Genomic DNA, 57671 nt, shown 5'->3' with positions numbered 1-57671 from the left:
GTTTGGCATTAACCTGTCAATTTCGCGCTTAGGCTCGGCCTCTGCAGACTGGTCAACATCGTTCGCTAGCCCGCTTTACCTGAACTGGCAAGATCCATTGTGGTTAGCCACTGCCGTTGCTGGTATTTCGGTGTCAGCGGCATTGCTGTATTGGATGGCGGAAAAACGTGCGGAAGGCCGTTACCACATCGGCCACAGCCAAGCGGCAGAAAAAATTGAATTGAAATCTCTGTACAAATTCAGCGCATCGTATTGGTATATCGTGGCACTTTGCGTGGTGTTCTACGCCGTGGTATTCCCATTCCGCACGTTCGCCATTGATTATTTCCAACAAGCACATGGCATTACCCGCGAAGCGGCGGGGCTACTCAGCAGCCTGTTACCGGTGGCTGCGATTATTCTAACGCCCCTATTTGGCTTATGGGTTGACCGTGTAGGTAAACGCTCACTGTTCATGGCAGTCGGTGCGTTGGTCATGATGCCGCTGTTCTTAGCAGTCACGTATTTACCCGCAGGCCCAGACGTGCCGCTGGTGATTCCATTGATTGGCAGTGCCATGGTACCGCTGACTTTGTTTGTCGTGATCTTTTTGCTTGGCGCTGTGTTTTCGTTAATCCCCGCGGTCATGTGGCCATCGGTCGCCTACATTGTTGAGGCTCGTCGGTTAGGTTCTGCGTTTGCATTAATGACCATGTGCCAACAACTCGGCTGGGCTGTTGTGCCCTTTATTGTCGGTGTGCTCAATGACCGCAACGCCGCTGGCCCTGAGAATATTGCGGGTTATGCACCGAGTATGTGGTTCTACACCAGCCTTGCAGCATTTGGTTTGTTCTTCGCCTATAAGCTTTGGCGCAGTAAAACTGGCCCGAATGCTCACGGCCTAGAAACAATTACGAGTCGCGCAAGAAACTAAAGCGCGGTTGTAGCTGACCATTCACTTCAACTTCTTCAATAAACATATCGAGTGGGCGCACCCATAGCGCCCGCTCGCCATACAACGGCCGATAAACAACTAATAACTCTTCGGTTTCTGAGTGCCGAGCAACGTCAATCACCTGATACTCATGCCCTTTGTAGTGCCGATAAATACCTGCTTGCAACTCTTTCATGCTGTATTCCGCTGATTAAAGATCGAATTTCTTCGTGATCCCGTTAAAAAATAATTGCCAAATACTGTATAAAAGTACAGTATTAATTATCCAGAAATAATTGGTTCGTTATGAAGACTCTGCCCGAAAAATACTATCGCGATCATTTTCTTGAATTTCTTCATTATATTGAGGAGGTTTGCCCACACCTGCTCGACCCTCACGATAGCGCGATAGTCGAGAAAATTCACGCCTTATCCGAAGACGCACTTTGTCTGCTCGTGCGAATGCTCAATCGCAAGTGGCCATTTGTGGCGTTGAACACTTTAGATTATGCGGAAATTAACGACATTACCGCTGCCTTAGCAGAGCTCGAAGATGCTGGATTTGTCGTACCTGTTGTCGAGTGTTTACAACACCCAGAGCCTGTTAGTTTGCAAACCCCATTACAGCAGATATTTTTAAATCAACTAACGAAACCACAGTTATTTGACTTGGCCACTGAAGCTGAATTTCAGCCTCTGCCTAATAAATCCGCAACGAAATCTGCGTGGCTCGAGGTTTTTAACAGCACCAATGTAATTGTACGTGACTGGGTTGACGCACCGAGCCTTTCAGCTTGGGTTCATGTCGCCGAGCACCAAGTCTTTCATTATTTTCGGTTTCTCTATTTCGGCCATGTGCGAGGCACGTTAAACCAGTTTTCCATGCGCGATCTTGGCGTCATGGGCACTCGCCAAGCGCTGCTTTCGAATCGCGTAGCGAGCCGTGCCGACGCAAACGCAAACACAAACACAAACGCAAACGCAAACGCAAACGCAAACGCAAACGCAAACGCAAACGCAAACGCAAACAAGAGTGACGATGATTTATCGCACTTACAAGCGCGTTTTCAACAATTAACCGATGCGAAAAACGCTTGGTATTGGTCTGTCGAGCTGGCCGCATTTAAGAACAGCACTGCGCCGCAACGCTTAGTCTTTGCCGAATACTGCTTGCAAGCAGCGCAGCCAACGGGTTATTTAGCTGAGCAAGAATACGGCAACTTACTCTATCAGTTGGGTAAGTTTGCCTTGGCAGAGAACCATCAAGAATTAGCGCTGCAGTTGTTTCAGCGCTCACCCGACCCGCGCGCCATTGAGAAATACTTGCGTTTGCTCTATCAGGCAGGTGAGACGCTTACAGTTGAAAATAGACTCAATGAAATCATTGAGAATCCGGAAAGTGAGCACTTACTTTATTTTGCTTTAGACTTTCTGCAACGGAAGTTTGAAAAGAAACGCACCAGCATTCTCACCGACATTCTGCGCAGCTGCGATGCGCCGGTCACTCTGGATGAAGCGCACAAAGACCAGGTCGAAAAAGGCATGCAGCGTCACTATCAAAGACGCGGCGCGCTCGTTTGGCGAACCGAAAACCGGATGTGGCGAGCCCTCTTTGGCATGACCTTTTGGCATCTCTTGTTTCGCGAAGGAAATGGTTTTTGTAATGAGTTTGACCGCTTGCCATTGGCCTTGCGGGAGCAGAGTTTTTGGCGTGAAAACGAAGAAGATATCCGCTCTTTGTTTGCCGAGCTCGATTCACCAGGCAAGTGGCTGCGCCACCTCATGGCCGTTGCCGCTCAGTTTTATGGCACAGCAAACGGTGTTTTTCGTTGGCACAATTCATTGCTCGAGATATTTTCGCATGTGTTGCAACACACCCCTGTGCACGCACTCGCGCAAGTATTGACAGAAATGAGCCAAGATTATTTGCAGCGCAACGATGGTTATCCAGACCTACTCGTGATTGAAGACGGTCAGCTGCGCTTTGAAGAAATCAAGGCACCGGGCGATAGTTTGCGGCGCAATCAACTGATGAGCATGCGGCGTTTACAACAGGCAGGTTTCAACGTCGTTGTGCAAACCGTGCAATGGCAAGTCGACCCAGAACAGCCTTATATCGTGGTTGACGTAGAAACCACTGGTGGCGCCCAAGGTTATCACCGCATTATCGAGATAGGCTTAGTGAAAGTCTGCGGCGGCAAAATAGTTGATGAATGGCAGTCGTTGATTAATCCAGAGCGACATATTCCGCGATTTATCACCGAACTTACCGGAATTAACAACGATATGGTCGCAACTGCACCGAAATTTCACGAAGTTTTCGCTCAATTGGAAGCATTTTTCGCCGATGCCATATTCGTCGCCCATAATGTGAATTTCGATTACAGCTTTTTCCGCAGTGAATATGAACGACTTGGGCATATTTTTAAACTACCAAAAATCTGCACAGTGCAGCGCATGCGGCAACATTTCCCGGGGCTCGCTTCCTATTCGTTAGGCGCTTTATGTCAGACCTTCGACATTCAACTGACCAATCATCACCGCGCACTCGACGACGCTCGCGCTGCCGCTGAGTTGTTGCTGTTAACCCAAGCTCGAGCTACCGAGCAGTTAAGGTAATGGCTGGTTATGCAAATGAGTGTCAACAAACTGCTGAAAACGCTTTAACTTGCCAGAAGCTAGAGTCCAAACGTGCGCAAACGGTGACGAAAAACTGCGGCCAGTTTGATTGTGCGTGGCAGTGTAAGCACCCAGTACGACAACGGTGTCACCATCAACAATAAACTGATTGGGCACAACGGTGAAAGATTGCCAGTCTTGCTGAATACGGCCGAATACGTTGGTCATGATTTCCTCAACACCTGTGTAAACGCCGCCATACGGACCACCTTCAGCTTCGATCCATTCGGTGTCGTCCTGCATAATCGCTAACATAGGATCTAAATTGCCTTGCCCAAAGGCCAAGTAAAGCGCTTGCATATAAGCTTTATTATCCATCTTCTGCTCCTCCGTCTATCTGTTTATCTGTTTCGAGTTAATGTGGTGAAAGCCTAGGACACTCCAATGGAATTGCAAATTTAGGCGCCGCATGCGTACTATGAGTTTTTAGTATCAGACAAAAGGCTCAGCTCATGCGTAAGGTTTTAGGAACTCTTTTCTTTGTTATCGCAATCAGCAGTCATGCGTATGCGGACACTCCGGATAGTGCCGGTGCGAAAGCTGCGGTTGACCATTTTCTTTATGGTGCTTCAATTAACGATGCGCAAATTCATGGGGCGTTTTGGGCGGATGACCTCACCTATACAAGCTCTCGAGGTACGCGTTTTGGTCGAGCAGAGCTGATGTCGGGCATGCAAGGTACAACGCCAATAGCAGAAGACCAGGTAACAACTTGGTTTAGCGCGGAAGATGTCGAACTGAAAACTTATGGTGAAACCGTCATTGTTAACTTTACGCTGATTAGCAAGAATACCGACGGCGACGTCATTGGCCGCCACTACAACAGCGGTGTTTTGGTTTTTCGGGATAATCGCTGGCAGGCAGTGAATTGGAACGCAACGGCGGCGGCAAACTAAGACCGTAGTAGATTAAAAGTCTTTACTCTTACGCAGCGCTTTTTTGGCGCTGTGTTGTTTTTTGCTCTGTAAACGTTTCTCTTTCGCTGCGCGAGTGGGTTTCGTCGCAATCCGTTTTTTCACGACTTTATTCACACTGCGCACCAAGGCGATAAACTGTTCAAGCGCAAGCTCACGGTTCTGTACCTGACTGCGGGTTTCTTGGCATTTAATAATGATTTTGCCGCTTGCAGTAATGCGATGATCACTAAGTTTTAATAACCGCTCTTTATAAAAGTCCGGTAACGATGAGGCTTGGATATCAAAAATCAATTGCGCCGCGGTTGCAACTTTATTCACGTTTTGACCACCAGCACCGCTTGAGCGAATAAACTGCCACTCAATCTCATTGTCTGGAATTTCCACACGCTGTGAAACTAGAATTGCCATGTTGCTCTCATTGACCGTCGATACCAAGTCGCAGAATATCATGCATTCCCCTTGCATGCCGAATTGCGGTAGGATAATTCAGTTAATTCGAACACTTAAAAAGGACGGACGCTAGGCGTCGCGACAATAACTATGAAACGACTTACTCTTGCAATCTTAGCTGGGCTGGCATTGCCGGCGCTGACCACTGTAAACGCGACAGAATTTGAACAAGGTCGCGTCATTAATAGTGCCAATGAGTTTTCGATTGTGCCTCATCGGGAGCGAATTGGGCCAGAAAACCGCATGTTGACCGACCGTTTAGATAATTTGTTACCTGCTCTTATGGCCGAGCAGAATCTCGACATGTGGTTAGTGATTAACCGCGAGAAAGCCGAAGATCCGGTCTACTTTACTTTGGTGCCACAGCCTACCTTTGCTGCACGCCGCACCACTATGTTGGTGTTTCACCGTCAGGCGGATGGCACTGTCACCCGCGAAACCGTTAACACCTATCCTCTGGGCGGCCCTTATGACTCAGCATGGCAAGGTGGCAGTTTAGACGAACAGTGGCAAGCCCTTGGTGAACTGATTGTGGCGAAAAACCCGCAGCGGATCGGGATTAACGTGTCACGAGATTGGTCGGTGGCCGATGGTTTAACCCAAGGCATGCATCAACGGCTGCTCGAAGTGCTTCCGAATGAATTCCAAAACCAATTGGTTTCCGCTGAAGATTTGGTTGTCCGCTGGATAGAGCAACGCACGGAACAAGAGCTCGCTGTGTATCCGCATATTGTTGGTATTGCCCGTGGCGTTATTAGCGAAGCTTTCAGCTCACGTGTGATTACCCCCGGCGTTACCACAACCGACGAGGTGGCGTGGTATATTCGCGAACGCTTCAGTGAACTCGAGCTGCCGATTTGGTTTATGCCGTACGTGACTTTCCAGCGCCCTGGCATTACCTGCGAAGAAGACACGCCATTTTGTGGTGAGAGTGGCGTAATTCAACGCGGTGATGTGCTGCATACCGACGTCGGTATTTGCTACTTCAAGCTCTGCACTGACACCCAAGAAATGGCCTATGTGCTGCGCGCCGACGAAGACGACATTCCTGAGTCGTTTAAGTCAGCGTTGGCCACTGGCAACCGCTGGCAGGACATTCTCACGGGTGAGTTTGTAACTGGCCGTACCGGCAATGAAATCCTTGCAGCGACACAGCAAAAAGCTCGCGCCGAAGGTATTCTTAGCAGCACCTACACGCACCCACTCGGGTTCTTCGGGCACGCTCCGGGCCCAACTATTGGCATGTGGGACAACCAAGGGCCGACACCTATTCAAGGCGACTGGCCGCTGTATGCCAATACCGGCTATGCGATTGAAGGCTATGTGAAACAGGCGATTCCGGAATGGGATAACCAGCTCGTGCAGGTCAAATTGGAGCAAAGTGCCTACTTCGATGGCAGTCGCGTAATTTATCTCGCCGGCCGTCAAACCCAATGGCACCTTGTACGTTAAAAAAGGGTTCGTTAAAGAGAGTTCGTTAAAGCGGGTTCGCGAAGAACGTGATTGCGGACCGGGGCTGGAATGCCATTCCAGCCCCGGTCCCTAATGCGATGTGGTTAATATGCTGAAAATTTTAGAAACACATGCGGACTTTTATGTCGTTCACAAAAGCTCGGGACTCGGCATGCACTGTGACGGTGAGGAGCTGGGCGTGGTGACATTGCTCGAGCAACAAACTGGCGAGTCGCTCTATCCGGTTCATCGTCTCGACAAAGATACCAGTGGTCTGCTGATTATCGCACGCCACAAAGACGCCGCGCGCGAGTTTGGTCGTCTATTTGAAGCTCATGCGATCGACAAGTATTACGTGGCCATTGGCGGTAATAAGCCAAAGAAGAAACAAGGATTGATTCAAGGAGACATGGTTAAAAGTCGCAACGGCAATTGGATGTTAACGACAAGCCTAAAACAACCCGCCAGCACGCAATTTTTTAGTTTTGGCACCGGTCTTGGTTACCGCTTGTACTTGCTACGGCCCCTGTCCGGCAAAACACACCAGCTTCGTGTTGCTTTAAAAAGCCTGAGCGCCCCGATAATGGGTGACACCCGATACGGTGGTGAGCCCGCACCTAGGCTCATGTTACATGCCATGACTTTAAGATTTATTTGGCAGGGCGAACAGCTGACGTTTTTTCTGTTACCGGGCGAAGAAGATGGTTTTATGCCGTGTCATTGGGATGAGTTTCCTGCTTTTTTGCAGCCCTGGGCACAACCTTGGCCGCAAGTTAAAAGCAAAGCTTAACCACTTGGCTCAATAACCGTTAGGGTGTAACCCGCAGAATTAGTCCAGCTGGTCGTTGTGAAGATGTTCGCTTGGTCGCCAACGATTTCAACAAATTCAATCCGCACTGAGCAATCGGCTCGAATTCGACCCGTAACATAAGTGTCCTGCTGAAGTTGGCCATTACAGCCGCTTGCGGTTCCAACTGTCCACCCTGAGGCGGGTGACAAAGTAATGGTTAAGCGCTCGCCGTCGAGAACCTGCGCGGAGCGCGGATTAATTTGCCCTTGGCCACCGACCACAGTCGAAACAATATAATACCGACCCGAGTTAAATCCGCCTGAATTGTAGTAAATGATGCAGCCGGATAACGTGCACGCCAGCAGAACTGCTGTTAGTAACCGAAAGTACCGCATGCTCTACGCCTCCTTACTACTCATTGAATGAACCCGTGTCATGGACTCAGCTTATGCACTCAGCTTTTGTGCTCAAAGAACTGACTCGCACTGCAGCAACATTCGCCACGAACAGGAACAATTAAACTTTAACAGTCATAATGACGTAAATGTAGTCATACAACATAAATTTACGCTTAAAAAACCAACTTTACCGGCGGACTATGAACTATTATCTCGTTGCCTTAATTATTGTAGCAGCACTCGTAACCACGGCCTGTCAGCCTGCGCGAGTTCTCAATGTCGTCACCCCAAGTGGCACATACACGCTCGAGTCGAACCGATCCTATGGCGAGCATCCGCGCCAACAGTTCGACGTCTACCACCCTCGCTCTGCGCAACACAGTGCCGTCGTCGTTTTTGTTTATGGCGGTGCCTGGGAGGAAGGAAATAAGGAGGATTTCGAGTTCATTGGCCAAGCATTCACTCGCCTCGGCTACAAAACCATAATTCCAGATTATCGGGTCTTTCCAGAGGTTGAGTTTCCTGATTTTATCATTGATGTCGCAGCGGCCATGCGGCGCTATGCCGACCAAGCGGACAGAGACGTTGAGTTTATTCTGGTTGGTCATTCTGCCGGTGCGCATACCGCAGCCTTACTCGTTACCGATCCTCAGTACTTAAGCGACATTCGTCATCAAGTCATTGCCCTAATTGGCATGTCCGGTCCTTACGATTTACCCCTCGAGCACGACCGCGTGCGCGAGAAGTTCAGCCGTGTTGAGGGTGACGAAGCGAATCCAATTGAATTAGCCGACGCAACCCATCCACCCACCCTATTACTGCATGGTCAAGCTGACACCGTCGCCAAACCTGAGCACTCCGAACGTTATGCAGAACGGTTAGAAGCGCTTGAGGTGGATGTCGAAAGTCGCTACTACTCGCGTATTCGCCACGTCGATATGGTCGCGAGCCTCGCCAGCCCGTTGCGATTTTGGAGCTCTGCATATAGTGACATTGAAGCGTTTCTCGCCCGCCTTGAAGATCAGCGGCGCGAAAGTGCACAGATTGACTAGTCGGACTGGCTCAGCGCAGTGACTAGTGCAATAACTAACGAAATAACAAGCTCGCCAGATAGCCGAAGACGGTGAGGTAAGCCAGTGACAGCAATAGGTTGAGAGCGAACGCACAGCGCCACGCGAGCGTTGTGATGCCGTGCGCTTGACGCTGCTGAGCCGAACGTAACACCCATGAAGCACCGAAGGAAAATACGACCGACGCCAATAATAGTGGAATAGACACCAACACAATTAACAGCGACGCACTATCGTTCGAGGAACTGGCATTCGCCTGCGCCGTTACTAGCCAACCGAGTAACAACGCCAGACAAGCGCAGCCCAAAGCCGTCAAAATAATCTTCCGCACCACCGCCTCCTGTTTCTCCTATCCTTTCAAGCATATGCCATTCCAGCTACGGTTCCAACCGGGCGCGCCAAATGCCATTCCAGCTGCGGTCCCTACCGGGCGCGCCAAATGCCATTCCAGCTACGGTCCCTAACGGGCGCGCTAATGGTATTAGGGACCGTAGCTGGAATGCGGTGGCGGGTTCCGGTTGCGCATGCTTTCGGCTATAGTAGTTGCGATAGTAGTGACGATAGCCAGCGAGGGAATGTTAAATGAAAACATTTAAACAATTGAAGGCGTATCAGCGTGGGTATCGCGACGGTTGGGCGCAAGGAATTAACTTACGCGTGCATCGCGCGCTGAGTTGGCTGCAAAAAGCCGAGAAAGAACGTGAGAATAACGACCTCGACGGTGAATTTATTGCCTTATGGATTTCATTTAACGCCGCCTATGCGAACGACTACGACAACGAAATTCGTAGCGGCGAGCGCGATACTTTCCAGCAGTTTATTAATCGCTTAGTCACCTACGACAAGGATCGTGAACTATATAACGTGATTTGGACCCACTATCCGGCGGCTATTCGGAGCTTTATGAACAACGAATATGTCTTTCAGCCATATTGGGATTCCGTGAACGGCCGCACCGATGCGGACGCTTGGAAAGAGCCTTTCGAAAAAGCCAAGCACCGCGCTAACCAGGCTCTGGCCCAACAAGACATTGCGGTGTCACTGAGTATTCTCCTCGACCGAATGTACACGCTTCGCAATCAACTCGTGCACGGTGGGGCAACTTATGGCGGTAGCCTAAATCGTAAGCAGCTGAAAAATGCCACTGAGATTCTTGGCCAAATCATCCCTATTATGATCAAATTGATGATGAAGAACGCCCACGACCTCTGGGCGCCAGCTATTTACTTTCGTGAGCAGCCTGAATGAGCATAACCATCTGGGTTGACGCCGACGCTTGCCCGGTCGTCATTCGCGACATTTTGTTTCGCGCCGCACAGCGGAAGCAAATTCCGCTGACGCTGGTAGCGAATCAACGAATTAAAACACCACCAGGCGGGTTAATTACAAGTATTCAGGTAAGTGCCGGCTTTGACGTTGCGGACAATGAAATTGTGCGCCGAGTACAGGCCAATGACCTTGTGATCACCAGCGATATTCCGCTCGCCTCCGAAGTGATTGCTAAAGGCGCCCAAGCCTTAAGCCCGCGTGGCGAGTTGTTTACCGAAGAGAATATCGGTGAGCGCCTGAATATTCGTGATTTTATGGACACCATGCGTTCGAGCGGCATCCAAAGTGGCGGGCCACCGCCACTGAACCAAGCAGACCGTCAGCGGTTCGCCAATCATTTAGATAAAATTCTGCAACGACTCTAGCTCTGGCGTATAACAAACAACTCGGTTGCGGCCGGCGTTCTTTGCCGCATACAACGCATGGTCAGCTTCGCGGATAACGTTGGATGAAGGGACCAGTGAACGGACACTTGTGACGCCCGCACTGAAGGTTATCGAACCGTTATCTGTGTGAACTGAAGCAGACACAATCTGCCGTAATTTATTCGCTAAAGCCTCAGCATCTTGGATTGAGGTTGCCGGACACAATAATAAAAATTCTTCGCCACCCCAGCGGCCAAACTCATCAGTTTGCCGCACCGCTCCGCAAATAGACTCAACAAACTGCTGGAGTACAACGTCACCAAACAGATGACCATAATGGTCATTCACTCGCTTGAAATGATCGATATCAATTAAGATAACGCTAAGCGGCATGTCTGTGCGTGCAGCAAGTTGAATATGGGCAGCAAGTAGTTGATCGAGCTTTGACCGGTTATGGATTCCGGTAAGTTTATCTACCACAGAAAGTCGCTCAAGTTCACGATATGCATCGCTACGCGAGCCTTCATAGAAACGGAATAGCAACCACAAAACAAGCAGCACTTCCGCAATGTTTAAAATGGCACCTGTCGTAAAATTAACGTCGGACAGTGGCCGCAAATGAAACACTATAAATGCGACCGTGGCCACAAATGCAATACCGGTCACCCAAGAGCCGGCTCGCCGACCTAATAAAAAGAACGCCAAAGGCGGCAAAACAGTTATCCAAATAATGGAATACGCAGCACCTTTGGACGTCCCCATAAACGCTGCTAAATTAAACAAAACAGCCGTAATGAGTAGCCATGACGCGACGACTAAATTGGTTGTTCTGCGGAAGTAAAACCAAATACCAACACTCGCCACCGCACTAATAAAATTAAACGACGCAATTTGATAAGCACCAAAAGCAAAAACATTAAGGCTGCCAATGACACACGAAAAGATGAAAAGAACAACCAGAACAATACGAAGTAATTTACGTTGATGGCGCTCTGAATTCACAAGTGGAAACAACTGCGGAGCTATTTTCATGGGCAAGTAAGTACCAAATTAGTCATACGCTTATTAATACTCTCACCCATGAAAAAAACCAACAAAAATTAACAGTTTGCATCGGCCGTTAAAAAGCCTTGGGCAAAGTTATTCAGCCGCTCGGTACGTCCTTGTTCATCGAGCATCACTTCAATCAAGGTAAATCGCCCTTCTTCCTGCAATGCCTGTACAAACGCTGGCGCGAATTGAGTTAACTCTGTCACCCTGTGTGCAGCGCCGCCCATCGCTTCCGCTAAACCGACATAGTCCCAGTCATTGAGTTCTGTACAATTCAAGTCTGGCGCAAACGCATTGATCATGTCCCAACGCCGGTTATTAAACAGCACCACAATTGGCGCAAAACCATAACGATGACTATGACCAAGTTCTAAACCTGTCATTAAAAATGCGCCGTCCCCCACTAACACCACGGGCCGCATACCACTGGTTGCTTGCACGCCAATGGCTGCCGGCACCGCATATCCCATCGACGCATAGAAAGCCGGAGCCAACAGTAAAGAAGGTTTGGCATGCAAAGAAGCAAACAGACAATCACCGACATCGGAAATAAACGGAACTACTTGTTCTGCGCCACTTAATACACGGTCGAGTTCTTGCACCACAGTCGTGGCGGTTAGTTTCGAGCTTTTCGGTGGCTCTGAGGACGTCGTCAGCGCGTTTCGCCGCGCATAAGGCGTTGGCATTATTGAGCCTAACTGCTCGGTTAGTTCTGTGATAACAGCAGCCAACGGCATCTGTGTCCCGCCATGTTGCAGTTCAACCACACGCTCGCGCGGGAATAGTTCGGCATGAGCGGCGAAGTTACTGTCGGTTTTTATCACCCCCACCTGCACGATCAAATCTGCTTCGCGAATTAACTGAGCAGCCTGAATGTCGGTGCGATCTAGAAACGTCCCCGCATAACAAGGATGGTTCTGATCAATGCTCGCACGCCCCATAAAGGTATTCATAATTGGAATATTAAATTGCTCTGAGAACGCTTCTAGAGCCTGCACTGCGTTGAAACGACGCACATCAACATCGGCAAGTATCACTGGCTGTTTCGCCCCCCGCAAACGCTGTGCAAGTTTCGCCGCCTCGGCAACAACCGCATCATATTCAACCTCGCGAGGAAGATATGGAGGCATCTCGTGCACCACGAAATTCGTGGCATCACGCGGAATCTCAACGAACACTGGCAGGCTTTTTTCTTTCGCAGTGCGAAACGCAAGGCGCAATTGCTCGGCAGCAATTTTCGGATTATCCAACCGCACTTGCAACGTCGTCACTTCCCGAAAAACATCGCGCTGTGAATCAATGGTGCGAGCCTGATGGTGAATTGCTAAGCCTCGTTCAATCTCATGTTGGCTTGGAAAACCGCCAATAACCACCAGAGGTACATGCTCAACATAGGCTTGAGCAACTGCATTCACTGCATTCAAAGCGCCAGCACCATAGGTGAGAATCACGACACTTGGATTATTACTAATTCGTGCCGCAGCGTCCGCCGCAAACACAGCTGATGGTTCATGGCTTAAATAATACAAAGGCAACGCATTACGCTGCTGCAAAGCTTGAAATAAAGGCAATACAAAGTCGCCTGGAATACCAAAGAACTCTTTCACACCAAACTGCTTACACTCGTTGATTAAGGCGTCGACCAGTAACATAGGAATCTCCTCTTTGCGCTGCAGTGTGCGCGGACTAGCAACAAAAAGTGTTGATTCACGTCAACTGAAGCGCACACTGTCTTGGCGCAAAAGTGGTAGAACAGCAGCACTGGTCAGCGGTGTGACCACTTCACCAATCGTACAAAATGACGTGCGTGTGTATTTTTATTAATGGTAGACTTTTGCACTCACGCATACCTTGAGGAAGTCCTGTGCCAGATATCGTTGTTGCCTTTTTTGCCCTCGGTTTAATTGCTGGGTTGGTTAAATCTGACTTAAAAGTTCCTGGACAAGTTTACGATATTCTCACCATCTTGCTTATGCTTAGCATCGGTATCAAAGGTGGCTTGGCGTTACACAGTAATAGCGGCTCAGTGGTTTTTACACATTTACTGGCAGTCATGGCATTGGGCTTTTTGATTCCACCAATCTTGTTGCCAGTCCTCAGACGCCTCGTCAAACTGTCCCGTGTTGATGCCATCAGTATTGCAGCTCACTATGGTTCAGTTAGCGCAGGTACATTCGCGGTAGCTTGGGCGTTAGCTGAAAGTTTCCGCTTACCGCTGGCACCAGAAACAACTTTGTACTTAGTCATTCTTGAACTACCCGCCATTATTCTTATGCTCGCTTTCTATCACTGGCGTTCGGGTGAGTCTGGCGCGCCTAAAGGCATGGGCGCAATTTGGCATGAAGCGCTCACCAGCCGCGGTGTTATCCTGTTAATGGGTGGTGTCGGTATTGGCTGGTTATATGGGCCCGAAGGTCTTGCGTCGATTGAAGGCCTAGTGCTGAACGGCTTTACTGCCTTATTAGCTTTATTCTTACTAGAAATGGGCCTAACCACAGCGCGGATTTGTCGACCCATTCCATGGCATTTATGGCGACTGATCGCCTTCGCAGCCATTATGCCACTCGTCTTAATTTGGCCAGGACTCTGGCTAGGTTGGTACCTCGAGTTGCCGGTCGGGTCGGTGCTCGTGCTTGGTGCATTAACTGCTAGTGCTTCCTACATTGCCGCGCCAGCAGCGATTCGGGCTGCGATACCTGACGCCGATATCGGCAAAGCCATGCTCGCCGCACTCGGCATCACCTTCCCCATGAACGTGTTGTTGTATATCCCAATTACGGCAAGTTTGTTGGCGGGCTAGCGCGCATCCAAGGTATACGACAGAATTCGTGACAAGTGGGCATAGGGTAAGCCGGTTTCTGCATGCCATTGGTTAAACACCTGCTGCACTTGTTGTAAGCCCTTGCGGGTCGTCGGTGCGGCGTCAATTAAGCGGTGGTTCTCCAATGCTGTGACCACGTCAGTCGACAAAATAAACCCGTCCCAACCGACCATTCGCAGGAAATACTGGGCACTAGCGCCACCTAACCGAGCGCCATTTTTCTTCAGCCAAAGCAACAGACCAACTTGATCGTTGGACGGCCATTGGGCGAGAAAATGGCCAAAGCTGCCGTACTGTTCCGCTGCCTCAACAATCATAAACGCGTTGTGAGGAACGGTATTAATTTTTTGCATATTGCGAACAATTCGTTCGTCGTTGCCGAGTGCTTCGAGCCGTTCCGGTGGCACTTGTTGCCAGTACAAAGGCACAAAGCCGCTAAAGGCCTCTTCAAAACCTGGCCATTTGTTCTCAATAATGCGCCAAACAAAACCCGCACGAAACACACACTTCGTTATAGCCGATAAATAGCGGTCGTCACCAAGTGCCTGCAATTGTGCAGCGGTTGCTAGCTGCGGTAATCGCGCTAACACGTCAGTTTCGCTGCCCTTACGTTCAATCGCTCGTTGGTAAAAATGTTGGAATTTCATGCGTTAAACCATACCCACAGTGCCGAAACACTGACTATTGCGGCAATGCCGTAACAAATCAAGATCGACCAGCAGCCACCGCCGACTTTTAAGTCATGCAAGCCGTGACGGATCCGATGCGCGGCATGGAACGCGGGTAAGCAAATCACTGTACCGGTAAACATAAGTCCCCACCAACTGCCATACCAAACATGCAACTTTAGATAATTGAGTTCGATCACACCGAGCGGTGCCAACACACCAAATACCAGCGCGGCGGCCGGCACAAACACCGCAAAGCAAACGCCACCAGCACTGAATAGCCCCCACCATAACGGCTCTAAATGCAGACCTTGCCAGCGCTGACTCATAAACCACCTCCGAACAACCAGAGGAACAAAGCAATCACGGTCAACGTGCCCGACCACTGTGCTGCTATCATGACGACCGCAGGAACTGATTTATCGCCAAGGCGAATTGGCATGACGCGCGGGAAAAGCTGAAAAAAGGTCAAGGCATGATAGAAACTCGCCAGCAAAGCCAGCGTGTGAATGACAATAACCCATGGCTTCGCCATAAAACCTTGCCAAGCTATGAACGCGTCAGCCGACGTCAAACTATAGACACCCGCGAGCAGTGAGCAGAGCAAAAAGACCAGCGGTAGCACAGTTGCTTCGCGCAGCATGTAGGCGCGGAAAAATCGATGCTGCAACCACCACGTTCGTTGTAAGTTCGGTTTGTAAGCCATCCTCAAGCGCCTCCCCGAAACATTTGAATTAACATGCTTTTTGCTGACTCGACCTTGCCTTGGTTGACTGCTGCAGCGGGGTCAACGCCTTTTGGGCAGACGTCCGAACAAAAGCCAACAAAAGTGCAGCTCCAGACGCCATCATGCGTATTTAAAACTGGCATGCGTTTGGCCTTTCCTTGGTCACGACTGTCGAGGTTGTATCGATGTGCCAAAGCGATAGCACCGGGGCCAACAAATTCAGGGTTTAAACCAAACTGCGGACAGGCGGCATAACACAAGCCGCAATTTATACAGTTCGCGAACTGTTTATACTTCGCCAGCTGCGCCGGCGTTTGCCGGTGTGGCTTGTGCGGCTCAGAAGGCTCAGCAATTAAATAGGGTTTCACCGCTTCTAAGTGCTGGAGAAACTCATCCATGGCGACCATCAAATCACGTTCAACGGTGAAATGCGCCAGTGGCTCGATACGCAGGGCAGCCGGATAATTGCGCACGAAATCCTTACAACCAAGCTTCGGAATGCCATTGACCATGTAGCCACAGGAACCGCAAATCGCCATTCGGCAACTCCAGCGAAAACTCACGGTCGAGTCGAGTTCTTCTTTAATGTAATTGAGCGCGCCGAGGACAGAAGTCGTCTCGTCATAAGGAACACGAAAGGTTTGCCAAAACGGTTCGGCGTGTTCTTCCGGTAAATAGCGCTTAATTTGAATTTCTTTATGCATGTTAACGCGCCTCCGACTGCTGACCTTGCGCACCATAAGCACGCTCACCGGGCGTTGAAAGACTCGTGTCGACCGCCTGCCACGTCAAGGTAGCGTCCGCTTGTGACTGAAAAAATACTTGGCTATGGCGCAAGAAGTCCTGATCATTCCGAGCCGTCATGCCCTCGTCTAAACGCTGATGCGCGCCACGTGATTCGCGTCGTTCTAGCGACGCCAAGACAATCGCCTCGGCCACATCGAGGCAAAACTCGAGTTCGAGACATTGCAATAAGTCGGTATTGTACGCACGGCTGGTATCACCAACTTGTACTTGCTGATACTGCTGCTTTAACTGCCGCACCTTCGCCAAACTCGCTTGTAAGCCGGACTCTGTGCGGTAAATCCCGCAACCGTCTTCCATGGTTTGGACCAACTCGCGTTTAAGTTGCACCCAAGTTACACCACTCGCTTTCGACGCCGTCAAAGTTTGCAGTTTTTGCTGCCACTGCCGCAGCGTTTGTGCGCTTTTTGTTTGGTCCATTTCTGGCGCACTCGTTCGTGCATGACGCATTGCCTCTTCTCCCGCCAGGCGGCCAAATACGAGCAATTCAGTCAATGAGTTCGAACCCAAACGGTTAGCCCCATGTAGTCCAACCGAGGCACACTCACCGACCGCATACAGGCCACGAATCGAGGTCGCTGTTTGTGCATTGGTTTCAATACCGCCCATGGTGTAATGCACGGCTGGGCGAATTGGAATGAGTTGTGTTACTGGGTCAATGTTGACGTACGATTTCGCTAGATCACAAATAAACGGCAAGCGCTCATACAGGTAGTCTTTACCGAGATGCCGCAAATCTAAGTAGACCACATCAGAACCGTTATAGTTACCGGTGCGGCCGCGCTGTTGCTCTTGCCAAAAGGCTTGTGAGAGCTTGTCACGAGGCCCTAATTCCATGTATTTATTTTCTGGCTTGCCTAGCGGCGTTTCCGGTCCGAGTCCATAGTCTTGCAAGTAACGGTAACCGTCCTTATTCACCAAGACACCACCTTCGCCTCGACTCGCTTCGGTAATCAAAATACCGCTGCCGGGCAAGCCGGTCGGGTGGTATTGCACAAATTCCATATCACGCAGCGCGACACCATGGCGGTAAGCCATTGCCATGCCGTCGCCGGTAACAATACCGCCATTGGTATTGAAGCGAAAAACGCGACCGGCACCACCGGTGGCCATAATCACGGTTTTGGCCTGAATCGCGTGTAATTCACCGGTACTAATTTCCAGCGCCAAAACGCCATTGATTTCGCCGTCGTTGACCAGTAAATCAACCACAAAGAACTCATCGAAGCGTTGGATATTCGAATGCTTGAGGGAGGTTTGAAACAGGGTATGAAGCATGTGAAAACCGGTTTTGTCGGCCGCAAACCAAGTACGTTCGGTTTTCATGCCGCCGAAGCGACGCACTTGCACGTCACCATTCGCTTGCCGAGACCACGGACAGCCCCAATGCTCCATTTGCACCAACTCTTGGTAGGCCTGTTTAACGAAGTAATCCACGACACCTTGTTCAGCAAGCCAATCGCCGCCAGCAACCGTGTCGGCGAAATGGGCGGCATAGGAATCATCCGCACGCGTAACGGCTGCGGCACCACCTTCTGCCGCCACCGTGTGCGAGCGCATCGGGTAGACTTTCGACAGTAACGCGATACGACCCTCGGGCGCAGTTTCAGCTGCAGCGATGGCTGCACGTAATCCCGCACCACCACCACCGACAACGAGCACCTCAAATTGCTGCATGATTCGTTTCCCAGTCCATTGAACTTTCAGTCAGTTATAACACTGAATGACATGGAAAATAAGCGCAACAGCGATGGCATACTGCCGCATTCATGCATATTACAAAGTTAAAAAGCGAATGTGGCCGAGGAAGCTGCGCGTGACTGGGCCCAGTGCTTCAGCATCGGTGAAGTTGAGATAAAAGTTAGTGGTTCTGGTAGCGCCGCATTCGAGCTTGAGTGCGACAAGGCTGCCATCGCACAAGTAGTTCTCGACCGAATGCCGCGGTAACCAAGCATATCCTAAGCCACGGCGGATTAATTCGATGGAGGTGGTCATGTGACTGACGGTCCAGCGCTGTTCGGCACCGAGCCAGCCGTAGTCTTTCGCGTTTTTCTGCGCAGAGTCACGCAAAACAATTTGGCGACATGCTTTTAAGTCTTCGAGCTTCAGCGGGCAATTTGCTTTACTCAATGGATGATTCACACCGGCGACAACCACAAATTCAACTGCACACAAATCCTCACTGAGGTTGCCGGACAGGGTAAATGGTGAAAGCGAGACGTCAGCTTTACCTTCATTGAGCAGTTCGTCGGCACCAGAAAGTATTGTTTCAAGAATTTCGAAACGAATGAGGGGAAATTCTTCGGCGACATTCGCAAGCGCCTGATATAGCAGTTCGCGGGGGAAAGCCTCATCGACAGCAACCCGCAAACGCGACTCCACACCTTGCTGCATATTGCTCGCGACCTGCTCCATGCGGTCCACTTCAGCAAGTAAATAGTCAATACGGCGCAGCAGCTGCTCGCCTGCTGTAGTTAATTCAAGACGACGCCCTTGGGTGGTAAAGAGGCTAACACCTAACTGCTCTTCAAGCTTTTGCACTGCATGGTGCAAGCTTGAGGGACTTTTATGGACGTGGCTGGCGGCTTGATTGAAGCCGCCATGTTCGACTACTGCTTTGAACATTTGCCATTGATTTATCGTCGAACGTGCCACGCCCTTTCCTTTTTTACTTTGTGCCGCTCAGCATACCGTCTACGGAGAACTTGCCGCCACCGTAGAAAAACAATGCCGCGCTAGCTGCCAGCAGAGCTAAGCCAAACTCATAGCCGTTGTTGGCTAAGAACAAGCCGTGTTCAAAATGGACAGCGAAAATGGCAACCACCATAGTGAACGCTAAAACCAATGCCGCTGGCCGTGTTAAAAGCCCAAGAATAATCAGCACGCCACCAAAGAATTCACCAGCTCCTGCTAGAAATGCCATCAACATACCAGGTGCCAAGCCTATACTTTCCATCCAACCGGCAGTGCCTTCCAAGCCATGACCACCGAACCAGCCAAATAGCTTTTGCGCGCCATGGGCTGCAAAAATAATTCCAATCGGTACGCGCAATACGAGCGAACCCCAACTCGAGTCGGTGGCTAAAGCTTTCTTAATTAAACCATTCTGTAATAATGAACTCATCATCGATTCCTCACATTAAAATTTTGGGATACTCAGCCAAGCTAAGTAACTTAACAACGAGTTCAGTATAGACAACAAATTCATTTATACATATTGAACAAAGTAGCATATTTTATTCGATAAATACGAATGAATAAGAAATGAAAGAAGCGTCTAATAGGTACACCTTGTAGGAGGGCGAACTTATGCAACCGATTCTATTTGTTTCTCATGGCGGTGGACCACTGCCGATTCTTAACCACCCAAGTCATAGCGACATGCTTCGCGCCTTTGCCGAGATTCTGGATTACCTGCATGCGCATTTTGCCAAACCAGATGCCATAGTGTACGTCAGCGCACATTGGGAGCGCGAGCCAGTAGCCATTACCAGCGCGGCCACACCAGAATTGTTTTACGATTATTACAACTTCCCACCAGAATCCTATGCATTGAAATACCCCGTGCCTGGTGCACCAAAGTTAGCCGCAGATCTGCAGCAGCGCCTCGAGGCCGTCGGCATTGAAGCCGTGCTCGATGATAGTCGCGGACTCGACCATGGCGTATTTATTCCTGGCTTACTGTTGCACCCTGACGCCGATATTCCGACCTTACAGATTTCGTTGCAAAAAGGACTGAGTGCGGAACGTCACTTAAAGATCGGGGAAGCGCTGCAAGGGTTAGCAGCAGAAAACATTCTAGTTATTGGCTCTGGCTACTCCTTCCACAACATGCAGGCATTCTTCGGCCCCGACAATGCGAACGACAATGCCAAGAACCAAGCCTTTGAAGACTGGATTCTAACTACACTAGCTGAGCCGGATAACGCAGCGCGCCAGCATCAGCTCATCAATTGGGAAGAAGCGCCGCACGCTCGCTTCTGCCACCCCCGCGAAGAGCATTTACTGCCGTTACATGTCTGTGTCGGTGCCGCCGGAGATGCCCCTTTACAACGCAGCTGGTCTTTCACCGCGCTCAACAAAAGAGGCAGCTGCCACTTGTGGAAATGAATTCCGGCTCCGAGCCAAAAGGGTTTTGCATTCGGGCTCCGAGCCGGAATTATAACGTTATGATTTAGCAGGGTTTCTTATTTTTGCTGGTTTAGTTAACATAAATTATTTTATGTTATTCATAAAATATTTATTGATCTGCATAAATTTCGATCGTAAGGTGTTCAGGTTTTCAACGTTCATTAAGGAACTACCATGAACACGCCATCGTATAAATACGCAGCAGCCGCAGCCGTTGCACTTGCGATTCTATTTCCAGTCTATTGGTTATCACCACACTGGTGGAGTGGCGATTCGTTTACTCAAATCATGACGCAGGACATTCAAGTACTGGATTTCTGGGACGGCTTATTTGTTTTGCTCGGTGTTTTAGAAATCACAGTTTATGCAGTCCTGCGGAAGCAATTTAGTTTCCAGTTCGAGAGTGCGACCCCATCGTTTTTACTTATTTTGATGATGGTATTCGTGGCGCTATTTCATGCCACGGTCTTTGTTGATGTCGGCTATGCACTCGGCCTTTTCGCTCACGTTCCCGAAACTTTAGTGCTCGGTGTTGGTATCTACGCCTTAATCATGCTGTTTCTTTACGCAGTCAGTGCCTTCATTTTCGCCATTACCCTACTCATGCGCTTTCGTCAGCTCAACGGCATCATGAAGGTATTTGCCACTGGCTTACTGATCGCCTGTGTGTTCCAGTTCACGGTGATTCTGGGCATCATCAATATCTTCTTGTTTCCGATACTGATGCTGTTACTGGCCTTGAATTTTTACCGTGGTGAGAACGAAGTTGAAGTCATCTGAAGCAGTCGACAAGGTATAAACCATGAGTATTCGAATTAATCTCGATGTCGAATTGGCCAAGAACAAGATGTCACTGACGGAGTTGTCGGAGCGAGTAGGCGTGTCGATGACCAACCTCTCGCTGCTCAAAACCGGCAAGGTCAAAGCCATTCGCTTCAGCACACTCGATGCCATTTGCACGGCACTCAACTGTCAGCCCGGCGACATTCTCGCACACGAACCTGATCAGGAATAAGGACGTTAAAATGCTTAGTTCTTCTCGTACAACTGCTCTACTCTCCTCAATGATGGCGGTGCTATTTCCCCTTTATTGGTTCTCGGAATTCGGTCTGTTCATGGAACGTAAGTTCTTCCCGCCCGCTACCGATGTTTTCCGCTGGGGTGATGCGTTCACACTGGTGATCATGTTTCTCGGCGTCGCATTGCTAGTCAGCTGCCGCAAATCGCTTGGCCAACACATTCAGCATCAAGTCACGCGTTTTGCTGCAATCACACTTACGGCAATACTAAGTCTAAGTTGCTTGCTGTTTATTACGGTTCGCACCGTGGAAGTTTTTGCCACAAACCCGCCAACGTTTGATGCGTATCACCCCGTAAGCTCCATTATGCTTGCTGTTTCAGTCACAGGGCTTATTTCGGCCTCGTTACTTGGCTTGAGCCTACAAGCCCTCGAAAAGCGCATCGCGCCCCCCGTCAAACTCGCGGGTTTAATGTTGTTTATTGCTGTTATCGCGCCGTTTCTTAGTCTCGGTATGTTACTCCCCGTTGCACCAGTCCTCGTCACACTGGCGCTGATCAGCCTAGCTTTTCATTGTTGGCAAGCAGATAGCAGTGTCGACTTAATTTAAGAGGTTCTACGATGCAACTCAGCACCCATGTAGCAAGATGGCAGCGCACAACCGCAGCAGTCATGGCAATTATTTCGGCAGCCTTGTGGATCTATCTATTCCAGTCGTTGGCGAATAATCCCAATCCGCTCTCATGGTATGAGCAGCGAACATTAGCGACCGGACAATTCGCTTTCGCTGTAACGCTGTTCATTGTTCAAATGATCGTGCTGGCCACGCTACACCAAAGCTTACGCAGCCAAATAAACAGCACCGCCAGTCGCCTGTTGTTGCTCGGGCTGATGGGTGTGTATAGCATCAATCTTATTGCCGGAATGATGTCCGTAGCAGCGAGAAATAACCTGATTCCGAGCTCAATTTGGCTTGTCAGCATGATCGTTGCCGTTATCCTCGCGCTTATTCTGGGTATCTATCTTGCACTCAATAAAACCAGTCGATGGCTTCGCGTGAGTGGCTTGTGTTTTACCCTAGCGATTGCAACGGCACTGTTTTTCGACTGGCTTACGCTAGTACTCATCACCGCCGCCTTTATTACACTCGCTGTTTATTTCTTAAAAGAAAGCGCACGCGCCGAGATCATTTAACGGCAGCCAAGAGGTAATTTACGCGGGTATCGGACGAGGTGCGCCAGCGCTTGGTGAACGGGTTAAAGGTCAGGCCGACCGGCTCCAAGGCACGGAAACCATGGGGTTTAAGCATGGACGCGAACTCTGCAGGCGTGACAAAGAAACGCCAATCGTGGGTGCCTCGAGGTAACAAGCGCAACACATATTCGGCGCCAATAATGCCAAACAGCCAAGACTTCCAGGTGCGATTTAACGTGGCCATCACAAATAAGCCGTCGTCCTTGCACAGCTGGCAACAGGTATCAATGAGCCCTTGCTGATCCTGCACATGCTCAATCACTTCCGTATTGAGCACCACATCGAACGGCTCCATGCCCTGGGCTAACAGCTCTTCAACTAGATTATGGCGGTAATCAACTTGAACCCCAGACTGCTGCGCATGCGCTTTGGCCACCTCGATACTCACTGCACTGCCATCAATTGCGGTCACCGTCGCACCGAGTTGCGCGAGCGGCTCACTCAGCAAGCCACCGCCGCAACCAACGTCGAGGATGCGTAAACCATGCAACGGCTCGGCGCGCGCAGGGTCGAGTTGAAAGTGCTGCACCAGCATGTCGCGAATGACTGCCAAACGAGCGGCATTGAAGGCGAGAACGTGCTTAAATTTACCGGTTGGGTCCCACCACTCGTTCGCCATCGCATCAAATTTACGCAGCTCTTTACTCTGTAACTCAGACTTTTCTGACTTATCCAGCATCGCTTCTTCCTATTTTCAGCAGGAATCTGAAACTACGCACACTGCCCAAGACTGGATCTAAAACTGACAGTCCTTCGCAATTTCAAAGCTGCGAAGACGAGCCGCATGATCAAAGGCATGGCAGGTCAGCATCAGCTCGTCGACACCAGTGGCCGCCACAAAATCACGCATATAGTTATGAACTTGCTCGGGCGTTCCGGTCGCGGTGTACTTCAGAGCATGGTTTGCACCGGCAAGTGTCATGGCATCGACTTGCTCTTCGATCGCATCCACCGGCGCCGGTAACTTGCCGGGATTCCCCTGCCTCAGCGCAATAAACTGCAATTGCATCGAGCTTTTCAAGCGTTTTGCCGCTGCCACATCGTCTGCGGCAAAGACATTGATTGCGGCCATCGCATACGGCTTTTGTAGATATTGAGAAGGCTGGAAATTATTCCGATACGCTTCCAGCGCCATGTGTAAGTAGTCCGGTGCAAAATGCGAGGCAAACGCATACGGTAAGCCGAGTTTCGCCGCTAGTTGGGCACCGTACAGGCTAGAACCTAATAACCACACTGGCACCTTTGAACCCGCTCCGGGCACGGCTTGAATTGCGTGCCCCGGCTCTGGTTCAGCGAGATACATCAGCAGCTCTTGCACGTCATCTGCAAAGTTATCAGCGCTGTTGTAAGTGCGGCGTAATGCACGCAGCGTTGCGCCATCCGTTCCTGGAGCTCGGCCTAAACCTAGGTCGACTCGGTCCGGAAACAATGCAGCTAAGGTACCAAACTGTTCAGCCGCAATCAGCGGTGCATGGTTCGGCAGCATAATACCGCCTGCACCAATTCGAATCGATTCGGTTTGACTACCAATATAAGCCAGCGCAACGGATGTCGCTGCACTCGCAATGCCGGCCATATTGTGGTGCTCGGCCATCCAGAACCGACGATAACCCCAACGTTCTACGTGTTGGGCTAAATCCGCAGAATTACGCAACGACTCGGCGGCATCACTGCCCTCGGTAATCGGTGCCAAATCTAAAACAGAGAGTACTGCCATAACCACTCCTGAAATTCATTACTGTACTAAGATGTTCAGTATTGTATCAGATCGGACAGGAATATCAGCTAGTCTGCCAATCAAAACACTGAGTTACACAAGGTCTTTGATTCGACGTCACTTATCAAGTAGTCTCGAAAAGACTGAGCAATTGTGCTTGCGTTCTATTTTGTTAAATCTTAAGGACTATTATGAAATCAGGGAAGCTCTTGATCATTGGAATCTCTGTCATTGCGGCAGCGTTCGCTTATTTTATTTTTGGCAACTCAGAGCAAGCAAGTACAAGCGATCTGATCGAAGCTGAGTTTGCAAAATTATCTCCCCCACAAGGATTGAGCAGTGCGACTGCAGAACATTACATGCTCAGCCGGGATTTCGATAATCTATTCGAATTTGCGCGCCAAATTGACAGAAATTCAAAATCTTATGAAGTAGAAGCAAAATACCAAGATATATTTCGAGACTCTGAACAATTGCATCGGAACGACGTCTATCTGGAAGACTTTACCTGCAACAATCGCGTGTGTTTCGCAAAAATGGGATATCACGACAGAGACGACATCGAGCTATTTATGAACGACGTATTCTTCCGCGAAGGCCGTGGTTTTGCCGGAATCATTGCCAGAGCGGTGAGCATTGATGGCGTGAATCAAATGCGCATTATCTTCGATTATACCGATGGGTCGCTTATCCTCGATTAGGTGAGTGCTATCCGTTTATATGCCAGTAGACATGCCAAGAATACCCGACAAACAGTCAAGACTGTGTTACCACCGCTGTGGTACGTACTGAGTAAAATATAAAGGCATGACAATATTTGTTTGCTCAAGGGCGGAAGAACCTTGAGTTCCTGTCAATTTAAACGTTTTGCGCGGTGCACATTTTTCAATATAGGAAGTCAGTGATTTAGCTCGCGTACGTTTACCGCTTTTTACTTCTATAGGGACAATATCGCCGTCATCGGTGCTTACAAGAAATTCGATTTCCGCTCGAGCGTCATTCCATGAATAACTCGGCTCAATGCCAATGGCGGTTAGTTCTTGCTGAACAAAGTTCTCGGCAACATAGCCCTTATATTCATAGCTCTGCTGCTTAATCTCTTTATAACTGGTACCGAGCATATGGTTCAGCAGCCCGACGTCAAATAGAAACAGTTTGACCATATTTTCCTTCTTGTAGGCAGCCAGCGGCGGTTTTGGCTGACCTTCAATGGGATAATTCGCCAAGGCCAAACGACAACATTGAAGCCAATGGATGGCGGTTTCAAAGTCACTGTAACGTGATTTACGCTCATGCACCTGTTTAAATTTAAAACGCTTCACAGATTCGTCGCTGACTTGCGATAGTTGCGCTGGGATGCTATTGAACACCGACTCAATCACGGCCGCATCCACTTTACCCGCGTACTTACCAAAATCTCGACGATAACCAGAAACTAAATCAGCGTGAATTTTTGTTACTTTTTCAACACGCTCCAAAATACTTAATTCTTTCGACTGATACCAAGCAGCAACCGCTTCCGGCATACCCCCAGTGAAAAAGTAATCGGTTAACTTATCCATTAATCGAGTATGCGCGGACGCTGTATTTGTCTGGCTATCAAAGACTTTGATCAGCGCCGGCTCCTGTGAAGCATAAATAAATTCTTGGAAGGTCAATGGACGTAAATTGTACTGCTCTACCTTTCCAACCGGGAATGTGTTTAATAATCCAATGTTCGAGCCACTGGCTGCTATAAAGTATGACGGTGCTTGTTCCGCAAAATACTTCAACGACGTCACCGCTCGTTCACACTCCCCGATTTCATCAAGAATCAATAGGTCAGTGCTCGGATTAAAGGTCTGATTGGTCAACAGCTCAATATTCATGAGCAAATCGTCAGGCGTTAGGGAGCCATCAAAAGCTTCTTTGTAAGCAGGGTTCTCAAGAAAATCGATACGCAGGATATTGGCAAAGCTTTTACCAAATAAGTCTTGTAGCAAATACGTTTTACCCGTTTGTCTCGCCCCATCGATTAATAAGGGCTTGCGGGAAGCCTGCTGTTTCCAAGACATTAGAGCGCTAAGTAGAGTCCGCTGCATGGTTTTTGCCTACCTGTGAAGTCGTTAACAACAACTCACTATAACTCAATTAACACTTTTATGCGCATAAAAGTGTTATTTTTTACATTTTTACGCGCATAAAAGTGTGAGTTAGCGTCTAAATAGGGTCCAGGTCACATTCCGTTCGGGAGACCTAAGGCACCTGCTAGAGTAGTAAAGGCAACGTCTCCCCAGTCGCGATTGTAGAGCACTCGGCAGCCAACAGTGTCTTCACAAGGGCGCGCTCGGCGCATGCGAGTTCCGGTTGGCTTTTGGTAGAAACGGTCGCGGACACTGGCATTAATTGCCGCAAGGTGATCATCAAAGCTGCCGTAACGGCCGTATACGGTAATCACTTCCATGTCGTCATACGCTCGGAGCTGCGCCACGATCGTCTGCACGTCTTCCGCTGATGAACGCTCGACCTGACCAATCACAGTTTCTAAGCGCTGGCGCGAGTCACGGAAGCCTTCAACGGCAAGCTCGCGATAGAGCAAACCGGCAGTTACGAGATCTTGTTCATACACTTCACCATGTTCAAGCAACAACGCGAATAAATAACGCGCATCGGGCAAGCCTAAATCTACCGCTTCCTCAAGTAAGTCAGCCCCTTCTTGCATGCGCTCTGGGTCGTGCAATAAGCGCACGGCGCGATCGTACATCGCGACAGAAAATCCGCCTGCAATAGCTCGGTCAATCAACCATTCCGCACGTTCTTCATCTTGCTCAAAGACAAAGCCCTGACGTCGCCACTGCGCTTTCACGTAAGCACCGAGAGGCGAGCGCAAACGCACGGACTCGCGGATCCACATGCTGGCTTTGCGATGGTCTTGCTCAACAACTTCGCCATTGGCATAGGCCAACGCAAGAAACACCATCGAGTGGGTGTTGCCATGCTGGGCATAGCGCTCAAAGCCTTTGACGAGATCATGGCATTGCTCGCTAGTGCAGAGCTCGTCGAGCGTTTGCCCATGGGCGCTCGAATTGAACGCCGCAGCGGTGAAGACAAAAGCGACAATTAGAAAGCTTAAAATACGAATGGTCATGACGCTATCCTTCGTGAATTTTGGCTGAATCAGTTTCAATCGATAAGAATCAGGTTTAAGCTTAGTCAATGACAAATTGTTCACAAACTATACATTGTAAAACTTTGTTACGAATGAATGATCCAGTGTAGTGATCGATTCGGTCACAAACCTTGTAGTGCTTCAGTTAGTCAACGTTAACTCAGATACGACCAAACAGGACATCCACATGGCACAGCAACCTTCCTCCCTCGCACTGCGTTACGGCATTATCGCCGTGGTAGTCGGTGGGCTAGCACTTTTGTTTTATGGCGTTGCCAATGGCCTCGGCCAAGGCCGAGTCACAGCCCAACAATTTGTCGATTTTCAAGAAGGCGGTAACCCACATCTTGGCTTCCGTCGTGCGCATGCCAAAGGCTTTTGTTTGGCCGGTGAGTTCGTCGCCAATGGCGAATTAAGCGCTTATTCCAGCGCAACGATTTTCCAACCGGGCGCGACAACCTTTGTTGGTCGGATTTCGATCGGTGGCGGCAACCCGACCGCACCTGACTTGGCATCAGGCGTGCGCAGTCTGGCGTTAAGTATCGGCGACAAAGCCAATCTTCGCTGGCAAACAGCGATGAACACACCGCCTGTGATGCCTGTGCGTACCGGCCAAGCATTTTTCGAACAAATGAATGCCTTTCGACCGGATCCAGAAACCGGTCGGCCAAATCCTGAACGTGTTGCCGCCTTTTTAGAAGCACACCCAGAGACACAAGCGGCACGAGAGTGGCAAGCGTCGTACACGGCAACGGAGAGCTATGCGACTGAAACCTACAACAGCATCAACGCTTTTTACCTTGTTAATGGCCGTCAGCGTCAAGCGGTACGTTGGGCAGCTGTGCCGCAAGCTGAGTCACACGGCCGCGGCTTTGAGGGTGATCGCGATGACCCGAACGCGCTGCAAAACGAGTTTATGGCGCGCTTAGACGTCGCACCTGTGGTGTATGACTTGGTCTTTACCTTAGCTACCGATGCGGATGATGAAAATGACCCAACCGTGCGTTGGCCGGCTGACCGCCAACAAGTCGTTGCCGGGCAAATCGTCATTCACAGCGCAACTGATCAGTCCGAAGGCTTATGTAACGGCATTAATTTTGATCCGCTCGTATTACCGGCAGGTATGGCTGCCACCAATGATCAAATCTTACAGGCACGCTCGTCGGTGTATGCTGAATCATACCGCCGCCGCGCACGTGAGCACTTTTACCAGCAAGGAATGGAGTAACGCTAATGTCGACTATTACTACGTATAGCCTTGCTGCTCGAATCATTCACTGGGCCATGGCACTGCTACTGATTTCGTTGTTGTTCGCTGGATTAGCCATGGTGCAGAGCCTTGAGCCATGGCATCTCACCCTGCTGTCACTGCACAAGTCGTTTGGGGTTATGGCGCTGCTACTGGCGATTATTCGCCTTGCGCTGCGCTTAAGTCAGCAGCAGCCGGACTTACCTGCCTCGGTGCCGCATTGGCAACAACGCATCGCACAGTTGTCGCATTTCTTTTTATATGCGGCGATGTTCGCGATGCCGTTATCGGGTTACCTCATGCAAAGCGCGGCAGGTCGTCCGGTATCGGTGTTTGGTTGGTTTACCTTGCCGAATATCACACCGATTAGCATGGAGCTGTATGGTTTTCTTCGGGAAATGCATGCGCTCATTGCCTGGGGGCTCATTCTCCTTGTGCTGGTGCACATCGGCGCGGCACTGCATCACGGTTTAATTAAGCGCGATGGCGTGTTAGAAAGTATGACAGGACTCAATTTTTCAAAAGAACAAAAACCAAAAGACTAACGAGGAGGTGGCAGCATGAGCGACATTCGACCGAACCTGCGCAAATTCATTTATGAGCAGTGCTTGATTAACGGCGAATGGCGATCCGCAGACAGCGGGAAAACAATTGCTGTCACCAACCCAGCCACACAAGAAGTTATCGCCCACGTGCCCAATTGTGGTGCGACCGAAACCGAACATGCGATTCAGGCAGCAGCCACCGCTCTGCCAGCGTGGCGGCAAAAAACAGCGGCCGAGCGCGCGCAAGTACTGAAACGCTGGCATGCGCTCGTAATGGAAAACCAGCAAGCCTTAGGTGAGCTGATGACGCTCGAGCAAGGTAAGCCGGTCGCTGAAGCCAAGGGCGAGATTGCCTACGCCGCAAGCTACATCGAATGGTTTGCCGAAGAAGCACGTCGCAGTTATGGCGAGACAATTCCTGGCTTAACCGCAAGCCAACGCATTATTGTCACCCGCGAACCCGTGGGCGTCTGTGCTGCGATTACCCCGTGGAATTTTCCTGCGGCAATGATTACCCGTAAAGTTGCACCCGCATTAGCGGTAGGCTGCACGATTGTGGTTAAACCCGCCTCGGAAACACCTTTGACTGCGCTTGCCTTGGCCGCGCTGGCGCAAGAGGCCGGTGTGCCGAATGGCGTGTTTAGTGTGGTCACGGGCGATGCCAAAACCATTGGCGAAGCCTTTACCAGTAGCGAGTTGGTGCGCAAGATTAGCTTCACCGGCTCGACGGCCGTTGGCGCGACACTGATGGCTGCGTCCGCGCCCACCCTGAAACGTATTTCCCTTGAGCTTGGCGGTAATGCCCCGTTTATTGTCTTTGACGACGCCGATCTCGACAAAGCGGCGCAAGGTTTAATCGACAGTAAATTCCGCAACGCGGGACAAACCTGCGTCTGCGCCAACCGCGTCTATGTCCAGCGCTCAATTGCCGATGCATTCACCCAAAAACTACTCGAAAAAGTGCGAGCTCTGAACGTTGGTAACGGCTTTGACGACGGCGTCACCATTGGTCCGCTGATTTCAGAAAAAGCCGTTGAAAAAGTAGAGAAACACATTGCTGACGCTAAACAGCATGGCGCTGAAGTGGTATACGGTGGTGCTCGTCATGAGCTTGGCGGCACATGGTTCCAACCGACTGTGTTAAGCAACGGTACGCCCGACATGCTTTGCACCAAAGAAGAAACGTTCGGCCCGGTCGTGCCACTGATTCCTTTTGACAGCGAAGAGGAAGCATTAGGATACGCCAATGCCTCAGAGTTTGGTCTCGCTGCTTATTTTTATGCGCGTGACGCTGGCCGTATTCGCCGAGTTGCCGAAGGCATTGAAGCGGGCATGGTTGGGGTCAATACCGGCCTAATTTCCAATGCCACCGCACCGTTTGGTGGGGTCAAAGCGTCCGGTATGGGCCGTGAAGGCGGCCATCAAGGTTTGGATGAATACACCGAACTTAAGTATGTCTGTATCGACGTGTAGCCACACCTTGGTAAAAAGGACTGAACATGCAGCTGCTCGACAAGTTACTTAACGAATGGGCGCGCCCTTGGGCGGTGATCTGGTTTAGTTGCGGTGTCATTGCGCTCAGTGCTGGTTTTTGGCTGAGTACCGACCGCGGCACCTTTGACCTTATCATGCTCATGGTTGCCATCATTGGCTTAGTCTGTGTGCTTGCCCTCGCGTTTCGCAAGAACAAAGCCGGCAACGGCTTGGGCATGTTGGCCAACCTAGGTGAAAGTATGGTGCAAGGACGCAGCGGTGCCACCGGCCTCATGCTTGCGCCACTGTTCTATTTTCTCACTCACTTGTACGCTTTATTTGACTGGCGACGCAATCAAGACGCCAATGGTGATATGCAACCGCGCCAAGCAGGTCTTTCCGTATGGCTGATCACTGGGGTATTTATCGCCATTGGCTTGGCAATTTTTCCGTGGTTAAACGCGCAGTTGCAGCAGTACAGTTTTATTGGCGCTGACACCGACACAGCGCTGTCGCTGCTCGGCCTCGATATCTCTTGGTACCAAATTAACGTGCTTGCGTTTGTACTCGGGGTGACCGCTCAAACCACGATGATCTTGCGCTATTCGATGAGCTGGCTACTGTGGATTATCGTTAACTTCGTTTGGCTCGCGGTGAAGAACCTCGCCAATAACAATGTGATATTCGCGATTCAAACTATGGTGTATCAGGTCAATGCATTATTGGCGCTGTATGGGTGGTGGCAAGCCCACCGTCGTTAATTCGAAGTCAGCTCAATCATATAAACGCGATCGCGCCCAGTTTCCTTCGCCTCATAAAGTGCGTCATCCGCTGCTTTCAGCACGGTATCCGGATCATGATTTCCCGCTGGTGAAAGGGTTAGGCCAACGCTAATCGTTAAATAATCCACATTGGGCACTCGATTTGTTGGATGCGGAATGCGCTTGTCATGTATCGCAGAACGCATCGCATCAGCGATTTCTTTGGCCTCATGAAGGGGGCAATCCGGTAAAAGCATGACAAACTCTTCACCACCATAACGTGACAGCAAGTCGTCAGGTTGACGCTGAAACTGCTGCAAACACTCAGCTACTTGCCGCAGACATGCGTCACCCGCCTGATGGCCAAAGTGATCGTTGTATCGCTTGAAATAATCAATGTCGATAAACAGTATGGCAAAAGGACGGCCGGCGTTCATGAGCGCGTGTAAGTGACGATTAAAATGCCGGCGATTGGCCAACCCCGTCAGTTCGTCGGTGTCCGACAGTTGCTCAAGCTTTTCCATAGCGTCGCGCAATTGCTTGGTACGCTCGGTAATTTTGGTTTCGAGAATTTGGTTAATAGCCAGAAGCTCTTTTTGTGGGTCCAAAAAGTCAGTTAAATTATGCGCGGTACCCCAAATATGAGTAATTTCGCCATGTTCATTGATGATCGGCACCAGCAATGTTCGGTACAGATACTCTTTACCGTTAACCCAAGGCCGTTGCTCAAACTCGACCATTTGCTTGGTTTCCAAACAAGCAAAATACCCAGAAATTAACTCCGGTGCGTGGCCGCCTTTTTCGAGAATTTCGCTGATTAAAGCGCCTGGGATCTGGTTCGCATCCACGCGCATGGCCGCCTCGTTAGCACTGACCATTTCGAAGTCATTTGGCACAACTTTACATACCCAAATTGGATTCAACGACTGCTTCCACAACTGCTCAAAAAAGTACTGCAGCTGTTGCGGGTTTAAGGTCTGGTTAATCACTGGCGATAAGCTCTAAAAATTGCGTTGATTCAGAATAATCATCTTTAAACAAATATACACTCACCTGTTATGAGGTTTGACCACTAACAATTCAAGTTACGAAATTGCTCACGAAAAGACCAGTGTTATCTAACAAATCAACGCACTTCATGAAGCTGTCATGAGCAAGCACGAACATACCAGCAAGAATACTCAAGCTGATCACCGACCGAACAGTCCACCGAGACGCTCAATCCGCTGCTGCAGAGCTTGCCGCCACACCTGCTGGTTTGGAATAACTAAAGTTAGCTGCTTTTTCGCACGGGTAATGCCAGTGTAAATCAGCTCTTTGGTCAACACTGGCGAGCTGCGGTCAGGCAGCACCAGCACCGCGTGGGCAAACTCCGAGCCTTGTGACTTATGTACGGTCATGGCGTAAACCGTTTCTACTTGCGCCAATCGGCTTGGTAATACCCATCGCACCGTACCAGGCTCCTTGCCAGGGAATACGACCTTGAGCAAACCTGATTCTGGATGGTTCAGGGCAATACCAATATCACCATTATTCAGGCTTAAACTGTAATCATTGGCCGTCACCATGACCGGTCGGCCGTGATACCAGTGATCCGGCGTTTGGCCAAAGTGTCCTGCTACCGCTGTGTTTACGGCTTTTTGGCCATAGGGTCCCGCCCGCAAAGCGGTGAGAAACTGAAACTCGCCGTATGCCGACAGCACACGCAATGCCCATGTATCGGTTTCCTCTGGTGACGGAGTTTCGCCACACGCTTTTACAAAGTTATCGTAGCCACTCAGCAGTTGCGGCGAGAGCCAGTTTGCGGCAACCGCTGCATTCTGTGGCTGCCGAGTTTCCACCACTTGCACGGGAGAAGACGGCATTGCCGCATGAGCCGCTAACACTGCATTCGCAGCTTCCACATCACAGGCGTTGACGGCCATTGCTAAATCCGCAATCGCGCCGCTAAAGCGCATGGATTTACGCAGCATCACGACATGATCTAAGCGTGTCTGTGAGCCCGCCGTTTGTGTTTCTGCTGGCAGCGGTTCGCCACTGGCAGCTTGTAACCGTTGCCAGTGGGAAGCGCTGTAACCACCGTGCTCGGCACCCTGACAGAGCGCTGCGAGTATCGACCCCGCTTCAACTGGCGCAAGCTGGTCTTTGTCACCAAGGAGAATTAAGCGTGTACTCGGGGCTAAGGCGTCTAACAACGCATCGAACATTTCGGTGTCGATCATCGACGCTTCGTCAATCACCACCACATCGTAAGGTAGCGGCATACCTCGATGATGACGGAAATAGCGGCTATTGCGCTGCGAGCCGAGCAAGCGATGTAAGGTCGATGCTTTTGCTGGCAAAATTGTTTGCAGCTGATTAAATTCGTCAGATTGGGTTTCTTGCAACGACTGACTTATCGATTCTTGCATGCGCGCTGCAGCTTTTCCGGTTGGCGCCGCTAGGGCAATCCGCAGGGTCCGTTCCGGTGCGGTGACACGGTGCAATTCCGACAAGGTCGCCAAAACACGCAGCACGGTATAAGTTTTGCCAGTTCCCGGGCCACCGGTAATCACACTAAAACTTTGTTGTGCGGCATTCGCACAGGCTATCCGCTGCCAACTTGGATGCTCGGTCACATCAGGAATCAGTCGCTCGACGATTGCCTTTATCGTTGCTGCATCGACTTGCTCGGCTGACCGTTGCATCCGCTCGTAGAGCCAATGATTAATGCGTTGTTCGTACGACCAATAGCGGCGCAAAAAGAGCAGCTGCGTGTGTTCGTCATACACCAGTGGGTGCAGCCCTGTGGCTTTTTGCTCGGGTTGCCAAGCACAGGTTTGCCCCTGGCGCGCTTGCTCGAGCCAACGCGTTGATAATTGCTTGAGGTCATTTTCACCAAGTACCTGACACAACAGCTCGGTTGGTTTTAATAAGTTTTTCATCAAAGCTGAGCTGTGCATTAAATAAGCATTTCGGGCTTCCCACTGCGCTGGAGGGATGTCGAGCGTGCGCTGTGGATCGGTGGCTAGCTCAACCAATGACAAACAGGTGTGCCCGCGCCCGATTTGGTGCGAAACCAAGGCGGCCATCAAGGCTTCAAAATCACTCGCACCTTGGCGCAGTAACATCATCGCCAAACTGCGGTCGAGTGGGCGTAGCCAGCCTTGTTCTTGCCACGCGGCTAATGCATCTGCCAATGAAATATCCAGTTTAGTCATGGGCAACTTCCTGTTCGTTTGATTGGACTGAGCCCGAATTGAATGCAACGGGTTCGGATGAACCCATAAATAATTCGTCAAGTTGTTCAATTAACGCCAAAGGCACTTGGTCATAGAACGCACCGCGGCTGTCAGCGCGATGACCACGCAAGAACAAATACACCACCCCGCCGACATGCTCTTCATAGCGGTAATTGGCCCCTAAGCGTACTTGCAACAGCTTATGCAACGCATAGGTATAAATGACGTACTGCATGTCGTAGCGGCTTGCCAGAATCTTGTCGCGAAGCGCTGCAAAATGATAAGCACTGTCGTCCTCGCCGAGCCAGTTTGATTTGTAATCGGCCACGTAATACTTGCCTTGATGCTCAAAGACTAAGTCAATAAAACCCTTCAACATGCCGTTCAAGATGTTCTTCTCGAGCTTCGGTCGTGCAAACTGCTGTTGAATCTGGCTTGCCACGAGCTGATCAAGCTGCAATACGTCTACCCCATGGGCAGGAAACCAAAACTCCGGCTCGGCTTTGTAGACAGTTAAGTCTGCAAGTCGCACGCTTGGCCCCTCGGCACTCAGTGGGAAGTCACTCTGCAAATATACGCCAAGCCATTCGTGCAGTTGTGGCGCATAAGGCTGCCAAAAGTCACTGCGACAACGCCGCTGAATTAACTCGTTGCGCGCTTCTTCATTGCCGGCAACCTCAGCAAAGCCAAGCTCCGCTGCATCTTCGAGAATGTTATGCAAAAAGGTTCCCGGGCCTGCGCCTTTCGGCAGTAAGTGAATATGATCAGCGAACACAGTGCGCTGTTCAGGCATTGCGTTGGTTTCTGTTTCGTCGCCTTGCGCCACGTCAGCTGCATGCGCTTCTTCTAGCACGTTCATTTCTAACGTGGTTTGCGGTGCATGCATTTCCACGCCCGCCTGCAAGGCACTGTAACTTGCTAGCCACCAACGCTCGAGGCGATGATCCTGCGGTAACTTAGCCGCCTGCAAATTTTGTGCGCTTGGTATCGGTGCGGTATAGCTGATACGCGTTTCATAAGGCATTGACTGAATCGCTGTATGCACCTGCTTCCAAGCTGCTTCGGCATCGGTAAAGACCGTGGTGTAATCCGCCACTTTGCGTTTTTCACCGGCGCCATATAAGAGGTAAAACAGCGGATTGACATTCGGGTCGCCAACCGCTTGTAAGGTCACGAAGGTCGCGAATTCCGCGCGGGTGAGTGCCACGTACATTTTGCGCAGATCTTCGGCGAGAATTTCATCGCTAATGCGCTGCACGGCGTCGGCGTTTGACTTGTCCCACGCCACTTGGCGCTGGCGTTGCTCGTCATGATAGCTCTTCGGGAAGTGTATTCGGTGCTGTTCGGTTGTGGTGTACGCTGCAAACGGCATGAATACCAAAGGGTACTGTAACCCTTTCGATTTATGATAAGTGACCACCTTCACCAGTGCTTGGTCGCTTTCGAGGCGCAACTGTAACGACTCAGCATTGGTGCGTTTGCCGCTGCTGCCAAAGCCTCCGCTATAGCTAAACTCATGAACTTGCTCAGCAAAGTAATCCTCGAGACTGGCCATGCCGTCGAGCGCTGCGCTCACTTGTTGTAATAGCTCGGCTATGTGCAGCACATCGGCTAGCTGTCGTTCTCCATCGCGTTGATTGGCGAGTAGGTATTTCGGTACTGCAAACTCGTGCAAAATGCGATGCAACAGTGCCAGCACACCGCGCTTTTCCCAGAGCTGATGGTAGCCATCGAAACGATCCACCATCGCTTCCCAACGCTGCTCGTCTTCTTGCAATAACACCAATTCGGCCAGTGGTAACTGCAGCAACCGACAGGCAATAGCGGCGCGAACGCGTTGCGGGTCACGCGGCTGCGCACAAGCTTGAATAATCAACAGCAGGTCTTTAGCGACCGCCTGTGCATACACAGAGTCACTTTCCGACAAATACACGCTGCGAATACCGCGAAGTGACAATTCACGACGAATTAGCCGTGCTTCGCTAGCATTGCCCACTAACACAGCGATGTCGCTTGGTTGCACCGCTGTACGCTGACCGTCTTGCTGATAAAAACCTGCGCGTTCACTGTTTAATAATTGAGCAATAAGGTTGGCGTGATAATTTGCAGCTGGGCGCTGATAGTCGCCTTTGGTTTTTACTGGCTCGCTGCCAATTTGCCATTGCAATGCTGCTGCCGGTTCCCCGTCTAAGCCACGAAATTCGCGCTTTTGGCCATTGGCCGCAACTGGCTGAAACGGAATGTCTGGGTATAAAAAGGCACCGCGCTCGCTATTGTTCTCGCTACGGGCAAATAAGTCATTGATTGCTGCAACCATGTTGTGAGAAGAGCGGAAGTTAGTTGCTAACGTGTAATGACGCCCCGCAGTTGCTTCACGGGCTTGCAAGTAGGTAAAAATATCGGCATTTCGAAAGCTGTAAATCGCCTGCTTTGGGTCGCCGATTAAAAAGATCCCTGTGCTAACGTCATTGTCGGCAATACCGTAGATACGGTCGAAAATCTCGTACTGAATGGGGTCGGTGTCTTGGAACTCATCGACCAAGGCAATGGGATATTGTTGCCGAATAGTCGCTGCTAAATCGGCACCGTTTGGCCCACGCAAAGCGTCGCGTAAACGGGTGAGCATGTCGTTATGCCCCATTACCGCAGCTCGCAATTTCAGCTCATTAATGCGGCCATGCAAATAGTCGCGAGCATGCAAGAGCACCATGGACTCAAATTTAGCACTTAAGCCCTTTAATGCTGCGTAGTCAGCGGGCAATTCATTCAGTATAGCGAGACCATCTGGCGCTGCCCCGGCTAATTTCTTCTCGATATCTGCCGGTTTTAGGTATTTTAAATCACTGCCAAGAGACAGTTGCGCTACCTCGCCAGTAACCCAAGCATGCAGAGCTTGCGCTGCGTTTTTGCGGCCTTTATTGCCGCTATCTGGCAGGGCCATAATCGCTTCATAGACACGGGCTGCAATGGTTCGATATTTGTCGCGATAGTCAGTGACCGCCGCTAAATTTTCACTTTCGGCCTGACGATAAGTGTCGACCAGTGACGGGAAATTTGCCGTGCTCGAGCCTTGCTGACTATCGATGAGTTGCCGGCCCACTTTGCGCAGTAGGCGCTCTGGTGTATCCAAAATAGCTAAAACTTGTTCCGCAAGTTCAGGGGCAAGGCCATAAACAAAATGCCGGAAATAGTCCTCTGCTGCCGCAAGCTGCAATTCTTCTTCGTCCGTTTCGACGTCTTGGTCAAATAAACTGCCGCTGGCAAATGCATGCTCGGTGAGCATTTTCTGACACCAACCATGAATGGTGCTTACCGAGGCTTCGTCCATGGATTGAGCTGCAAGTTCGAGCTGCCGCGCATACGTGGATAACGCACCAGCGCCTGCGGTTGCAAGGCAGTCTTGTTTGAGCTCGAGTAAAAACTTATCGCTGCTGTCGTGTTCTGTGTGGCGAAAATAAGTCGCAGCTTCACTGAGGCGAGCGCGAATACGGTCGGCCAGCTCGGCGGTTGCGGCTCGGGTAAAGGTCATGACCAAAATTTGTTTCGGTTGCAACGCGCGTTCAAACGCTGTCGCAGGCTGGCCTTGCTCGCTAGTTTGGCCATGTTTAAGTACCAAACGTACAAACAAAGCGGCGATGGTGTAGGTTTTGCCGGTACCTGCACTGGCCTCAATTAAACGGCTGCCGTGCAATGGAAACGTCAAGGGATCAAGAATATGGCTCATGAAGCATCTCCTTTGCTATCTGTCTGCTCGGCGAAATTCGATTCTGGAAGGGCAAACTCAATGGGCTGCCCGTGTTTTAACCGCACAAATGGCCCGTAAACACGTTCGAGTAACTGCCAAAAGCTATCGCTAGCCAACATGGTTGCCGCATCACTTTCAATGCGACCGGCGTAGCGCCAAGCGCTTAAATCACCAGCCGATGAACTGTCGATAGTCTCCAGTACTTTCTCATTGGCGATGTCTATGGCTTCCTCGGCGGTCACTGGAGCAGTGCTTTGTTTGCCTTTTGCGTTCGGCTTGCTGCCGGAAATGGCTTGGGTATAGGTTTCCAACCAGCTCAGAGCCAGTTCGCCCACCATACCGCATGGCGAGCTGAGCTGACGACGAAGCTCACTCAACAGTTCAGTGATCAAGTTGACAGACTGGTCGCGATTTAATGGTGGCAATTCCAATGTCTTCACATTGCCATATTGGTCGGGCGCAAATAAGGCCACCGTGGTCACACGGTTACCGCTCACAAGGCTGAGCAGGAGGTGTTTCACGTACGGCAAAAACTCATGTTTTTCGCTCAGCCTGCTGCTCGACACCAACAACTGTAATTGTTCGCCGAGTTCGTTCTGATACAGCTGCTGTGCCACATCTCGCAGCACAAACTCGCCCCAAACATAGTCAAGCTGGTGGTCCGGAACCGCTATTGGATAGGCTTGCAATAAAGCTGCTGCATGTTGCAACTGCGGTGTAACTTTATCAAACAAACGGTTCGCTAAAACCGTTGTCATCGGTTCGACGCCAAGCCGGCCTTCTCGCTGCATGCGCGCCAATTGCGGTTGCAAGGTTGTTTGCAGCGATTCCAAGTCTTCCAGTTCGGCAAGTTGCTCGGGCGTGTGTGCGTGTACATCTTGCAGCCAAGTTAAACTGCCAGCCAGCAGCTCTTCTTTGATTTGCCATGCACTGATACCGTCTAAGGAAAACGCTTCGCTGTCATTGGTTTGGTTTTCATCACTGACAAAATAGGTGTCGAGCCGGTAGTTAAAAAACGGCTGCGCAGGCTCGCGCAAGAACTTCACCAGATCACGCACGTTTAGCACACGTTGTTCTTGGGCATCGGCTTGCCATGGCGGCACGTCGAGCTGCTGATCAGCGCTGTCGGTATGCGCCGCAAGCCATTCATGCATGTAGGTAAAATACGGCGGCTGCGGTGTGCTGTGTTGCAGGTATAACGGGTTAAACGCTTGCAGTTTATGCTCGCAGGTGAGGTTAGCAAGTAAGTCCTTACTTTCGCCCGAGGCACTTTCTAGTCGCCAACCTTGTTGGATATGTTCGCGCAATTGGGCAATCAGCACCGACGGCGGCCATTCGCTATTATCTTGCGCACCGTGGCCTACCCAACTCATGGAAAAGCAATCACGCGCCGATAGTAAGGCCTCGAGAAACAAGTAGCGGTCGTCATCACGACGCGCCCGGTCACCAGGCCGATAGCGCTCGACCATTAAATCAAAGTCAGAACTTGGTTGCCGCCGCGGATAGGCGTCGTCATTCATACCAAGCACATAAATGTGGCGAAATGGTATCGCTCGCATCGGCATCAGCGTGGCGAAGTTCACCGCGCCAGCCAAAAAGCGTTGATTCAAATTCGGTTGGTCTACTTGCGACAGCCAGCTTTCTTTGAAAATACTCAGCTCTAAATCTGCCGTTAGACCGCTCTCGCTGACAACCTCTTGCAAGCTCTCGAGCACTTGCTGCAATTGTGTTAGCAGCACTTGTTCGGCATCGTCGGTGGCGGCAAAGAAGCGTGCTAATAAGTGCCCAGCGTGCTGTGCCCATGCGGCCATGGCGTGACGCTGCTGAGTGAGATGCCACCATTGGTTTAATGCTTCAATGAGGCTAGCGAGCTTACCGACCGCATCGGCGCTGAGGCCAGCGACTTCATGGTAAGGTTCGATATCGTGCCAACGCGCTTGTTCTTCACTAGCAGGCCGGCCGATGGCATAGCCGAACACCATACGCTCAAGCGCAAACCACCAGCTATTGGTGGCAGTTTGCTCTGGCATACCAAACTGTGCACGGTGTTGTGCGTCGAGCCCCCAACGTGCACCGGCGTCATCGAGCCAGCGCTGTACCTCAATGATTTCTTGCTGGCTGAAACCGAAGCGCTGCTGCAACGCCGGTACGCTCAGTAATGAAAATACATCCGCTTGGGTCACCCGCGACTGTTCCAAGCTTAACAGCAATTCCAATGCTACCATGAGCGGCTGCTGATGACGCTGGCCTTGGTCTGCAATCGTAAAAGGAATGTGGCGTGGGTCTTGTCGATCCAGCCGCCCGAACACTGCCTGCACATGCGGTGCATAGGCATTGACGTCAGGTACCATGACCATGATGTCGCGCGGGCGTAGTTCTTTGTCATTGGCAAAAGCCGCCAATAGTTGGTCATGCAACACTTCAACTTCACGCTGAATACTGTGGCAATTATGGAACTGCAACGAACGATCGTGTGCTGCAACGGGCGGCCAATGTTCTTGAGTTTCATGCAAAGGACGTAAATTCAGCACGTCGTTTTGTAGCTGTTGCAGCAAGTTTTCCGCTGGCGTTTCGTCGAAGAGCTCAAAACGGATATTCTCGAACGCTTCTTGTTTGGCGAGGGTTTCGTCATACAGGTCAAGCAAATGAATATAGTCACGACCTTGCTTGCCCCAGGCAGCCAGTAACGGCTGCGCATGATGATGCAGCTCATCATCGGCGATGTCTTCAGCCATGTCGGCTTTTAATTCGTGACGGCGTGGCGCCTGTTTAAGCACCTGTTTCAGCGCCTCTTTACCATCGACAATGTTGGCCCAGTAATGCTGACACGGGTTGTGCACACACAAGACTACTTGGGTGAAGCCCTTTATGGCGTCGAGCACTTCGAGAGTCTGCTGCGGCAAGCTGGAAATACCGAAAATAAGCACCCGCGGAGGCATGTTTGCGGGGCGTTGGGTGAGTGCTTTCGCCTTTTGGGTAAATTGCCGATGTAGCTCAGCCCGGTTGGTCCAAAAATGTTCCGGCCCAATGTCATTAACGAGCGCGCGCCACAATTGCGGTTGCCAAAGGTCTTTCGCAGGTACCTGTTGCGGCTGTTGTTGACCTGACGTGTCGAGAACATCGCGCCCTGCACTCCAGCGATCAAGCCAGTCGGCACGATAGTTTTGGTATTGATCGAAAAGGTCGGCAATGCGCTGACTTAATTGAAAAAGTTTACGCTGGTCATCGTGTTGACCTGACTGAGCAGCACTGGCGCCAAGATAGTTCGCCAAGGCGCTGAAAGCACCGTCTTGATTGGCCTCCACAAGCTCAGGCAAAATGCGCATAATCCGCCAGGTTAAACGGTCTTTGTCAAACGGTGATTCTTTTGGAATGCTGTCGCCAAGCACGGCTCGGTAAGCTTTCCAAACAAAACGAGCGGGCAAGGTCACATTCAGCATGGCAGCAATACCATTGGCTTCGGCTAAGTTAATTTTCAGCCACTGGGCAATGCCGTTGCTTTGCACCAGCACGGTTTCTTCTTCGAGCGGCGCTAACGGGTAATTGGCCATGAACGTAACCGCCACTGAGGTTAAATCCTCGAGGCGATGACTGTGGGCGACGACCAAACCGGGTACAAGTTCCTGCTGCATGCGCTGTCCTTTTCTTGCCTTATTGTTTGTGCTTTTGTTTTTGCTTTTGTTTTTGTTTTTGCTGCTAACCGCTAGTTTTACCACGACCAGCACAACCACTCTAGTGAAACTACCACAGCTTAGCGACACTACATGTCGCGCTCATTCCAGCTACGGTTCACAATGCCATTGTGGACCGGGGCTGGAATGCGGTGGTTGGGAGGTTTCAAGTGTGGTGCGGGTTGTGGCATATTATTAGCTTAGTCGCGCGAAGTTTGTGGAGTTAAGTCGCAGTATGTCGCACAACACAATTGAAGAAAATAAACGGCGTTTACCGTTAGATCATCTCGAGTCGGTGTGGTTGTTTGGTTACGGTTCTTTGATCTACAAAGCCGACTTTCCGTACTTGCAGCGACGTCCAGCGCGAATTCATGGTTGGCAGCGACGGTTTTGGCAGGGTTCACACGACCATCGCGGCACGCCGGAAAAACCCGGTCGCGTGGCGACTTTAATTGCAGCAGCGAATGAAACCTGCGTTGGCATGGCCTATGAGGTGACACCGGATGTGTTTGCGCATTTGGATCATCGCGAGAAAAACGGTTATTTGCGCTTTTTCACCACGTTCGAGTGGCTCGATCATCAAGAAGACCAGCAGGTAGAAGGCTTGGTTTACGTGGCGGGCCCAGACAACGAGGCGTTTTTAGGTCCGGCTAGCGAAGCAGACATTGCCGAACATATTGCCCGCTCGGAGGGACCAAGCGGCCCCAACCCAGAGTATTTGCTTAAGCTTGCCGAGGCGTTACGTGAACTCGAGGCCGACGACCCGCATGTGTTCAGCATTGAGCAAGAGCTTAAAAAGATTCTACAAAGGTAGTTCATTTACCGGCGCAGGACGGCTAAAATAAAAGCCTTGGTAGCGCAAACAACCGCTTGCGGCAAGGCGCTCTTGCTGCTCTTTGGTTTCGACGCCCTCTGCTATCACGTCCATGCCTAAATCTTGAGCAATGTGAATAATCGCATTCACGATCGTCCAGTCCCGTTGATGCTCTGCCATGCTTGCGCGGCGAATAAACGCTTGGTCGATTTTGACCTCGTCGAACGGTAGCTGCGACAAGTAGGATAAGGCTGAATAGCCGGTGCCGAAGTCGTCCATACTGAAACAAATACCCTGCTGTTTTAGCCGATGCATGCTTGTTAATACCAGCTCCATGTCCTCGAGAACCAAGCTCTCGGTTAGCTCGAGCTTTAGCAAATGTGGCGGCACCTTGGTGTCGGAAACAATCGCCAACACCTGTTCGACAAAGTTTAATTGGTAAAACTGCTTGGCACTGACGTTCACACTCATACTCAAGTGACGCGTTGACTCCTGTTGTTGCCAGGCGGCGAGCTGCAAACATGCTTGGCGCAGCACTTGCGTGCCGATGGGCACGATTAAGCCGCTTTCCTCTGCCAAAGGAATAAACTCGGCAGGTGAAACTAAACCTCGTGTCGGATGCATCCAACGTACTAGCGCTTCAGCACCAATGAACTGCCCCTGCTCGTTGGCTTGCAGCTGATAGTAGAGCACTAATTGATCAGTACCCACTGCGGCGCGCAAATCATTTTCCAACGGAAAACGAGCACTAATTTCTTTTTCAATACTTGGGTGATAGTAAGAAAAATTATCGCCACCGGCTGTTTTTACATTTCCTGCTGCAAGGTCAGCTCGACGCAGTAATTCTTCAGCGCCAAGCCAACTATTATCCGTAATAACCACACCAATACTGGCTGTGCACTGGTGGCGTAAACTGGGCAGGTCGAAAGGCTCTCGCAGTACCTCGAGCATTTTTGCTGCCTTCACTTCGCATTCCGCTCGCGCTTGTTCTGCAGTTGTAAACTCCGTCACCACCACAAACTCATCGGCGGTAACACGCGCCAAAAACGAACGCTCTGATAACACCGACTGCAGTCGCCGAGTCGCCTCTTGCAGCACTGCATCGCCCTGTTTCTGCCCATGCACGTCGTTTACCCGTTTAAAATTATCCAGGTTCACAATCAAAACTGCTACGGCCGCTTGGTGCTTAGCCAGTAATTCAATACGCGCGGTCAGCTCATCGTGCAAGCTGCGGCGATTCGGCAGGCCAGTTAGGGTGTCTGAGTAAGCCAGCTCTTTAATGGTTTGTTCGGTTTTGCGCTTTTCGGTGACATCACTAATAAACCCGCTCCAACTGACGCCTCCATCTGACTCTTTTTGCGGCACCGACGTTGCCGACAGCCAGCGTGTTTTATGCAATGAAACTTCAACCGGAAATTCATAATTCCACGGACTTAGTTTCTCAGCGCTTTCTTGCAAACTTTTGAAAATAAGCTCACGTTCGTGCAAAGGAACCTTGCTCAGCACCGTTCTCGCGTCATTAATAGCCTCATTCACATTAACCGCAAAGAGGTCCTGCACTGCATCACTTAAGTAGCGAAAGGAAATAAAACCGCTGTTGTCACGGTGCAGTTGGTACACCATGCCGGGAATGCGATCGGCGACCGACTGCAAGCGTTCGGTAAGTTCTCGCACTCGTTCGCCCCGAGAAGTCGCTTGAATGGATAAACGTTGCTGCCGATTCATCAGCACCACAACAACAGCGCTGAGGATCACAATAAAGATTGCCACCGACAATGCGCTCATGACAATTAGATTGCTGTCCGCACCACTGAGTGGCATCAAACTAGCGTCGGCAGCAGCCGGCAGGAATACGGTCGCATGCATAGCGGTATAGTGCATGCTTGAAATGGCAAAGCCCATAATCACCGCACTAACAATAATGCGCGGTACCGACCTCACAATCACTGGCCGCAAGAGTTTCCGTGCAGCTAAGGCAATAACGGCCAAAACCACCGCGACCACAATGGAAATTGCGAACATACTCGGTAAGTAGAGCATCTCGGCTTGGGTACGAATGGCAGCCATACCGGTGTAATGCATCACACCAATCCCAGCGCCCATCATGACACCACCAAATAGAATCGCGCGCCATCGGTCTTGGCCGTGGTGCAGTACCCACAAGGTGATCCATGCGGCAAAAATTGCTGGAATAACTGAAATAGCTGTAATTAATGGCGAATACAGTACGGTCGTGTCAATTTTGAAACTGACCATACCAAGAAAATGCATGGCCCACACACCTGCCCCCATTGCCACTGCACCATTGAGATGCCATAGCGAACGGCGCTGAGAGGTGGTTGCTCCTTGCATGAGTTTAGTGTGCAGCAAACTGACGTAGGAAGCTAAGATAGCGATGGCGACAGAAAGCGCAACAAGGCCGGCCGCATGCGAACCAGCATACGCCGAGGCCAAGTCGTGCTGCTCGGTGATAAATTGCAGAAAGGGCAAGCTATGTTCCTTATCGAAAGTGTGCGCCGAAATAGCTCAGAGAAATGGGCGTTGTACTTCTGTATAGGGAAACAAGCAGAAAACCGATCACTTTCGGGAGTGATTTTAAAATCGGAGTGAGTAGCAAACGCAACACGATAAAAACTTACATTTCCGATATAATGCGTGGTACCTGTAGCAAGTAAACTCGCGGTTTTGATTTTCAGTCGTAGGACTAACTTATATTATGGCCTTCAGTAGTGAACACGTCATTAAATTAATCGGCCAAAACACAGATGCTGACACTCTTCTTAACGCTATTTCAGAGTGGGTTGCTACACAAATTCCCGACGCTTTAATTTCGATTATGCTGTTTTCTGAAGAAGAGGAGACCATCAGCATGTTTCGGTCTAATTATTTTTCTGAAAACTATTTAAACACGCTGCAAAATTTACCGATTGGGCTTTCCGTGGGTAGTTGCGGAACCGCTGCGTATCGGCGAGAGCTGGTCGTCACCGAAGATATTTTTCAAGACCCCAGCTGGGACGGATATTATGAACTGGCTGCAAACGAAGGCCTTGCCGCGTGTTGGTCAATGCCAGTCATCACCATCCAAGGGAAGCTCTACGGCACTTTTGCGACATATTATCGTGAAACCCGGCAGCCCTCTGATACCGAAATAGAAGTCATTGAGCGAGCCGCAGCACTGGTTGCGTTAGCGCTGGTTCATCAAGAAGAGCGACTTGCTCGGCTCGGCACTGACCAGCGTTATTCATCACTTTTCACCCATCATCCAGATGCCGTATTTGAAATGGACCTGACTGGCCATTTAACGACGATTAATCCGGCTGGCGTCACGATTACTGGTTTTACTGCGGAACAGGTTATTGGCCAGCATTACAATGCGTTTGTGACCGAGGAGTTCCGCACTTTAGCAGACCACTTCTTTGAGCTAACCAAAAAAGGGCAACCCCAAACCTACGAGCTCTCGGTTTACAATTCGAGTGGCAGTATTTATTGGTTAGAAATCACCAATTTGCCGATTATGGTGAATGACGAGCTAACTGGGGTGTTCGGCATTGGTCGTAATATTACCGAAAAGCGCTCATTGCTCGATGAACTCAATCTATTGCAGCGCGGTATCGAAGCGAGCCCGCACGGTATTGTTATGAGCGACGCGCGCCAAGGCGACATGCCGATTGTGTATGTAAACCCGGCATTTTTACAAATTACCGGTTACAGTGCCGACGAAGTCTTGGGCAAGAATTGTCGGTTTTTACAAGGTCCCGACACCGACCCAGAAACAATTGATACCATTCGCCAAGGGATTAAGCGCCAACGCGAAGTGCAAGTGACTATCCGCAATTATCGCAAAGACGGTAAATGGTTTTGGAACCACTTAATCGTCAGCCCAGTGTTCGACAATCACGGCCTGTGCACACACTATATCGGCATTCAACAAGACATTACTCACCAACGCGAGCAGGAAGAATTAATTGCCGCGCAGCGCAGCCACGATGTTTTAACCGGCTTATTAAACCGGCAATCATTTGAAACTCGCATCGAACAAGAAAGTCGCCTGCAGCACGGCAAACAGTATTTACCAACCATCATGTATGTCGACCTCGATGATTTCAGCTCACTGAATCAAAGTCTTGGTCACCAAGTTGGCGATCGGCTCTTAGTTGAAGTCTCAAATCGTTTAAAAACCCTTACGCAAGAGCACGACTTAGTCGCGCGTGTGGCCGCCGATGAGTTTGCGGTTTATTTGCCGGCAATGCGCAAAAAAGAAGACGCCATTGCTTTTGCTGAGACGGTTCTAAAAGTGTTGGCGCAACCGATTCAAATTGACGAACATAAACTGCACATTAGCGCCAGTATTGGCCTTTGTGAGTTACAGTCGGGCCAGCAACCAAACTTCGATGCGCTGCAAAATGCGATTGCTGCCATGGGCGAGGCTAAACGTCAGGGTCGTAATACCTGGCACTGGTTCCAAGAAGAGCAACATTCACTTGGCAGTGAATACGCCCGCCTGCGCCGCGAAATTATGGAAGCGATTGAGGAAAACCAGTTCATTGTTCATTATCAACCCTTGTTGCGGGCACAAGACGGCGCAGTCATTGAAGTTGAAGCGCTGGTGCGTTGGCAGCACCCGGAACGGGGACTTGTGCCACCTGGCACGTTCATTCCCTTGGCTGAGAAAACCGGCCAAATTGTCACCATTGGCAGTTGGATCTTGCGCCAAGCGTGCACGGACATTGCGCGTTGGAATGAAGAGCATGATGACACACTTAAAGTTGCGGTGAATATTTCGCCTTTACAGTTTCGGCGCTTTGGCTTCTTAGACGAAGTGAAGGCAGCTTTAACCATCAGTGGCTTAGCCCCCGAGTTGTTGGAACTCGAAGTAACCGAGAGTGTGTTACTCCTAGGCGCGGAAAAAACCATTGAGATTCTTAAGGAAATTCGCGCCTTGGGTGTGCAAGTTGCGATTGACGACTTTGGCACTGGCTATTCAAGCTTAAGCTATTTACGCAGTTTGCCGGTGGATAAAATCAAACTCGACCGCAGCTTTATTCAGTATTTGCCGGTGAGCAAAGAGGACGTGGCAATTGTTCAAGGTCTGATTAATATGGCGCATTTGCTGCGGCTACAGATTGTTGCTGAAGGCGTTGAAACAGCGGAACAAGTTGAGTTTTTGCGCGCTAACGGCTGTGACATATTGCAGGGGTTTTATTTTGCAAGGCCGGCTCCGTTACTTCAGCTCGTTGGTACTTATGCCTTAAGTGAAAACTAGATCATTGCGCTAAAAGCTTGTTATGCTGAGGGTTAAAATTCGCAGGCGAGATGCATTATGGCAGCACAACGATTCAATTCTTCTTCTCTTCTCGGGCGTTGGCTAACGGCGGTTTGCGCTGCGCTGGTTTTGATCGGCTGTTCGCCCGCCAATGAATCTGCGCAAGCTGAGCGCGACTATTCTTTGTCTGACGGGGCCGTGTCTGATGGGGCCGTGTCTGACGGGGCTTCTGAGCTTAGGCCGGGGGCGCCGGAACAGGCGCTGCGAACCCTGTATGTTGCTGCTGAATACAACGACACCGAGTTTCGCTTGCACTACCGCATTGCCGTCGAAGAGCCGAGTTGGTATCACCAATATTGGCTCTATCGCGATGGTACTTGGACGCGGATGGGCTCTGGTGCTGCTGGTCCTGATGCGAATCGGCTGTATGAAGACCGCATTAGTATGATGCTCGACGATGGCTCCGTTGAAGGCTTCAGCCGCTATGGCGGTTGGATGCTCGTGCACCCTGGCATGCGTACCTTAGACTCTGCCGTTTCTTCTGACGACGTTGCAGCGCACCCCATTTTAGGTGGTGAAATGGGCCGTACTGACGTCCGCAAGTATATTCCGCAGTCGCGGACGGTTTCACGCTATACCGAGCCGGCAGCGTGGGACGCGGTGCGACCGTTAGACGAAATTGCCGCCATGCAAGAGCGCGGCGAGTTTTTGGATTTATGGCAATGGCGCGCGCACCGTTCGCACCCGCTAGGCTATGCCGACAATACCTATGTGTTGCATTATCGATTGAGCTCAGAAGGCCGTGGCATGTATCGCGACAATGCCGCTGATGCTGGGCCCGCGTTCATGTTTGACGCAGAGCAGGTCGGCTTTCGAGCTCTGTCATGGGACAAGTTAGTGGCGCGCGAGTATGGCCAAGACGACCTATATTATTTGAGCGACGAGTTTGCGGTGCCGTTTGATCCCGCGCACGAGTGGCAGGAGGGTGACGTGCTGCCGTTTCGTTTACTACAAGAGCCGAGTGGTGCCCGCGGTGCGATTCGCTCTGCTGGGGGCTATGCTGACGGAGCATGGCGCGTGACCTTAACACGCAGTTTAGCCAGCCCGAATCCGCTCGACAGCAAAGCCTTAGTAGCGGGCGAGATTTATAACGTTGCCTTTGCCGTGCACCAAGGCGGCGTCGGTGCGCGCCACCATGATGTGTCATTACCGCTTACGTTAGGGCTTGGCGTAGACGCTGATATTGTTGCGCAGTTCAGCGCCGAACCACTCAGTGAAGAAGCGCTAACCTGGTACCCCGTGCATTTAATCAACCCAGGGCAAATTACGTGGGAGTGGTTAGTCACCCGCCACCCGGGTGCAGGCCTGATTCAAGGCAACTTCGATATCACCGTTCGCGAACACCACGGCTACTTGCCACTCTTCCAGCGCTACATCGAACGGCGTTCCAGCCCGTAGCTGGAATGCGATTCCGAACCGTAGCTGGAATGCGATTCCGAACCGTAGCTGGAATGGCATTACGGACCGTAGCTGGAATTAACATGGAGGTAATTATAGATGGCATTTCGTTTTCAACGGCGGGTTCGAATTCTTCCGGGAGTTCGACTTAACTTTGGTAAAACTGGCGTCAGCGTGTCAGCCGGCATTCGTGGAGCCGGTGTAACCGCTGGCCGGCGTGGCGTTTATGGCAATGTGGGCGCGCCAGGAACAGGTATGTCATACCGAACCCGCCTCGACAAAAATAAGGCGCATCAACGGCGTGTTGACCGCGCGCAAAACTATCGGCAATCCGGGTTACAAGGCGCTGGGCATGTCACCTTAAAGTGTGACGATCGGGGCAAGTTAACCATGCTCGAACCCGATGGTTCACCTGCTAGCCCTGCAGTAACAAGGCATGTTTGGGAAAACCATGCTGATCAAGTGCGCTTGTTTCTGGCCAAAGAAATCGAAAAAATAAATGACGATCAGGATCTTTTGGTTAATATTCATCACGATACACCGACTCTCGATACGCCAAGCCCTGAGTATGACCGGGTGCCGTTCGCACTTGAAGCACCGAGTTTCCCAAACCTGCCGGAGTTACCCGCACAACCGCTTACGCGCGCACAGCGGTGGTGGCACAGAATTTTTCGCTCATTAGACGAGCGACGAATTGCCGCGAACTCAGCTGACCAAGACCGATGGGAAAAAGAATTTCAACGTATCGAAAGGGAGCGCAACGAACTCGAGCAGAAGCATGCAACTGAATTAGCCGCCTGGCACTCAGACAAGTCGCGTCACGACCAAGAGCAGCAAGCAGCGGCGGCGAGTTTTGCCCAACGATTGCAGCATGACATTGATTTTATGTCCGATTTGCTTGAAGAAGAATTAAGTCAGCTAGACTGGCCGCGAGAAACTCACGTCGATTTCGAAATCAAAGATAAAACATTGTCGCTCGACATTGACTTACCGACTGCCGAGACATTCCCGAGTCGTGAAGCGTCTCTCAATCAAGCTGGTCGTCGGCTACTGATCAAAGAGAAAAGTGCGACGCAACAACGCAAAGAATACGCTCAGCACATTCATGGCGTGGTTTTGCGAGTTATCGGGGTAGCTTTCGTCACGTTGCCGGCCATTGAAACGATTGAAGTTGCCGCCTATACACAAGCAGTGAATCACGCCACCGGTCACAGCGAAGACCAGTATTTGCTGCAGGTAACAGTTCGTCGGGAAGAGTGGCAAACACTTAACCTGAGTGAGCCTGAACGCATCGACCCCGTGAGTGCATTAGCGCTTTTCAACTTACGGCGAGATATGACCAAAACCGGCATTTTCCGACCCATCAGTATTTAATCCTCCTATATCAATAACTTGCGTTCTGTAGCTGGGCTCGCATTCCAGCTACGGTCCGGAATGCCATTCCAGCTACGGTCCCTAATGCCATTCCAGCTACGGTCCCCAATGCCATTCCAGCTACGGTCCCCAATGCGAGCGCAATGCGTAACAGAAATGTCATGTATTCGTCACGGCAGTGTTACAGAGCAGGAACACACTAGCGGCGTTTTCGTTCTATAACCCGACAAACCGATAACCCGATGCGGAGAACGCTCATGCTCGTGCGCAACTTTTTTCGTTTAAGCTTAATCGCAGCTGCTATGACCCTCGCGGCCTGCGGCGGTGACATTGTGATTAACACCGGCAATAACTCTGGGGGCGGTGGCGGCACTCCACCTCCTACCGGCGGCGGTGGTGGCGGTGGTACGCCTCCAGCTGAACAATGTCCAAGCTGGGCAAAAGCTGGTGATCAAGTCGCCGGCTATGATCTGCCAGTTTGTGAAATTACTGGTACCTTTACCACTGACCGAACTCTCACTAACGACATCCTTTGGGCACTTGATGGCCGCGTTGCTGTTGGTAATGACAAAGCTGACAATGCGGTACTCACCATAGAACGCGGCACCACGCTGTTCGGCAAAAGCGGTGCGGACTTCCTCGTCGTTCGTCGCGGTTCAAAGTTAGAAGCAAACGGTACGGTAGATCAACCTATCGTCATGACTTCGTTGCAAAACTTACTCGGCCTTACCAATGCAAACTCAGTCGGCCAATGGGGCGGCTTAGTGTTACTTGGTCAAGCACCCGTCAACGGCTGTGACCAAAGTGCACCAGAAAACTGCTCAATTGAAGCTGAAGGTGACGCAGGTCCTTATGGCGGCGGTATTAGCGACGACAACAGCGGTACGTTGCGTTATCTGCAAATTCGTTACGCGGGCTACGAAGTTCTACCAGACAACGAACTCAACGGCATTACTTTTGGTGGCGTCGGCAGCGGCACTACCGTTGAATATATTCAGGTTCATAACAACCTCGACGACGGTATCGAATTCTTTGGTGGCACCGTCGACGCAAAATACGTGGTTCTTACCGGCAACGCTGACGACTCACTAGATTGGGATGCCGGCTGGAACGGTCGCATGCAACACGTGCTAATTAAACACAACCCAACGAACGGCAAGGCCAACCGTGGTATTGAAGCGGACAACAGCTCGAGCAACTTCAGCGCCACACCACGTAGCCGCCCAATTATTTCCAACGTCACGATTATTGGTAACGAGTGGAAAGGTGATGACGATGCAGAAGGGATCTTGCTCCGTCGCGGTACTAGCGCCGAGCTTTACAACTTTATCGTGACTGGCGAACCAGGCATGGGCGAGTGTTTTGAGTTAAACGACCAAGCAACCGTCGATAACGCCACCAGCGGTGACTTGCGTTTTGAGCACTCAATTATCCACTGTAGCGAACCATTCAAAAATAGCGTCGACGGCAGTGGCAATGTAACGTTTAACGCCGAAGAATGGTTCCTTGCTCAACCGGGTAACTCAACCGTTGATCCGCTATTAGGCGACTACTTCCCATCAGCAGTTAGCCCTGCTCTTGGCGCTGGCTTAAACGTTGCAAACGTCATCGACCCATGGTTTGACGACGTCGATTATATTGGTGCTTTCGACGGCGAAAACGACTGGACACTTGGCTGGACTTACGCACTGCACAACGACGTTTCTGCACTAAGTTGCCCAGCAGGTACCGTGCAAGTTGAGTCGTTAACCGACAAAATCAACTGTGAGCTAAAAGGCACTTACACCGAAGACTTGCACTTGCCAGTCGGCGCTGACTACGTGCTTGACGGCTTAGTACGCATTGGTAACGACAACCAAGACTCAGCCACCTTGTTCATTGACCCAGGTGTGCGCATATTCGGTGAGTCTGGCGCGGACTTCTTAAGCATCTCTCGTGGCTCAAAAATTATCGCTGAAGGTCGCCCAAATGCTCCTATCGTGATGACATCACTGCAAGACGTGCTGGGCGCCAGCACCGGGAAAGGTCAATGGGGTGGTTTAGTGCTCCTTGGCAATGCTCCAAGTAACAAGTGCGACCAAGCAAATCCGTCAAGCTGCGCCATTGAGGCTGAAGGTGACGCTGGCCCATACGGTGGCGGTGACCCAGATGACGACTCAGGCAAACTGAAGTTCGTGCGCATTCAATATGCAGGTTACGAAGTGCTGCCAGACAACGAACTAAACGGCATTACCTTTGCGTCAATCGGTAACAAAACTCGCGTAGCATTCATTCAAGTGCACGAAAACTTGGACGATGGCATCGAGTTCTTCGGTGGCACGGCCGACGCTCGCTATGTAGTCACCACCGGTGCTGGCGATGACTCGCTTGACTGGGCTGACGGTTGGACTGGTCGCATTCAGTTTATGCTTGCGGTTCACAACGGTGAAGCAAACCGTGGTATCGAAGCGGATAACCAGTCAGGTAACTTCTCAGCACTACCACGTTCAAACCCAGTCATTGCCAACATGACCATTATTGGTAACGACTTTACATCTGCAGACAAAGACTCTGAGGGTATCTTGTTGCGTGCAGGCACCACAGGCCAGCTCTTCAATATGTTGGTCACTGGTCCTGAGGGCATGGGTGAATGTCTCGAGTTCAACTCAGACGAGTCAATGGCACTGGCCGCTGACTTCACCACAGTCATGACTCACTCGGTGATTGCTTGCCCAGAACCATTCAAAGGCAATGTCAGCCCAACTATGACCGCTGAGCAGTGGTTCTTAGCCCAAGAAGGCAACACTGTGGCCGAGAACATGAGCGCTGTTGTGAATGGTTACTACACAATTTTCACCAACCCGACCAAAGACTTTAGCGACGACGAGTTCTTCCTCAAAGTTCCGTTTGTTGGTGCTGTGACGGCCGACTACGACTGGACGAAAGGTTGGACTATCGGCTTACCGTCGAACTAAAAGGCGAGCGCAACTATGAACCATTCAGCATTGACACTTCGTCCTGCTGCGCGGTCTGTCCTGATAGCATTGGCCCTCGTGCCAATGCTTTCGCAGGCAGACACCGCCGAGGAAGAATCAGCAGTATCTGAAGCACTGTCACAACAATCGATTGAACGGATTCAAGTGTCTGGCCGACTCATGAGTTCAGCGGCAATTACCGCCGCTGAACGCCGTGAACAATCGCAAGTGGCCGATCTCATGGATGCGGAGATGATCGGTCGGATTGGTGACTCCAACGTCGGCGATGCATTAAAGCGAATTACCGGCCTCACTTTAGTCGATAACAAATTTATCTATGTACGCGGCCTTGGTGAACGTTATTCGAGCACCTTGCTCAATGGCGCCATTGTGCCGACACCAGATCCAACACGGAATGTGGTGCCATTGGACATGTTCCCAACCGGCATTATCGACAGCTTGGTTGTACAAAAAAGCTATTCGGTTGACCAACCGGCCTCGTTTGGTGGTGGTGGTGTCAATATCCGTACCTTGAGTTTACCGCGCGAGCGCGTGTTCGAACTGCAAGTTGGCACCGGCATAAACTCACTGAATAGCGACAATGGCTTAACTTATAGTGGCGGTGGTAACGACTGGCGTGGTCGCGACGACGGCACCCGTGGGTTACCTTCTGCAATTAGCGAAGCGTTAGACACCTACGGTTCGCTCAACACTATTGCGATTGCTCGGCAATTAGGGCCATTAAGCGCAGAAACATTAGCCCAAGCAGAATCCATTAATCGCGAGCTTGGCACTGCGTTTAATCGCAATATGGACATTCGTTCGACGTCGATTGACCCTGATTTTGATGCCAGCTTAACCTTCGGTGATCGCATCGAGTTGAACGACAAATGGACAGTTGGCGCCGTGGCGTCTGTTGCCTATGACCGCTCGAGCAAAAACATTGACGAGCAAGAGCGCTATTACTCGATTACCCGCGGTACTGATTTAACACCATTAGTGCGCTACGACGACATTAGCGGTACCGAATACAGCACGCAGATTTCTGGTATTTTCAACGTGGGTATCGAGTACGATCGCATGCATAAAGTAGAAGCGAGCTCGATTTACCTGCTCGATACCGCCGATGAAATTAAACTGAAAGTCGGCGACACCATTGAGACCATTAACGAGCCAAACCGCGAGAACATGGATTACTCGGTCCGTTACGAAGAGCGCACGTTAGTTGCGAATCAAGTCCGTGGCCAACATCGCTTTGAGTGGTTGTGGGACTTGGGCGTTAATTGGCAATGGACTGACGCCAAAGCACGTCGCTATGCACCGGGCGAAATGGAATATCGCTATGTTCGCAATACCCGCCCAGACGGCACGACCACAGCAGCATTACGCCGCAGTGACAATGCCGTGCAGTATATTTTCAATGACATGCAAGACAACACCGAAAACGCCTCGGTCGACTTGCGCCTGCCGTTGGACTTGAACAGCTGGACTGTGGAATTGCAAGGTGGTTACAACTACTTCGAGCGGGCGCGTCACTCGCGTGCAGACCGCTTTAAGTTTGACAGCCGCGGGTTCAATAACACTGAATTACAAGGCAGCTTTTCAGAGATTTTCTCGGACGCAAATATCTTAAATCCGAGCAAAGGCTTTGCTATTTCGGACGTTACCGCACAAGCCGACGACTACGTGGCAGCGCAGCAGTTAGACGCTTACTACTTCGCAGTTGATGCCTTGTATGACTACACCTGGCGCTTTACGCTCGGTGCCCGTTACGAAGACTTCCGCCAGATCGCGTTGCCTTTAAGCCCGTCGACTGGACAAGTTATCGGTGACCCAGCTAGTTATGCATTGCTCGACGACGACTGGTATCCGAGTGCTGCGGTAACCTGGTTGTTCCACCCTGACATGCAATTACGTTTTGCTGCAAGCCAAAGCGTTGTGCGCCCTGACCTGCGCGAAGTCACACCGGTGTTGTACGTCGACCCATTAACAGACTTCAACGTTATCGGCTTCCGTGACTTAGTGAGCTCAAAACTAACCAACCTCGACGTGCGTTGGGAGTGGTACTTGCTCTCTGGCAGCAGCTTAAGTGTTGGTGCTTTCTACAAAGATATCGACGCACCGATTGAAACTGTAGAAATTATGGGCTCGGACGGCAACCTCTTAGTGTCATTCCGCAACGCCGAACAAGGCAAAGTGTATGGCGTTGAAGCTGAATTTGTCCGCCGTTTAGGTGGTTTATGGTCAACCGCACCAGATTGGCTTGAGCAACTCTTTGTCGCCGGTAACGTCACTCTGAGCGACTCTGAAATCACTATTCAGCCACTTGGTGAGTCGAACATTACCAACCGTCAACGCCGCATGAGTGGGCATTCAGAATATGTTGTGAACACGCAGCTTGGCTATGACTCGGCGAATGAACGACACTCAGCCACACTCAGCTATAACGTGTTCGGACCGCGGATAACTTTCGCCGGCGTCGACGGCAAGGACGATGCCTACGAGCAGCCGTTTCATTCCGTTGACATGACCTACAGCTACTACCCAACCGAGCGGCTGTCCGTCAAATTATCAGCGAAAAATCTACTGGGCGAGAAAACCGAAATACTGCAGCAGGGACAAATCCTCCAAGGACGCGACCCTGGCACAAGCATCGGCCTAAGCCTCAGCTACCGCCTCTGATTAGGGACCGTAGCTGGAATGGCATTGGGCGCGCCCGGTAGGGACCGTAGCTGGAATCGCATTCCAGCTACGGTCCGCAATGAACGCACCTCGATCATTTGAGCTAGCGCAAACTTTGCGAGATATTCCCTTATAAGTAGTGCGGGAATTTGATCTGTCGCAATATTCAAGGCCACCGAAGCTCGATAATGACTCCAGTTTCTAACCTGGAGATCCCCTATGAAGACCAAACTGTCTATTGTTGCTCTTACTCTCTCGACTCTTTTTGCCGCGCCAGCAATGGCTGATTTTTCGGTCAATATCGGTGCGATTCACGTCAAACCTGACGAAAGCAGCTCAAACTTAAATGTCATCGAATCCGTCGCAGGGCTTCCAAATGGCTCAACGCAAGTTGCTGTGGGCAACGACACCCAACTAGGTCTCACATTTGACTACCGCTTTAACCAGAATTTCGGTCTGCAATTGATTGCAGCAACACCATTCAGCCACGACCTAAAAGTCAAAGGCTCAGCTATCGACGGATTAAATATCGGTAAAACCAAGCATTTACCACCAACCTTGATGGCGCAGTATCACTTTACTCAGCACCATGCATTCCAACCGTTCGTTGGCGTAGGCGTGAACTACACCACGTTCTTTAGTGAACGAGTAAACCCGGAGTTAGACGGCGCACTGATTGCACTCGAAGTCACCACCGCTGCCGACAACGTCACCTTGAGCTTGAGTGAGTCATGGGGCTTAGCATTGCAGGCTGGTTTCA

The 57671-nt window shown here is 50.7% G+C and carries 49 protein-coding genes (2 of these 49 cut by a window edge); 26 read left to right on the top strand and 23 right to left on the bottom strand.

Annotated elements, in window-relative coordinates; all coding sequences use genetic code 11:
• On the top strand, positions 1 to 913 hold the 3' portion of the coding sequence (locus CWE06_RS06205; protein ID WP_126792249.1) for an MFS transporter. The gene continues 434 nt to the left of window position 1, outside the view; the window shows 913 of its 1347 coding nt (coding positions 435-1347); its start codon lies beyond the left edge, outside the window; it ends in the stop codon at positions 911 to 913.
• Here CWE06_RS06205 and CWE06_RS06200 read toward each other — a convergent pair.
• Positions 891 to 1109, bottom strand: coding sequence for a DUF1653 domain-containing protein (locus tag CWE06_RS06200; RefSeq protein ID WP_126792247.1), 219 nt, complete (start codon positions 1107 to 1109; stop codon positions 891 to 893). The two genes, CWE06_RS06205 and CWE06_RS06200, sit on opposite strands and share 23 nt — an antisense overlap.
• Positions 1110 to 1219: 110 nt before the next feature.
• Between CWE06_RS06200 and CWE06_RS12385 the strand changes: the two genes are divergently transcribed.
• The gene (locus tag CWE06_RS12385) at positions 1220 to 3532 is read left to right on the top strand and encodes an exonuclease domain-containing protein (protein ID WP_157981146.1); all 2313 of its coding nucleotides are present in this window, start codon (positions 1220 to 1222) and stop codon (positions 3530 to 3532) included.
• On the opposite strand, the gene CWE06_RS06190 is transcribed toward CWE06_RS12385, so the two are convergent.
• Positions 3524 to 3910: a nuclear transport factor 2 family protein gene (locus CWE06_RS06190; RefSeq protein WP_126792243.1), complete on the bottom strand. Its 387-nt coding sequence runs from the start codon at positions 3908 to 3910 to the stop codon at positions 3524 to 3526. The two genes, CWE06_RS12385 and CWE06_RS06190, sit on opposite strands and share 9 nt — an antisense overlap.
• 134 nt (positions 3911 to 4044) lie before the next feature.
• Between CWE06_RS06190 and CWE06_RS06185 the strand changes: the two genes are divergently transcribed.
• Complete coding sequence (locus tag CWE06_RS06185; protein WP_126792241.1) at positions 4045 to 4488, top strand: nuclear transport factor 2 family protein; 444 nt, start codon at positions 4045 to 4047, stop codon at positions 4486 to 4488.
• Positions 4489 to 4500: 12 nt separating this feature from the next.
• Here the strand turns inward: CWE06_RS06185 and arfB are convergent, their stop codons facing one another.
• The gene (gene arfB, locus CWE06_RS06180) at positions 4501 to 4917 is read right to left on the bottom strand and encodes an alternative ribosome rescue aminoacyl-tRNA hydrolase ArfB (RefSeq protein WP_126792239.1); all 417 of its coding nucleotides are present in this window, start codon (positions 4915 to 4917) and stop codon (positions 4501 to 4503) included.
• A 132-nt stretch (positions 4918 to 5049) separates the two neighbouring features.
• Between arfB and CWE06_RS06175 the strand changes: the two genes are divergently transcribed.
• Together CWE06_RS06175 and CWE06_RS06170 are read left to right on the top strand one after the other, a co-directional pair.
• On the top strand, positions 5050 to 6411 hold the full coding sequence (locus CWE06_RS06175; protein ID WP_126792237.1) for a M24 family metallopeptidase: 1362 nt from the start codon (positions 5050 to 5052) through the stop codon (positions 6409 to 6411).
• A gap of 109 nt (positions 6412 to 6520) precedes the next feature.
• Positions 6521 to 7201: a pseudouridine synthase gene (locus CWE06_RS06170; RefSeq protein WP_126792235.1), complete on the top strand. Its 681-nt coding sequence runs from the start codon at positions 6521 to 6523 to the stop codon at positions 7199 to 7201.
• On the opposite strand, the gene CWE06_RS06165 is transcribed toward CWE06_RS06170, so the two are convergent.
• Entirely contained in the window at positions 7198 to 7596 is a 399-nt protein-coding gene (locus tag CWE06_RS06165; RefSeq protein WP_126792233.1) for a hypothetical protein, read from the bottom strand. The genes CWE06_RS06170 and CWE06_RS06165 overlap by 4 nt on opposite strands.
• 203 nt (positions 7597 to 7799) lie before the next feature.
• On the opposite strand from CWE06_RS06165, the gene CWE06_RS06160 reads away from it, so the two are divergent.
• Positions 7800 to 8651, top strand: a complete 852-nt coding sequence (locus tag CWE06_RS06160) for an alpha/beta hydrolase (protein ID WP_126792231.1) — start codon at positions 7800 to 7802, stop codon at positions 8649 to 8651.
• Between the two features lie 34 nt (positions 8652 to 8685).
• Here CWE06_RS06160 and CWE06_RS06155 read toward each other — a convergent pair whose 3' ends face one another.
• Positions 8686 to 9000 (bottom strand): hypothetical protein, encoded by a 315-nt coding sequence (locus CWE06_RS06155; RefSeq protein WP_126792229.1) that lies wholly within the window; start codon positions 8998 to 9000, stop codon positions 8686 to 8688.
• Between the two features lie 251 nt (positions 9001 to 9251).
• On the opposite strand from CWE06_RS06155, the gene CWE06_RS06150 reads away from it, so the two are divergent.
• Together CWE06_RS06150 and CWE06_RS06145 are read left to right on the top strand one after the other, a co-directional pair.
• On the top strand, positions 9252 to 9917 hold the full coding sequence (locus CWE06_RS06150; protein ID WP_126792227.1) for a HEPN domain-containing protein: 666 nt from the start codon (positions 9252 to 9254) through the stop codon (positions 9915 to 9917).
• A gap of 2 nt (positions 9918 to 9919) precedes the next feature.
• Positions 9920 to 10363, top strand: a complete 444-nt coding sequence (locus tag CWE06_RS06145) for a YaiI/YqxD family protein (protein WP_126792487.1) — start codon at positions 9920 to 9922, stop codon at positions 10361 to 10363.
• On the opposite strand, the gene CWE06_RS06140 is transcribed toward CWE06_RS06145, so the two are convergent.
• Positions 10337 to 11395: a GGDEF domain-containing protein gene (locus tag CWE06_RS06140; RefSeq protein ID WP_126792225.1), complete on the bottom strand. Its 1059-nt coding sequence runs from the start codon at positions 11393 to 11395 to the stop codon at positions 10337 to 10339. The genes CWE06_RS06145 and CWE06_RS06140 overlap by 27 nt on opposite strands.
• Before the next feature lie 68 nt (positions 11396 to 11463).
• On the bottom strand, positions 11464 to 13065 hold the full coding sequence (locus CWE06_RS06135) for a thiamine pyrophosphate-binding protein (RefSeq protein WP_126792223.1): 1602 nt from the start codon (positions 13063 to 13065) through the stop codon (positions 11464 to 11466).
• A 212-nt stretch (positions 13066 to 13277) separates the two neighbouring features.
• Here CWE06_RS06135 and CWE06_RS06130 point away from each other — a divergent pair, with 212 nt between their 5' ends.
• Complete coding sequence (locus CWE06_RS06130; RefSeq protein WP_126792221.1) at positions 13278 to 14213, top strand: sodium-dependent bicarbonate transport family permease; 936 nt, start codon at positions 13278 to 13280, stop codon at positions 14211 to 14213.
• On the opposite strand, the gene CWE06_RS06125 is transcribed toward CWE06_RS06130, so the two are convergent.
• The 7 genes from CWE06_RS06125 to CWE06_RS06095 all read right to left on the bottom strand — a co-directional run bounded on the left by CWE06_RS06125 (position 14210) and on the right by CWE06_RS06095 (position 19557).
• The gene (locus tag CWE06_RS06125) at positions 14210 to 14881 is read right to left on the bottom strand and encodes a DNA-3-methyladenine glycosylase I (RefSeq protein ID WP_126792219.1); all 672 of its coding nucleotides are present in this window, start codon (positions 14879 to 14881) and stop codon (positions 14210 to 14212) included. The genes CWE06_RS06130 and CWE06_RS06125 overlap by 4 nt on opposite strands.
• Entirely contained in the window at positions 14878 to 15231 is a 354-nt protein-coding gene (gene frdD, locus CWE06_RS06120) for a fumarate reductase subunit FrdD (protein ID WP_126792217.1), read from the bottom strand. Before frdD ends, CWE06_RS06125 begins: the two co-directional genes overlap by 4 nt.
• On the bottom strand, positions 15228 to 15608 hold the full coding sequence (locus CWE06_RS06115; protein WP_126792215.1) for a succinate dehydrogenase/fumarate reductase transmembrane subunit: 381 nt from the start codon (positions 15606 to 15608) through the stop codon (positions 15228 to 15230). The genes frdD and CWE06_RS06115 overlap by 4 nt, the downstream gene beginning before the upstream one ends.
• Before the next feature lie 2 nt (positions 15609 to 15610).
• Entirely contained in the window at positions 15611 to 16333 is a 723-nt protein-coding gene (locus CWE06_RS06110; protein ID WP_126792213.1) for a succinate dehydrogenase/fumarate reductase iron-sulfur subunit, read from the bottom strand.
• Between the two features lies 1 nt (position 16334).
• Positions 16335 to 18110, bottom strand: coding sequence for a fumarate reductase (quinol) flavoprotein subunit (gene frdA, locus CWE06_RS06105; protein ID WP_126792212.1), 1776 nt, complete (start codon positions 18108 to 18110; stop codon positions 16335 to 16337).
• Between the two features lie 99 nt (positions 18111 to 18209).
• Entirely contained in the window at positions 18210 to 19088 is an 879-nt protein-coding gene (locus CWE06_RS06100; protein ID WP_126792210.1) for a LysR family transcriptional regulator, read from the bottom strand.
• A gap of 13 nt (positions 19089 to 19101) precedes the next feature.
• Entirely contained in the window at positions 19102 to 19557 is a 456-nt protein-coding gene (locus CWE06_RS06095; protein ID WP_126792208.1) for a DoxX family protein, read from the bottom strand.
• Positions 19558 to 19742: 185 nt separating this feature from the next.
• Here CWE06_RS06095 and CWE06_RS06090 point away from each other — a divergent pair, with 185 nt between their 5' ends.
• From CWE06_RS06090 to CWE06_RS06070, 5 genes are all read left to right on the top strand, one after another.
• Positions 19743 to 20543 (top strand): DODA-type extradiol aromatic ring-opening family dioxygenase, encoded by an 801-nt coding sequence (locus CWE06_RS06090; RefSeq protein ID WP_126792206.1) that lies wholly within the window; start codon positions 19743 to 19745, stop codon positions 20541 to 20543.
• A gap of 195 nt (positions 20544 to 20738) precedes the next feature.
• Positions 20739 to 21344: a hypothetical protein gene (locus tag CWE06_RS06085; RefSeq protein WP_126792204.1), complete on the top strand. Its 606-nt coding sequence runs from the start codon at positions 20739 to 20741 to the stop codon at positions 21342 to 21344.
• Between the two features lie 22 nt (positions 21345 to 21366).
• Positions 21367 to 21579, top strand: a complete 213-nt coding sequence (locus CWE06_RS06080; RefSeq protein ID WP_126792202.1) for a helix-turn-helix domain-containing protein — start codon at positions 21367 to 21369, stop codon at positions 21577 to 21579.
• A 10-nt stretch (positions 21580 to 21589) separates the two neighbouring features.
• The gene (locus tag CWE06_RS06075; protein ID WP_126792200.1) at positions 21590 to 22192 is read left to right on the top strand and encodes a hypothetical protein; all 603 of its coding nucleotides are present in this window, start codon (positions 21590 to 21592) and stop codon (positions 22190 to 22192) included.
• 11 nt (positions 22193 to 22203) lie between these two features.
• On the top strand, positions 22204 to 22776 hold the full coding sequence (locus CWE06_RS06070) for a hypothetical protein (RefSeq protein ID WP_126792198.1): 573 nt from the start codon (positions 22204 to 22206) through the stop codon (positions 22774 to 22776).
• Here CWE06_RS06070 and ubiG read toward each other — a convergent pair.
• Both ubiG and CWE06_RS06060 read right to left on the bottom strand, forming a co-directional pair.
• Positions 22769 to 23515, bottom strand: coding sequence for a bifunctional 2-polyprenyl-6-hydroxyphenol methylase/3-demethylubiquinol 3-O-methyltransferase UbiG (ubiG, locus tag CWE06_RS06065; protein WP_126792196.1), 747 nt, complete (start codon positions 23513 to 23515; stop codon positions 22769 to 22771). The genes CWE06_RS06070 and ubiG overlap by 8 nt on opposite strands.
• Before the next feature lie 57 nt (positions 23516 to 23572).
• Positions 23573 to 24553 carry an LLM class flavin-dependent oxidoreductase gene (locus CWE06_RS06060; protein ID WP_126792194.1) on the bottom strand — a complete coding sequence of 327 codons (981 nt, stop codon included), beginning with the start codon at positions 24551 to 24553 and terminating at the stop codon, positions 23573 to 23575.
• A gap of 191 nt (positions 24554 to 24744) precedes the next feature.
• Between CWE06_RS06060 and CWE06_RS06055 the strand changes: the two genes are divergently transcribed.
• Entirely contained in the window at positions 24745 to 25254 is a 510-nt protein-coding gene (locus tag CWE06_RS06055; RefSeq protein WP_126792193.1) for a hypothetical protein, read from the top strand.
• A gap of 66 nt (positions 25255 to 25320) precedes the next feature.
• On the opposite strand, the gene CWE06_RS06050 is transcribed toward CWE06_RS06055, so the two are convergent.
• Both CWE06_RS06050 and CWE06_RS06045 read right to left on the bottom strand, forming a co-directional pair.
• Entirely contained in the window at positions 25321 to 26634 is a 1314-nt protein-coding gene (locus tag CWE06_RS06050) for an ATP-binding protein (protein ID WP_126792191.1), read from the bottom strand.
• Positions 26635 to 26768: 134 nt separating this feature from the next.
• Positions 26769 to 27680 (bottom strand): tetratricopeptide repeat protein, encoded by a 912-nt coding sequence (locus CWE06_RS06045; RefSeq protein WP_126792189.1) that lies wholly within the window; start codon positions 27678 to 27680, stop codon positions 26769 to 26771.
• 208 nt (positions 27681 to 27888) lie between these two features.
• Here CWE06_RS06045 and CWE06_RS06040 point away from each other — a divergent pair, with 208 nt between their 5' ends.
• Genes CWE06_RS06040 through pnuC form a run of 4 tightly spaced genes read left to right on the top strand, consistent with a single transcriptional unit; the run spans position 27889 to position 31729 of the window.
• Positions 27889 to 28929 carry a catalase family peroxidase gene (locus CWE06_RS06040; RefSeq protein ID WP_126792187.1) on the top strand — a complete coding sequence of 347 codons (1041 nt, stop codon included), beginning with the start codon at positions 27889 to 27891 and terminating at the stop codon, positions 28927 to 28929.
• A 5-nt stretch (positions 28930 to 28934) separates the two neighbouring features.
• Positions 28935 to 29495 (top strand): cytochrome b, encoded by a 561-nt coding sequence (locus CWE06_RS06035; RefSeq protein ID WP_126792185.1) that lies wholly within the window; start codon positions 28935 to 28937, stop codon positions 29493 to 29495.
• A 24-nt stretch (positions 29496 to 29519) separates the two neighbouring features.
• Positions 29520 to 30968 (top strand): NAD-dependent succinate-semialdehyde dehydrogenase, encoded by a 1449-nt coding sequence (locus tag CWE06_RS06030; RefSeq protein ID WP_420808523.1) that lies wholly within the window; start codon positions 29520 to 29522, stop codon positions 30966 to 30968.
• Positions 30969 to 30994: 26 nt separating this feature from the next.
• The gene (pnuC, locus tag CWE06_RS06025) at positions 30995 to 31729 is read left to right on the top strand and encodes a nicotinamide riboside transporter PnuC (protein ID WP_126792182.1); all 735 of its coding nucleotides are present in this window, start codon (positions 30995 to 30997) and stop codon (positions 31727 to 31729) included.
• Here the strand turns inward: pnuC and CWE06_RS06020 are convergent.
• The 4 genes from CWE06_RS06020 to recC all read right to left on the bottom strand — a co-directional run bounded on the left by CWE06_RS06020 (position 31726) and on the right by recC (position 42327).
• Positions 31726 to 32718 carry a sensor domain-containing diguanylate cyclase gene (locus tag CWE06_RS06020; RefSeq protein ID WP_126792180.1) on the bottom strand — a complete coding sequence of 331 codons (993 nt, stop codon included), beginning with the start codon at positions 32716 to 32718 and terminating at the stop codon, positions 31726 to 31728. The genes pnuC and CWE06_RS06020 overlap by 4 nt on opposite strands.
• A 201-nt stretch (positions 32719 to 32919) precedes the next feature.
• Positions 32920 to 34929 (bottom strand): exodeoxyribonuclease V subunit alpha, encoded by a 2010-nt coding sequence (recD, locus tag CWE06_RS06015; RefSeq protein ID WP_126792178.1) that lies wholly within the window; start codon positions 34927 to 34929, stop codon positions 32920 to 32922.
• Entirely contained in the window at positions 34922 to 38674 is a 3753-nt protein-coding gene (gene recB / locus CWE06_RS06010) for an exodeoxyribonuclease V subunit beta (RefSeq protein WP_126792176.1), read from the bottom strand. Before recB ends, recD begins: the two co-directional genes overlap by 8 nt.
• Positions 38671 to 42327, bottom strand: a complete 3657-nt coding sequence (gene recC / locus CWE06_RS06005; RefSeq protein ID WP_126792174.1) for an exodeoxyribonuclease V subunit gamma — start codon at positions 42325 to 42327, stop codon at positions 38671 to 38673. The genes recB and recC overlap by 4 nt, the downstream gene beginning before the upstream one ends.
• Before the next feature lie 274 nt (positions 42328 to 42601).
• Here recC and CWE06_RS06000 point away from each other — a divergent pair, with 274 nt between their 5' ends.
• Positions 42602 to 43180 carry a gamma-glutamylcyclotransferase gene (locus CWE06_RS06000; protein ID WP_126792172.1) on the top strand — a complete coding sequence of 193 codons (579 nt, stop codon included), beginning with the start codon at positions 42602 to 42604 and terminating at the stop codon, positions 43178 to 43180.
• On the opposite strand, the gene CWE06_RS05995 is transcribed toward CWE06_RS06000, so the two are convergent.
• Positions 43169 to 45670 (bottom strand): bifunctional diguanylate cyclase/phosphodiesterase, encoded by a 2502-nt coding sequence (locus CWE06_RS05995; RefSeq protein WP_126792171.1) that lies wholly within the window; start codon positions 45668 to 45670, stop codon positions 43169 to 43171. The two genes, CWE06_RS06000 and CWE06_RS05995, sit on opposite strands and share 12 nt — an antisense overlap.
• A 226-nt stretch (positions 45671 to 45896) precedes the next feature.
• Between CWE06_RS05995 and CWE06_RS05990 the strand changes: the two genes are divergently transcribed.
• The 6 genes from CWE06_RS05990 to CWE06_RS05965 form a co-directional block, all read left to right on the top strand.
• Positions 45897 to 48443 carry an EAL domain-containing protein gene (locus CWE06_RS05990; RefSeq protein ID WP_126792169.1) on the top strand — a complete coding sequence of 849 codons (2547 nt, stop codon included), beginning with the start codon at positions 45897 to 45899 and terminating at the stop codon, positions 48441 to 48443.
• A 57-nt stretch (positions 48444 to 48500) separates the two neighbouring features.
• Positions 48501 to 49901, top strand: coding sequence for an ethylbenzene dehydrogenase-related protein (locus CWE06_RS05985; RefSeq protein WP_126792167.1), 1401 nt, complete (start codon positions 48501 to 48503; stop codon positions 49899 to 49901).
• Positions 49902 to 50000: 99 nt separating this feature from the next.
• Positions 50001 to 51275, top strand: coding sequence for a DUF4236 domain-containing protein (locus CWE06_RS05980; RefSeq protein ID WP_126792166.1), 1275 nt, complete (start codon positions 50001 to 50003; stop codon positions 51273 to 51275).
• Positions 51276 to 51532: 257 nt separating this feature from the next.
• Positions 51533 to 54229: a hypothetical protein gene (locus CWE06_RS05975; RefSeq protein WP_126792164.1), complete on the top strand. Its 2697-nt coding sequence runs from the start codon at positions 51533 to 51535 to the stop codon at positions 54227 to 54229.
• Positions 54230 to 54244: 15 nt separating this feature from the next.
• Positions 54245 to 56911: a TonB-dependent receptor domain-containing protein gene (locus CWE06_RS05970; RefSeq protein ID WP_126792162.1), complete on the top strand. Its 2667-nt coding sequence runs from the start codon at positions 54245 to 54247 to the stop codon at positions 56909 to 56911.
• Positions 56912 to 57130: 219 nt separating this feature from the next.
• A protein-coding gene (locus tag CWE06_RS05965; RefSeq protein WP_126792160.1) for an OmpW/AlkL family protein crosses the window boundary here: on the top strand, positions 57131 to 57671 show its 5' portion. The gene runs 158 nt beyond the window's last position; the window shows 541 of its 699 coding nt (coding positions 1-541); it begins with the start codon at positions 57131 to 57133; its stop codon lies off the right edge, out of view.

Source organism: Aliidiomarina haloalkalitolerans (assembly GCF_003987315.1).
GTDB lineage: Bacteria > Pseudomonadota > Gammaproteobacteria > Enterobacterales > Alteromonadaceae > Aliidiomarina > Aliidiomarina haloalkalitolerans.
The sequence above is the reverse complement of the archived record's forward strand: the minus strand, read 5'-3'. Positions and strand labels throughout refer to the sequence as shown.

Bases quoted from the DNA above. Each gene is read 5' to 3' on its own strand.
- CWE06_RS06200 (WP_126792247.1), bottom strand. From the start codon at position 1,109: ATGAAAGAGTTGCAAGCAGGTATTTATCGGCACTACAAAGGGCATGAG.
- CWE06_RS12385 (WP_157981146.1), top strand. From the start codon at position 1,220: ATGAAGACTCTGCCCGAAAAATACTATCGCGATCATTTTCTTGAATTT.
- CWE06_RS06190 (WP_126792243.1), bottom strand. From the start codon at position 3,910: ATGGATAATAAAGCTTATATGCAAGCGCTTTACTTGGCCTTTGGGCAA.
- CWE06_RS06185 (WP_126792241.1), top strand. From the start codon at position 4,045: ATGCGTAAGGTTTTAGGAACTCTTTTCTTTGTTATCGCAATCAGCAGT.
- arfB (WP_126792239.1), bottom strand. From the start codon at position 4,917: ATGGCAATTCTAGTTTCACAGCGTGTGGAAATTCCAGACAATGAGATT.
- CWE06_RS06175 (WP_126792237.1), top strand. From the start codon at position 5,050: ATGAAACGACTTACTCTTGCAATCTTAGCTGGGCTGGCATTGCCGGCG.
- CWE06_RS06170 (WP_126792235.1), top strand. From the start codon at position 6,521: ATGCTGAAAATTTTAGAAACACATGCGGACTTTTATGTCGTTCACAAA.
- CWE06_RS06165 (WP_126792233.1), bottom strand. From the start codon at position 7,596: ATGCGGTACTTTCGGTTACTAACAGCAGTTCTGCTGGCGTGCACGTTA.
- CWE06_RS06160 (WP_126792231.1), top strand. From the start codon at position 7,800: ATGAACTATTATCTCGTTGCCTTAATTATTGTAGCAGCACTCGTAACC.
- CWE06_RS06150 (WP_126792227.1), top strand. From the start codon at position 9,252: ATGAAAACATTTAAACAATTGAAGGCGTATCAGCGTGGGTATCGCGAC.
- CWE06_RS06140 (WP_126792225.1), bottom strand. From the start codon at position 11,395: ATGAAAATAGCTCCGCAGTTGTTTCCACTTGTGAATTCAGAGCGCCAT.
- CWE06_RS06135 (WP_126792223.1), bottom strand. From the start codon at position 13,065: ATGTTACTGGTCGACGCCTTAATCAACGAGTGTAAGCAGTTTGGTGTG.
- CWE06_RS06125 (WP_126792219.1), bottom strand. From the start codon at position 14,881: ATGAAATTCCAACATTTTTACCAACGAGCGATTGAACGTAAGGGCAGC.
- frdD (WP_126792217.1), bottom strand. From the start codon at position 15,231: ATGAGTCAGCGCTGGCAAGGTCTGCATTTAGAGCCGTTATGGTGGGGG.
- CWE06_RS06115 (WP_126792215.1), bottom strand. From the start codon at position 15,608: ATGGCTTACAAACCGAACTTACAACGAACGTGGTGGTTGCAGCATCGA.
- CWE06_RS06110 (WP_126792213.1), bottom strand. From the start codon at position 16,333: ATGCATAAAGAAATTCAAATTAAGCGCTATTTACCGGAAGAACACGCC.
- frdA (WP_126792212.1), bottom strand. From the start codon at position 18,110: ATGCAGCAATTTGAGGTGCTCGTTGTCGGTGGTGGTGGTGCGGGATTA.
- CWE06_RS06095 (WP_126792208.1), bottom strand. From the start codon at position 19,557: ATGAGTTCATTATTACAGAATGGTTTAATTAAGAAAGCTTTAGCCACC.
- CWE06_RS06090 (WP_126792206.1), top strand. From the start codon at position 19,743: ATGCAACCGATTCTATTTGTTTCTCATGGCGGTGGACCACTGCCGATT.
- CWE06_RS06085 (WP_126792204.1), top strand. From the start codon at position 20,739: ATGAACACGCCATCGTATAAATACGCAGCAGCCGCAGCCGTTGCACTT.
- CWE06_RS06080 (WP_126792202.1), top strand. From the start codon at position 21,367: ATGAGTATTCGAATTAATCTCGATGTCGAATTGGCCAAGAACAAGATG.
- CWE06_RS06075 (WP_126792200.1), top strand. From the start codon at position 21,590: ATGCTTAGTTCTTCTCGTACAACTGCTCTACTCTCCTCAATGATGGCG.
- CWE06_RS06070 (WP_126792198.1), top strand. From the start codon at position 22,204: ATGCAACTCAGCACCCATGTAGCAAGATGGCAGCGCACAACCGCAGCA.
- ubiG (WP_126792196.1), bottom strand. From the start codon at position 23,515: ATGCTGGATAAGTCAGAAAAGTCTGAGTTACAGAGTAAAGAGCTGCGT.
- CWE06_RS06060 (WP_126792194.1), bottom strand. From the start codon at position 24,553: ATGGCAGTACTCTCTGTTTTAGATTTGGCACCGATTACCGAGGGCAGT.
- CWE06_RS06055 (WP_126792193.1), top strand. From the start codon at position 24,745: ATGAAATCAGGGAAGCTCTTGATCATTGGAATCTCTGTCATTGCGGCA.
- CWE06_RS06050 (WP_126792191.1), bottom strand. From the start codon at position 26,634: ATGCAGCGGACTCTACTTAGCGCTCTAATGTCTTGGAAACAGCAGGCT.
- CWE06_RS06045 (WP_126792189.1), bottom strand. From the start codon at position 27,680: ATGACCATTCGTATTTTAAGCTTTCTAATTGTCGCTTTTGTCTTCACC.
- CWE06_RS06040 (WP_126792187.1), top strand. From the start codon at position 27,889: ATGGCACAGCAACCTTCCTCCCTCGCACTGCGTTACGGCATTATCGCC.
- CWE06_RS06035 (WP_126792185.1), top strand. From the start codon at position 28,935: ATGTCGACTATTACTACGTATAGCCTTGCTGCTCGAATCATTCACTGG.
- pnuC (WP_126792182.1), top strand. From the start codon at position 30,995: ATGCAGCTGCTCGACAAGTTACTTAACGAATGGGCGCGCCCTTGGGCG.
- recD (WP_126792178.1), bottom strand. From the start codon at position 34,929: ATGACTAAACTGGATATTTCATTGGCAGATGCATTAGCCGCGTGGCAA.
- recB (WP_126792176.1), bottom strand. From the start codon at position 38,674: ATGAGCCATATTCTTGATCCCTTGACGTTTCCATTGCACGGCAGCCGT.
- recC (WP_126792174.1), bottom strand. From the start codon at position 42,327: ATGCAGCAGGAACTTGTACCCGGTTTGGTCGTCGCCCACAGTCATCGC.
- CWE06_RS06000 (WP_126792172.1), top strand. From the start codon at position 42,602: ATGTCGCACAACACAATTGAAGAAAATAAACGGCGTTTACCGTTAGAT.
- CWE06_RS05990 (WP_126792169.1), top strand. From the start codon at position 45,897: ATGGCCTTCAGTAGTGAACACGTCATTAAATTAATCGGCCAAAACACA.
- CWE06_RS05985 (WP_126792167.1), top strand. From the start codon at position 48,501: ATGGCAGCACAACGATTCAATTCTTCTTCTCTTCTCGGGCGTTGGCTA.
- CWE06_RS05980 (WP_126792166.1), top strand. From the start codon at position 50,001: ATGGCATTTCGTTTTCAACGGCGGGTTCGAATTCTTCCGGGAGTTCGA.
- CWE06_RS05975 (WP_126792164.1), top strand. From the start codon at position 51,533: ATGCTCGTGCGCAACTTTTTTCGTTTAAGCTTAATCGCAGCTGCTATG.
- CWE06_RS05970 (WP_126792162.1), top strand. From the start codon at position 54,245: ATGAACCATTCAGCATTGACACTTCGTCCTGCTGCGCGGTCTGTCCTG.